This window comes from Pantoea sp. X-Soil-TKNS-1279 (assembly GCF_059730565.1).
Genome location: NZ_AP035948.1, coordinates 173,015 through 230,685, shown reverse-complemented (window position 1 = coordinate 230,685; position 57,671 = coordinate 173,015). Strand labels below are relative to the sequence as shown.

Below are 57,671 nucleotides of genomic sequence, written 5' to 3'. Positions count from 1 at the left end.
GGCGATTTATCTGTTTGGTTTTGCCGATAGCGCCACCAGCCATCTGAGTGCCAACCCGATAAGCCTTAACCTGAAACTGGTCGCCGCCGGGATTGTCACCACGGTACCGCTGATGCTGTTTGCCGCCGCCTGCACGCGTTTGCGTCTCTCAACGATCGGTTTTTTCCAGTATCTCGGTCCAACGCTGATGTTCCTGCTGGCGGTGGTGTTTTATGGCGAAACCGTCACGCCAGATAAAATGGTGACCTTTGGCTTTATCTGGCTGGCGCTCGCCTTTTTTATTGTCGATGCCGCGATTGCCTCAGCTCGCACGCGCGTGCGCGTAGCGTGAGATAAAACGCGCCAGCGCCGGACCGGTAAGCAAAATGGTGAACAGACGCAAGGTCTGCAACGCCATCACAAAAGCGATATCGACCCGGCTGCCTGCGGCGATGATCGCCACCGTATCCAGCCCGCCAGGGCTGGTTGCCAGATAAGCCGTCATCAGATCGACGTGCAACACCCGCGTCAGCATCCACGCCAGCCCACCACACAGCAACATCAGACCAATAATCGACACCACCATTTGCGGCAAAGTGCGTAGCGCCAGCAGGAAAATCGGGCGGGTGAAACGCAGTCCGACGCTCCAGCCGATTAACGCATAGGCCAGCGCCAGCAGCCATTCCGGCACCTGTAACGTCGCCACGCCCGTGCCCTGCATCGTGGCGCCAATCAGCGCCGGTAATAACAACGCGCCAGACGGAATCCGTAACTTTTGCCCCAGCCAAGCACCGACCACCATCACCACCAACGTCAGAAGAAAGCTGCTGTTGAGTGCAGGAAACCAGACCAGCTCGGCGTTACTGCCGCTGCTACCCAGCCCGATACGTGCCACCACCGCAGCGGCCGTGGCAACAAACAACACGCGCAGATACTGCATAAACGCCACCAGCCGCACGTCAGCACCAAAATCACCGGCCATTGCCACCATCGCCGAGGCACCACCGGGAGAGGAGCCCCAGGCACCGGTTGGTCCGGGCAGATTACTGAAACGCACCAGCAGGAAGCCAGACAACCCGCTGGCGGCCAGCGTCAGTGCCAACACCGCCAGCACCACCGGCCAATCCTGCAACAGGGGTGGCAATATCGCTGGTGACAGGGTTTGCCCGATCATGCAACCCAATACCGCCTGAGCCAGCACAAACAAGCGTTTATCGATGCGCACCGACGCGCCAGAGAGTCCCATGACGGTGCCGACAATCATCGGGCCGAGCAACAACGCCGCAGGCAGGTGAAACAACTGGAAGATAATTCCCAGAATCAGTGAAGCAATCAGCAGAATGGTCCACTGCTGTCGCAAAGAGAGACGCGCCATAAGGTGGGATACAACGAATTAGTTAATCAGCAGGAAAGAACAGGTTACGCAGAATTGTGATTTATAGCCAGAAAATCGGGCCGTGTAGACGGCCCGACAATTGTTACATATTGCATGCGTAGCGGCGCGGTTTAGCGCGCAATGTTACAACCAGTTTTTACGTTTGAAGTAGAGATAAGGTGCCAGACCCGCAAGAATCATCAACCCAATCGCCGCCGGGTAGCCAAAGCTCCACTTCAGTTCTGGCATAAATTCGAAGTTCATCCCATAGCTAGACGCCACCAGCGTGGGCGGCAGGAACACCACCGACACTACCGAGAAGATTTTGATGATGCGGTTCTGCTCGATGTTGATAAAGCCCATCGCCGCCTGCATCAGGAAGTTAACCTTCTGGAACAGCGATTCGTTGTGCGGCAGCAGAGACTCGATATCGCGCAGGATCTCACGCGCCTGCTCCAGTTGGTTCGCCGGTAGACGCGCTTTGCGCACCAGGAAGTTCAGCGCACGCTGGGTATCCATCAGACACAGACGGACCTTCCAGCCGATATCTTCCAGTTCCGCCAGACGCGACAGCGCTTCGTCGTACTCTTCGCCCTGCTGCCCTTCCATAATCACGCGGCTCAGCTTTTCCAGCGCGCTGTAGATGTTTTCGATCTCATCCGCCAACTGTTCGATTTTGGTTTCAAACAGATCCAGCAGCAGTTCAAACGCATTGCCGTCAATCAGGGTTTGGTTACGGGCGCGCATACGATAGAGACGAAACGCGGGCAGTTCTCGCTCGCGCAGTGTATAGAGGCGATCTTCACGGATGGTGAACGCCACGGTCGAGTTACCGGCATGATCTTCCGCATCTTCATAAAAGAAGAAGGAGTGAATATGCAGGCCATCTTCGTCTTCAAAGAAACGCGCCGAGGCTTCGATGTCTTCCAGCTCCGGGCGTGTTGCCAGGCTCTGGCCCAGCTCACTTTGCACCCGTTCGCGCTCGCCTTCATCGGGCTCGATCAGATCAACCCACACGGACGCGTTGAGTTTGTCGTTATGGTCTTCCAGTTCGAGACGCGTCAGGCGGCTGCGATCCAGTTTAAATGCGCTCAGCATAGCAATACTCCCCATTGCAGACTTAATGGGACAAGGCGGTGAACCGTTGCGCTTACGCAAAACGGGCACGGCAAAGCCTGAACACCGAAACTTTCGCCTCAAGGTATACCCTAAATAATTCGAGTTGCAGGAAGGCGGCAAGGATGTGAATCCCCGGGAGCTTACTGTAGTAAGTGACTGGGGTGAATATCCGCAGCCAACGCACCTGCAACTTGAACTATGACGGGTATAATCAGTGCTGACTCATGCGACGGGACAAAAAGGGAGGTCGCTGATAACCGCTAAGGCTACCAGCTAAGAGGTAGCCTTAGATGTTATTCCTGTGAACCAGGGGGTTGAGCCAGCATCGACTGGGCGTGTCCAAGGCATTGTCCTCTCATGATAATAGTGGGCGCATGTTACGCTGAGACGAAAAAGTCGTCAAGGCAGCGCAACCGCGCTACACCGTTTCCAGCCGGGCATAGGCAGCAACCAGCCATTTGATGCCCTGTCCCTGAAAAGCGACCTGCAAACGGCTGTGCTCGCCGCTGCCTTCGAGGTTGATAATGGTACCTTCGCCAAATTTGGCATGGCGTACACGTTGGCCCAGCGCGAAGCCGCTGTCGTTTTGCGCGATCGGTGTTCCCATGCGCTGATGATTGACCGGACGGCTCACGCTGGCACGTAAACGTACCTCTTCCACGCAATCTTCCGGCAGTTCACCAATGAAACGTGATGGCCGGTGATACACTTCCTTACCATAAAGGCGCCTTGTTTCCGCATAAGTCAGCGTCAGCTTTTCCATCGCACGCGTCACGCCAACATAAGCCAGACGACGCTCCTCTTCGAGACGGCCACCCTCATCGAGTGACATCTGACTCGGGAACATGCCTTCTTCCATCCCGACGATAAACACCTGGCTGAACTCCAGACCTTTCGCCGAATGCAGCGTCATCAACTGAACAGCATCCTGCCATTTGTCGGCCTGGCCTTCTCCTGCTTCCAGCGCTGCATGGGAGAGGAAAGCCTGCAACGGCATCAGATCTTCGTCTTCATCCTGGTAGCTGAACTGACGCGTTGCCGTCACCAGTTCCTCAAGGTTTTCGATACGCGCCTGGCCTTTTTCGCCCTTCTCCTGCTCGTACATCAGCCACAGCCCGGAATCTTTGATCACCCGATCAGTTTGTACGTGCAGCGGAAGTTCCGCAGTTTCACTGGCCAACGCATCCACCAGTTCGCAGAAACGTTGTAGCGCCGAGGCCGCACGCCCCGCCAGCACCCGATTTTGTAGCAGTTCACGCGTTGCCTGCCACAGAGTCAGCTGTTGTTCGCGCGCCGTCTGACGTACCACGTCAAGGGTACGATCGCCCACGCCACGGACCGGGGTATTCACCACGCGTTCAAACGCCGCATCATCGTTGCGGTTCGCCATCAGACGCAGGTAAGCCAGTGCGTCTTTGATTTCCTGACGCTCGAAGAAGCGCATGCCGCCATAGATCCGGTATGGCATGCTGCCCTGGAGCAGCGCCTCTTCCAGCACGCGTGACTGGGCGTTGCTGCGATACAGAATCGCGCAGTCGGCCAGCGCGTTACCGTTCTCATGCCAGGCTTTGATACGGTTGACCACGAAGCGCGCTTCATCCAGCTCGTTAAAGGCGCAGTAGAGAGAGATCGGTTCGCCATCGCTGCCATCGGTCCATAACTCTTTACCGAGGCGGCCATTGTTGTTGGCAATCAGGGCGTTCGCCGCTTTCAGGATGTTATTGGTGGAACGGTAGTTCTGCTCCAGGCGGATGGTTTCTGCGCCAGGGAAATCCTGCAAAAACCGCTGGATGTTTTCCACCTGCGCACCACGCCAGCCGTAGATCGACTGGTCATCATCGCCAACGATAATCACCCGACCGGTATCACCCGCCAGCATACGAATCCATGCGTATTGAATGTTGTTGGTGTCCTGGAATTCGTCCACCAGCACGTTACTGAAACGCTCGCGGTAATGATTGAGGATATGGGGTTTATTCAGCCACAGTTCGTGCGCACGCAGCAGCAGCTCGGCAAAATCCACCAGACCGGCGCGATCGCAGGCTTCCTGATACGCCTGATAAATCCGCAGCCAGGTTTGCTCCACCGGGTTGCCGTAGCTTTCAATATGTTTGGGGCGCAGACCTTCATCTTTCTTGCCGTTGATGTACCACATGCCCTGACGCGCAGGCCATTGTTTTTCATCGAGGTTCATCGCTTTGATCAGACGCTTCAGCAAGCGCAGCTGATCTTCGCTGTCGAGGATCTGAAAATCCTGCGGCAGCCCGGCATCAAGATGGTGGGCGCGCAATAAACGGTGCGCCAGGCCGTGGAACGTGCCGATCCACATGCCGCCCTGGCTGGTGCCGATCAGTTGATCGATACGATGGCGCATCTCTGCGGCGGCTTTGTTAGTAAAGGTTACCGCCATAATTGAGTAAGGCGAGCAATTCTCTACTGACAACAGCCAGGCAATGCGATGCACCAGCACACGGGTTTTGCCACTGCCTGCTCCGGCCAGCACCAGCAGGTTGCTGCGCGGTGCGGCGACCGCCTCGCGCTGTTTGTCATTTAAGCCGTTAAGCAGATCAGAAACGTCCATAAGCACCGTTTAAAAAAAGAAGATCACCCAATAGCTGGGTAAATATACAGCCATTATAGCAGCGAGGTCAGTGATGCCAACTGCGAAATTTCAACATGCGGCAGCAGGCGCGCATCATCAACGTGCATCAGGTTGCCATCGCGCAGGTTAATCCAGCACGCCTGCATCCCGGCACGTAGCGAACCGGCAACGTCGGTGGTGAGATCGTCACCCACATGCAGAATGTGTTCCGGGGCAATGCCTAAACGTTCCGACGCCAGCTGATACATATCCTGCCACGGCTTCGCGCGGCCATGTGGTCCGGCGCGCAGCGCGAACTCAAAATAGTGTGAGATCCCAAGTTTTTGCGGATCGGCATTGCCATTGGTGATCGCCACCAGCGGGACTTTATTACCGAGCGTGGTCAGGGTCGCATGCGTTTCTTCCGGCATGTCCACTTCGCTGCGCCAGCGGTGAAACACGCTCATCACTTCACTGGCGCCTGCGGTCGCTTCCGCTGTGGATAAACCGATATTGATCAACGCCAGTTCGACCGAACGACGCCGCCACTCGGACACGTCGTGATAAATCTCCGGCTCGCGCGCCAGCAATTCATCACGCAGCGCCTGATATTCTGCCGGGGTGAAATCGCATAAGGCCGGGTGATAAGCCTGTAACGCCGCATGGGATTCTGCGGTGGTTTTGCGGATCACCGGATGGTTGTCATATAAGGTGTCGTCGAGATCAAAGGTGATCGCTTTGATCGCACGCAGTGGACGGTAAAACTTCATTACGACTTTCCTCGTTTGGCGCGTGGGTGTGCGGAATCGTACACCGAGGCCAGATGCTGGAAATCAAGATGGGTATAGATTTGCGTGGTCGAGAGATTAGCGTGGCCGAGCAGCTCCTGCACCGCACGTAGATCGCCGCTCGATTCCAGCAAATGCGTAGCAAAAGAGTGGCGCAGCTTATGCGGGTGGATGTGGCTGGCAACGCCTTGTTTGATGCCCCATTCGGCAAAGCGTTTTTGCACGTTACGCGCCGAAATACGACTTCCACGGCTGGAGACAAACACCGCGTCATCCTGCGGTGCAAAGCTGGCTCGCAGCGGCAGCCAGTGCTGTAACCAGGTGACTGCGGTGCCACCAATCGGCACGCGGCGTTCTTTGCTGCCTTTGCCCAGTACCCAGACTTCGCCCGCCTCCAGATCCAGATGGCGGATATCCATATGCACCAGCTCCGACAGACGCAACCCTCCGCCATACATAGTTTCCAGCATGGCGCGATCGCGTACCGCCAGCGGATCGTTGAGGTCAATTTCCAGCAGTTGATTGACCTCGTCGACATCCATATTTTTCGGCAGATGACGCGCATTACGCGGGGTGGCGATGCCTTTGGCCGGATTACCGCTCAGCATCCCCTGGCTGACCTGCCAGTCCAGGAAACTGCGCAACGCTGACAAGCGTAACGCCAGGCTACTGGCACCTAAACCCGCACGGCGACTGCGCGCAGCGATGTTACGTACCTGCGCCGGTTCCAGCTGTGTCCAGGCGGTGATTTTCATCTCATCAGCCATCGGGATGATGGCCTGAAGCTGGCGAGCATAGTTTTGCTGCGTCAACGGGCTAAGCTGGCGCTCGACTTTCAGATAACGCAGGAAGCCCTCAACGGCGGGAAGCAGCGGGCTGTCGCTGCTCATGCACGTTCGACCCAGCGTGACAGCAATTCTGGCAGCATCAGCGCCAGATGTTGCAGCAGCAACGTTCCCATGCCCGCCTGATAATGCTGGTTGTCGCGGCTGCTGAAGATCAACACGCCCAGTTCACCGCGATCGCCCATCAGCGACATGGCTACGGAACCGATGGCTTTCGCCTGTGGCAACAGCAGCAGCAACTCAGGGCCATTAAGGTGACCAAGATAATGGTGTTCATTGCCGAAGCGCTGAATACGCAACGGCTCAAACGCCTGGCGTGACAGGCCCAATTGGGTGAAATCGGACGGTGCGCCGATGTGCCATTTGTCGCTGAACAAGCGTACGTTGGCTCCGGCAAGGCCCAACTCACGCGCCCAGCGATGCAGACGCGTCAGCATATCTTGCAGGCTATCTGCGGCGGCGAGATGCCCCTGTAACGACAGCAGGCGATCAAACAGTTGATGGTTGGCCGTTGCCTGCTCCATCAACAGCGTGATCTCCTCTTCCAGCTGCTGGATATGGTTGCGCTGCCGCGCCATATGCCATTCCACCAGCGACACGCTGCCGCGTACCGGATGCGGCACCATCATCTGTTCGACCTGGCGCGCATTGCGAATAAAAAAATCGGGGTTCTGACGCAGAAATGCGCTGACCGCCTGATCGTCCAGCAGCACCGCGCTGTCGGTCTGCTCTTCGACATTTTTCATAGATGAATAAACCCATCGTAGACGTGTGTGGCTGGCCCGGTCATAAACAGCGGTTGACCGGCCCCTTTCCAGGCAATATGCAGCGTTCCGCCGGGCAGATCAACGCGGACTTTCTCCGCCAGAATGCCCTGCTGAATACCGCAGGCAACAGCGGCACACGCGCCACTGCCACAAGCCTGGGTTTCACCCGCGCCGCGTTCATAAACGCGCAGACGAATGTGTTCTGGATTGACCACTTCCATAAAGCCGACGTTCACGCGCTCCGGAAAACGTTCATGGCTTTCCAGTACCGGGCCGAGGGTTTCCACCGGCGCGGTTTTCACGTTCTCAACCTGGATAACGCAATGCGGATTACCCATCGACACGGCGCCAAACATCACGGTCTGGTCGGCCACGCGCAGCAGATAGAGATTCTCGGCTTTGTTGGCACGGAACGGGACCTGCTGGGGTTCGAAGTTTGGCTCACCCATATTGACGCGCACCAGCTCGTCATTGGTGACGCTCAGCACCATCCGGCCGGTTTGGGTACTGACGCGGATATCGCTTTTGTTGGTCAACCCTTTCAGACGCACGAAACGGGCGAAGCAGCGCGCACCATTGCCACACTGCGCCACTTCACTGCCATCAGCGTTGAAAATTCGATAGTGGAAATCAAGATCCGGATCGTAAGGCGGTTCGACAATCAGCAGTTGATCGAAACCGATCCCCAGATGGCGATCCGCCAGACGGCGAATCAGCTCCGGCGAAAAAAAGACGTTTTGCGTCACGGCGTCCACGACCATAAAGTCGTTGCCAAGACCGTGCATTTTCGAGAACTGCATTTTCTGCTCCGCCGGATTACTCATGGGAGATTAATTCCCCTGCATGCCTTGTTTGTCGGTAACTAAACCACCCACATCCGCACTTTTCGCTGCTTGCTGCTGCTGTTCAGTGGGCTGGGTATTGGTTTTTTTCAGTTGTTCCGGAGGCGGAAAATATAAGGGGCCTTTCAGACCACAGCCTGCTAAGCCGACCAGTGCCAGCGCCATTCCCAGCTGACGTATCATTTGTCTCATTCTGTCTGCTCTTTCTGTCCTTTCCTGGATGCTTATCATCGCAGTTGACGTTGTAAAAGCAACAGGAAATACCGGCAAACACGTTACAGGTCCGACACCTGCCACGCGAGCGCGGGCAGGATCAGTGCATTTGATAACGCGGCTGGAAATCGCCGTTGTCGTTGTCAGGCTGTGTGGCGCACAGCTGCGTCAGCGTCTGACTGCGGAAGGGGATCACCTGGAAGCGATCGCCAGCATTCACAATCTGATAGAACTGCGGCAAGTTGAAGTTGATAAAGCTGGAACCGTAGGTAAAACGGTCATGCGATGACGAGTAGAAACGGCTGACGTCACGCACCAGTTCTTCTTTGCTGCCTTCGCAATGATGGTACACCTCAACGCGGTTGGTTTCGTCGAGGATATAAATGTTGAAGCCGCGATCATCATTGGTATCTTCAAAGAAAAACTGAATGATGCCTTCGCTGGCATAGCCGTTGACCACCGGTGGCAGCGGCGTCTGGTTCGACTCCACTTTAATCGACAGTCCATGCAGCTTGTTATTGGAAATCGCGCCGTAGAACTCGACCGCATTTTCCAGTTTCTGCACCGACACGCTCATGCGTTCAAAGAACAGCCCCCAAGTCTGGCCCGCCATACGCAATGCTTTGAAGCGGCCCGGTTCCTGACGGGTACTGGAAAGACGCAACTCGATGCATTCTGACACCAACTGCTGGACGCGGGTACGAATCAGGCCGCGCAGATGCTGGCTGTAGCAGAACACCTCTACCGTATCCGGCGGGGCAGCATCCTGATGCATTTTGCCAAGGATGGTTTTCAGCGCTTCGATCATCGCCTGCTCACCGCTGAAGTGCAGCGTACGCACCTCATTCCACGAGTTGCGGTACAACAGATCGATGCTGCCAATCAGGCATTGCTGCTGCTGACCGAAACTGAACACGTCCAGTTTACGGAAATCGAAATGCACCACCTGATTGCGGAACGCGGAGGTGGGATCGTGTTCGAGGTTAACGATAATCGCCAGGTGTCGAATTTCACACGGGCTGTAGAGCGCTTTTGGCGTCGGTGCCGGTACGCGCAGCGGGAAATGATGCGAGACATCATTCACCAGCTCCTGCAAACGCGGCAGATCGCAGAGTTCATTGCCCTTGATATGCAGCCGGGTTTTGCTGGTCATCAAACCGTTAAACCACGCCCACGCCACCAGTTTGTTCAGGTAGCGGTTATATTCCAGCGGCTGATGGCTGATGATGGAACTCATGTCCGGCGACTGGTTATACAGATACCAACCTGCGCGATTGGCGCGACCAGCCGGGACGTGAATAAAGGTCAGATTATCTTCCGACAGGTCGGGCGAAATCTGCGGGTTCACCAGCGTCACCTTGCCGGGTAGCGCTTCAAAGGCAGCATACAGTTTACGCGTCAGCACGCCGATGTCCTGCGGGCTGGCGCTGACGCTTAAATTGTTACGGCGTGCGAAACGGATCAGGTTGCGATAGCTCTGCATCATCGCATCCAGCAATTCATTGTGCGCTTCACGCACGCGCTCGATTTTCCACTGCGCGCGGTTATCCAGCACCGCCAGCTTCTCGTCGTCCCAGCCCCACTCTTTCACCAGCTGCGACAGGATTTCGCGGCGCCAGCCGGAGCGGTGATGGCTCTCTTCACTGGAGAGTTTTTCACATACTTTGAGGTAGAAGCAGCGACGCACCAGATCAAGACGCGCCAAATCGTCAATGCTGGTGAGATAACGCGTCACGCGTTCCAGCATCATGCAGTAGGGATCAAGACCGAAGCAGACAATTTCGCCGTCGTGCAGGCGCTGCTTGATGTCCATCGCCAGCAGTTGGGTATTGGGATATTCCCAGCTATAGGCTTCCAGCAACAGCGTTTTCAGCACCGCTTTGTACGGTGAATCGATGCTTTTATACAGCTGCCACAGGCTGGCACCAAAATACTCTTCGGCTGACAGGGTGCCGAGGCCACCAAGATCAAGCCATTCGTTCGGTGTCAGTACGCCCTGGGCGTACAGCGACATGACGTAATCGTCGTAATGATGCTCCTCTTCACCGGGCACCATGTTCCACAGGATACGTTTACCGGCCATACGCACAGCGGTACGGTAAAATTCGTCCAGCAGCAAAATATGTTGGGTCGAGCCGCAATCTTCTGCTCCGAGACTGCCGCTTTCGTTATGACGGAAACGGTTCTCATCGATCAGGAAGAAGCTGACTTCCACCCCCATTGAGACGCACCATTTCTGCAACAAGGTACATTTACGTTGCAGGTTGAGGCGCTCTTCATTATCCAACCAGGATTGATGACAAACCCAGATATCAAGATCGGAGACGCTGTTCTGGCCGACAGAGGAGGTGCTGCCCATTGAGTAGATGCCGGTGATCGGCATTTCGCCTTTGGCACCAGTGCTGAGATGCAGCGGCTGTTTACCCGCCAGATCCTGCAACAGTTGTTGTTGGTTTTCATCAGGCGTGTAAAAGCTGATGCCATGTGGAACGTTACCCTCAAGGTAACCCGGCATCAGCGGATGATGATAATGCAGTAATGTTGGCAGCAGACTGTAGACGTGCTGGAAAGCAGGCCCCATCGCAGCCAGCGCGCGATCTACACGCAGCTGGTTGATAGCATCCAGTCTCTGTTTCAGTGTCTCAATGTAGAGGTACAAGACGTTTCGCCTGATTGTCCCAGTGTTAAGCACCCTGTTTCCGAAACCTGCCACTTAATAATAAAGATATCGGGCAAATTATTGCTGGAAACGTGATCAATCTAACACCTGGCAGATTGACCGTAAAGAAAGTTGCGCTACTTAACAGTTTAGCACGTTCCGAACTAACCCCTGCGTTTTCGGACTATGACCTCAGATTATTCCCCGGTGATCGCGGCGAAATCTGACATCAGGGTCTTTTCAATCCGTTGAAACTGACAGCATTCCCCTATCGATGGTAGGATATTCGATGAACGATCAAAACGGTTAACAGCATGTTAGACAAAATTTTCAGAATTGCTACAAGACAAAGTCCCCTCGCACTCTGGCAGGCACAATATGTCCAGCAACGCCTGATGACGGCGCACCCTGGTCTGCGCGTAGAGCTGGTGCCAATGGTCACCAAAGGTGATGTCATCCTTGATACGCCGCTGGCTAAAGTGGGGGGAAAAGGGCTTTTCGTCAAGGAGCTGGAGTTGGCGATGCTGGAAAATCGCGCCGACCTCGCCGTGCATTCGATGAAAGATGTGCCGGTAGATTTCCCTGAAGGACTCGGTCTGGTCACCATCTGCGAGCGCGAAGACCCGCGCGACGCCTTTGTCTCCAATCATTACGATTCTATCGATGCACTGCCGCAGGGCGCGGTCGTCGGCACCTCAAGCTTACGCCGTCAGTGCCAGCTCAGCGCACGCCGTCCCGACCTGGTGATTCGCTCGCTGCGCGGCAATGTCGGCACCCGCCTGGGCAAACTGGATGCCGGGGAGTATGACGCCATCATTCTGGCTGCTGCGGGCCTTAAGCGTCTTGGCCTGGAAGAGCGCATCCGCTTCGCGTTACCCGCTGAAATCTCATTACCGGCCGTCGGTCAGGGTGCAGTCGGCATTGAATGCCGCCTTGACGATACCGAACTGATCGCCCTGCTCCAGGCGCTGAATGACGGCGATACCGCGGTTTGCGTGCGCGCTGAACGCGCCATGAACACCCGTCTGGAAGGCGGCTGTCAGGTACCGATTGGTAGCTTTGCGGTGCTGGAAGGCGATCAGCTGTGGCTGCGTGGTTTGGTGGGTTCACCAGATGGCAGCCAGATGATCACCGGCGAACGTCGTGGCTCGCGTGATCAGGCGGAGCAGATGGGTATTTCGCTGGCGGAAGAGCTACTGGAAAATGGCGCACGCGAGATTCTGCGTGAGGTTTATCAGGGGCAGCCGCCTGCATGACCATTCTCGTGACCCGTCCCGAGCCAGCAGCCAGTGAACTGGTCGCACGTTTGCGAACCCAGGGGAAACTGGCGTGGATCTTACCGCTGATTGAGTTCACACCGGGTCGCGATATTGTTCACTTGCCACAACAACTTGCCGCACTGCAACCCGGTGACCTGGTGTTCTTGTTGTCACAACAGGTGGTGACCTTTGCCCACCCGGCGTTGCAAAGTCAGGGCTTCGCCTGGCCCACGCATCTTGATTACTACGCCATTGGCCGCAGCACCGCGCTGGCGTTGCATACCGTCAGTAATCTGAAAGTAGACTATCCTCATGCGCGGGAAACCAGCGAAGAACTGGTGCGTCTCAACCGTTTACAACAGGTGAACGGCAAACGTGCCTTAATTCTGCGCGGCAGTCCCGGTCGTGAGTTGCTGGCAGATACCCTGACGGAACGCGGTGCCGATGTGCGTTACTGCGAATGCTACCAACGTTGCGAAAAAACCTATGACGGTGCCGTTGAGGGGCGTCGCTGGCGCGATCGCGGAATTACCACGCTGGTGGTGACCAGCGGTGAAATGTTACAACAACTGTTTGCGCTGTTTCCGCCAATCGATCGACGGGAATGGTTATTACACTGTCGGCTGGTGGTCGTCAGTGAACGTTTGGCTACCCTGGCAGCCACACTGGGCTGGCAGGATATTGATGTAGCCGATGGTGCCGATAACGATGCGCTGCTGCGTGCGTTACGCTGAACTTAACATTGGGATGAGCCGCAATGACGGAACAAAAAGCCTCCTCCGCCGTGGTTGACGAAACCACACCAGCGGGCGACAACGCTACTCCTCCAGCTAAAAAATCACCGCGCGACAACAAACGCGATGGCAAGGTGCTGGGTGCGGTGGCGATTGTGATTGCGCTGGCGATTGGCGCGGGCCTTTACCTGAATGGGAAACACCAGGCCGACTTACAGGCTCAGACTAACCAGAATCTGAGTGAGCAACTTAGCGCACTGCAACAGCAACTGGGCAGCGATAAACAACAGCTGACGCAGCAACTGGAAAGCGCCAACAGCGCCTTGCAGGAAGCACGTAACCAACAAGACGCCAGCGCCAAAGAGCTGGAAGCCTTACGGCAAAAAGTCGCCACTATTTCGGGTAACGATACCCGCACCTGGCTGCTGGCGCAGGCCGATTATCTGGTCAAACTGGCGGGGCGTAAGCTGTGGAGCGATCAGGATGTCACCACCGCAGCGGCGTTGCTGAAAAGCGCAGACACCAGCCTCGCGGAAATGAATGATCCGAGCGTAATGAATGTACGTCGCGCCCTGACTCAGGATATCAGCTCGCTTTCAGCCGTCAGCCAGGTCGATTACGACGGCATCATCCTCAAGCTGAACCAACTGTCGAACGGCGTGGATAACCTGCGACTGGCAGATAACGACAACGACGATTCGCCGATGGATGCCGACAGCGGCGAGCTTTCCAGCTCACTGCATGAATGGCGGCAGAATCTGGTGAAAAGCTGGCACAACTTTATGGACGGCTTTATCACCATCCGCCGCCGCGATAACACCGCGCAGCCGCTGCTGGCGCCTAACCAGGATGTCTATCTGCGAGAAAATATCCGTTCGCGTCTGCTGATCGCCGCCCAGGCCGTGCCACGCCATCAGGACGAAATCTACAAACAATCGATTGATGCCGTCTCCACCTGGGTACGTGCCTGGTATGATACCAATGATGCCGCGACCAAAGCCTTCCTTGATCAGCTGGACGAGCTGAGCCAGCAAAGTATCTCGATGGATGTCCCTGATTCGTTGGAAAGCCAGCAACTGCTGGATAAGTTGATGCAAACCCGCGTGCGTAATCTGTTGGCGCAGCCATCGGTTGCGGCTGACCAGCAGGGAGGCTAAGCATGCTAAAAGTATTGGTACTTTTTCTGCTGTTGATCGCCGGTGTGGTGCTCGGCCCAATGTTGGCCGGTCATCAGGGTTATGTGCTGATCCAGACCGACAACTGGAACATTGAAACCAGCGTTACCGGCCTGGCCATCATCCTGATCCTCAGCCTGCTGGTGATTCTGTTCGTTGAGTGGGTACTGCGCCGTCTGTTCCGTACCGGCGCACGTACCCGTGGCTGGTTTACCGGTCGTAAGCGTCGTCGCGCGCAGCGTCATACTCAAACCGCGCTGATGAAGCTGGCAGAAGGCGATTACAAGCAAGTTGAGAAACTGCTGTCGAAAGATGCCGATCACGCCGACCAGCCAGTCGCTAACTATCTGCTGGCGGCAGAAGCAGCGCAGCAGCGTGGCGACGAGCTTCGCGCTAACCAGCATCTGGAACGTGCCGCCGAGCTGTCGCAAAATGACACCATTCCGGTGGAGATTACCCGAGTTCGTCTGCAACTGGCGCGCAATGAAGACCACGCCGCCCGTCATGGCATCGACCGTTTGCTGGAAGTGGCACCACGTCACCCTGAAGTGTTACGTCTGGCTGAGCAGGCCTATATCCGTACGGGTGCCTGGGGCGCGCTGCTGGATATCCTGCCCTCGATGCAAAAAGTGCAGATCAACGATGATACCCAGCGCGCAGCGCTCCAGCAGCAAGCATGGCTGGGCCTGATGAATCAGGCGATGGCCGACCAGGGCAGCGATGGCCTGAAACGCTGGTGGCAAAATCAGAGCCGTAAAACCCGTCAGGAAACTGCGTTGCAGGTGGCAATGGCGGAGCATCTGATTGAGTGCGATGACCCGGATACCGCGCAAGCTATCGTGCTGGATGGGCTGAAGCGCCAGTACGACGATCGTCTGGTGCTGCTGATGCCGCGTATCAAAAGCGGCGATCCAGAGTCGCTGGAGAAAGCGCTGCGCAATCAAATTAAACAGCATGGCGCAACACCGCTGCTGCACAGCACGTTGGGCCAGATGCTGATGCGTCACGGCGAGTGGCAGCAGGCAGCAGAAGCCTTCCAGCAGGCGCTGGCGCAGCGTCCCGATGCGTTTGATTACGCATGGCTGGCGGATGTCTACGATCGCATGCACCGGCCGGAAGAAGCGGCGAAGATGCGTCGTGAAGGGCTCCTGCTGACGTTGAAGAACAACCCCAGCGCCTGATTTCTCGATTGTTATTTTTGTGCACGCCGGGCTTGCCCGGCTTTTTTTTCGCCAAATTCTATCATCAGGCGAGATAAATCACGCCAATACAGAATGTATGTGATGCGTAGCGGCGCGATTTATCGCGTAGATTTTGCAGATAAAAAAACACCTGCCAGAGGCAGGTGTAAGATCAGGTCGGTAAGACAACTGATGGTATCCGACTCAACGTAATGTCCGGGTTTGCAGTAAGGCTTGCGCGATGCTGCCTGGCTGGACAACGGATACCGTAAGGGGCTCTGCATCATTCCCAGGTTTATGCAGCATCAGCAGACATAAGAGGTGGAATGAGCATCTACGAAGATATTATTGCACAAGCCGTGCCAGGTTTGCAGATGAAAAATTAAATCTATATTTATCAAACGCTTATTTTAACAGGTATGGTAAAGCCAAACGATGATGTCGGGAAACAGCGACAAACCAGCTTCAGATTGTCTCCGCTGAGCGACAGGCAATGCAAGGATATGTAAAATACATATAAATCATTAAGTTGCATGTCTCAGAACAGAGACAATGGCATGAAATCACTTTTCTACGGACGAAAAAAAACCTGCTCTTAGCAGGTTGTTTTTCATATTAAGATGGTCGGCGAGAGAGGATTCGAACCTCCGACCCACTGGTCCCAAACCAGTTGCGCTACCAAGCTGCGCTACTCGCCGATTTTTTTTATCTTAATATTTTGCCTGGTGCGAAGAGAGGGACTTGAACCCTCACGTCCGTTAAGACACTAACACCTGAAGCTAGCGCGTCTACCAATTCCGCCACCTTCGCATGTCCCAGCAAAATCTGGGGTGGCTAATGGGACTCGAACCCACGACAACTGGAATCACAATCCAGGGCTCTACCAACTGAGCTATAGCCACCATAAATCTTTTTACTGCCTAACGCGGTATTTAAAACCACCGAAGCTCTTGCGCACAAACTTAATGGCGCGCCCGACAGGATTCGAACCTGAGACCTCTGCCTCCGGAGGGCAGCGCTCTATCCAGCTGAGCTACGGGCGCGTAGCGCCGTTGCGGATGTGCATACTACGGACCTGATACCAGACTGTCCAGTGCTTTTTTCATAAAAAAACGCGTTTGGTTACGCTTTGTGCATTCCGTCGATAAATACTGCACTTTATGCCTGCCCCAAGCAGAAATTGCTGCATTAATCAGCAATATCAGAGATCGCCGCGCCAGTAATAGCCTAAATATTTCAGCAACTTTATTTGGCGTCGCCAGCGCGAAGGCTGACGAATCAAGCGATACAGCCATTCCAGCCCAAGTTTTTGCCAGCTACGGGGCGCGCGCGCCACCCGTCCGGTAAACACATCGTAGGTGCCACCTACCCCCATATACAGCGCGTCGGGCCAATGGGCGCGGCAATCACGCATCAGCAACTCCTGACGCGGCGATCCCAGCGCGACAGTCACAATCTGCGCTTTGCTGGCAGCAATACGCGTAAATAACGCCTCGCGCTCATCCGGGGTAAAATAGCCATCCTGGCTGCCGACAATGTTCACCTGCCACTGACGGCGTAGTTTTTCGCAAGTTTCCTGCAACACGGCGTCACGACCGCCAATCAAAAAGACCGGGATGCCACTGCGGCCAGCACGTTCCATCAATGCCTCCCACAAATCGGCTCCGGCAATTCTGTTTACCCGTAGCTGCGGATATTTCTTGCGTAACGAACGCACAATGCTGATGCCATCGGCATATTTAAATTCGGCTTGCTCAATCAACGCACGGACTTGTGCATCGCTTTCCAGCGTCAACATCTTTTCGGCATTGATCGCCACCAGCGTGCCACTGCGCGGCTTCTCGTCAGGCAGAAGAAAGTCGAGAAAGGACGCCCCATCCTGAAAAGCGTAGAGATCGATACCGCGTAGCGAATAACGCGGCTCCTCTTTTTTTATCGTATTCAACGTCAAACGTTTTCCTGTTGTCCCCGGAGGTTAAAAAGGGCTGGGTAACACCGGCTCACCGCGTTGTCGGATCAATCCGGCACGATCCAGCAGCCAGTAAAGCAACTTCGCCACCAATAAGCAGGCGGCAAAAATAAAGCAGAAAAACACCACGCGTGAACCGAAGGCATCCAGCCCTTCACGCGCCAGCACGATCATGTTAAACACCGCACCAAAACAAAAACTTTGCAAAATGGCCCCGTTATAACGATTAGTCTCATGACGACCACGCGCGTAAAGCGTATCGAAGCCTTTCATTAACAGGCCCACCGCAACGGCACCCAGCGGAATAAACCACACGCCACCCATCACCAACAGCGACCCAAGTAACGTTGGCGAGATCGCCAGCCCGGAGTGGTTATTGAGCACTTCCCAGGTAAAGTAGTTAGCGCTGTTCAGCACCATCGACGGACGTCCCGGCCACAGCCAGCTGGGAATAAATACGTAAAAATCACGCCACATTGGGGCCAAGCCCTGAAACGAGATTTTGTCGTAATGCTGTAACAACAACGCCAGATTCTCCCACGGAGAGAAGGTATCGCGCGTCAGATATAGGAAGGTGTAAAACGCCTCATCCCCCATCACATCGAGGTTATAACGTCGCAGCGCCAGCCAGAACATGCCGCCAATCGCCAGCACCCCCGCAGCGGCCAGCATCCACAGCGTGATCCAGCCGCGGGTAATACCGATAAACAGGAACAACGCAAAGGCGATGATGATGTTCGCGCGCGTGCCCCCCACCAACGCATAGGTCAGCAGGCCAAAAGCCACGGAAACCAGCAAAAACAGCAGCCACTGACGCAGTGTCGGGTTGAGAAAGTAACGAATCAACATCGCCGGGATGAAGAAGTAGAAGAAGCGTTTTAGCGCCACACCGGAGACTTCGCTGGAGAAGATCTGGTTATAGGCCGTCAGCCGGAACAGCAGCAGGCCATTATGCAGGAAAAAAACCGTTACGGTGCCGATTGCCACCAGCGCCAACAGCAGACAGGTGAGATGGGTTTCCACCCGGTTCATCTGCAACCAGGGTTTGCGCGGCACGCGAGTGGCCGGACGCAAACGGACTTTGTAGCTCACGTAATAGATGGCATAGAAACTGGTGGCAGCCAGTAGCGCCTGCAACAGAAATTCTGCGGGCACCACCGCCATATTGAAGCGGAACACCAGAATGCTGGTCAGTGGAAAGCCAAAATAAAATGTCAGTAAAAACAGAATGGTAAAGAACAGGTGGAAGTTGAAACGCACCCGTTTAAATTCCCGCCAGGTCAGAGTCAGGATAAAACCCAGCGAGAACAAATACACCACCAGCAGACCGCTGAACTGCAAGAGGGTCATAAGTTCTCCGTTTCACTCAGAGTGAGTGCCTCGCGCCACCCTGCCAGATAGCCGGGGGCAAAGAATGCGATGGAGGCAGGATCGCACTGCATCAGCTGGCGCTGTGCCTCTGCGACCCGAGCGCTGTCCAGAGCATCGTCGCTGAACAACACCGGTAATCCCTGCTCACTAAGATCGCGCCAGAACGGGTTTTTGCGGCTGAGAACAAACGGAATGCCAGCCTGAATCAGCAGGCAGAGGGTACCAATCCCCTGCTGGCGTTCAAACATAAAATAACCCAGGTGGCAACGGCTGAGCAGCGCAAGATAGGCGTCAAAATCGATCTTATCGCGCAACAGCGTAACCTGCCCATTGGGGAAAAGTAACGCGGCTTCAGTAGCGACTTCGTTAATATATGTATCATTATTAGCGGGATAGCCAAGCGGTATCACCACCTTTATTTGGTCACCAAACTGTGACTTGATCGCCTGCAAACCCGCGATATGGCGATTGCTGCGATCGCCCGAATTACCCAACAACACGGTAAAATCATGCGGCTCTGTCGCAACAGGCACGGCACATTCCGGCATCCGTGTCGGGAAATAAAGCAAAGATGTCGGCACCCGCGGATGCCGTTGCTGATAATGGTACAGGTCGCCGCGTGTCGCGAACACGCGCGCCATACGTCCTTGGGCGAGACGCCGCAGCAGATAGAACAGCTGATACTTCAGACCGCTGCCCTCTTCATATAAATCTGCGCCCCATACATGCCAGAACGCCTGGTTGCGTCGCAGTTTGCCACTCAACAACGCCAGCCAAAGCCCGGGATTAAATTGCCCGTGGAAAAAGAAGCGCTGCTGCCGGTCTGTCGCACGGTTGATCACCGCCCGTGCCAGCGCCCGCTTGTCGGGAAAGGTTTCAATTTGCAATGCCTGATAAGCCTGTAATGCGTCTGGCGTTGGTGTGACCACCATAAATCGACGAGGCGTATCCTGCGGCAGTTGCGCGCTGATCACATCATTAAAGAAGCGCAGCACGGTGTGATTATGATGGGGGATATCCGATCCCAGCACATGAGTTAACGTCATTTTCTTCGGCAATAAAGGGTGAAGGCGCCACAGCAGAGCGCAAAGTAGCAAATGTAGGTCGCCATGTAGGCTTGTGCGGCACCGACCGTCCCATGTAGCGGAATCAACCAGTGGGAAAACGCCATCAGTAAGATGAACTGGCTGACTTCCGTCAAAATATAGAAACGCAGCGACGCTTTAGCGATAACCAGGTAACCAAAGACATAGGCACCGACTTTGAACACGTCACCACACAGTTGCCAGACAAACAGATCGCGCATCGCGGCGAACTTTGTGGAGAAAAGCAGCCAGATAGCCACATCACGCAATAACCAGACGCAGAAGCTGGCAGCCGCCACCGCGGGCAAAACAAAGCGCAGCGCGCGCAAAATTTCCCTCGCAATCTGTGGCTTATGCTCCAGCCGGGCCAGGGTTGGCAACAGCCAGACGCTAAAGGTGGCGGTGATAAATTGCAGATACGCATCAGAAATGCTGGTGACACCTTGCCACAACCCGACCTGCGCCCAGCCTTGCTGTTGCGCCAGCAGGTTTCGCATCAACACCCAGGCCACCGGCAGCGTCACCGAGGTGATCAGCGCCATGAGGGTAAACTTCGCCAGATTGCGCGCCAGTTCCGGCTCCCAGACCGGTTTTAACCAACGTAGTGGCAACACCTCCTGATGACGTCGCAACATCATCAGCGCTGGGATCACCACCAGCGCAGGCACCAGCGCTAACCCAACCAATGTTCCGGCGTAACCGCCGATCCACCAGCACAGCGCATATGCCACCACGCCAATCAGGCTACCGGCAATCAGCGCCAACGCGTTACCGCGTGCATCACGAAAACCTTTCAACAATGCCAGCGTCAGATTCGCCCAAGCGATACCAAGCTGGAGAAATGCCACGATGCGTACCACGCCCTGATAATGATCGTGGCCGAATAACGCCCGGCTAATTGGTGCCGCAGCCAGCAAAAACACCACCGCCAGTAGCGTGGAGAAGCCAAGCACCAGCGCGGATGCCGTTCCGGTGACAGCCCGTAGCGACGCGGGTTGCTGCTGAAATTGCGCCACATAGGTGGTCACGCCGTTAAATATGCCGGCACCGGCCAGCACGCCGAGCACGGTAATCAGCTGACGGAAGTTTCCGGCCTGGCCGACGCCTTCCGGGCCGAAACTGACGGCCAGCAATTTGACCACCAGCAACCCGGCAACAATTTTGACCAGCGTGGACGACGCGGTCCACACCGAGGCTTTAGCGAGTGACATCAGGCAAAGAAGCTCAACAGGGAATTGATCACCGTGCGCTGATTGTTGTCCGACAGATTGAAGAACAGTGGCAAACGCAGCAAACGTTCGCTCTCACGGGTGGTGACAACATCATCGCCGTGGAAGCGGCCAAAACGCGCGCCCGCCGGTGATGAATGCAGTGGGATGTAATGAAAAACGGTGAGAATTTCGGCTTCTTTCATCCAGTTGATCAGCGCCTGACGATCGCTGCTGTCACGCAGTTTGATGTAAAACATATGCGCGTTGTGGCGGCAGTCGCCTGGCACCACCGGCAAGGTAAGGCGTCCGGCAGCCGCCAGCGGCTGAAGCGCCGCATAATAGTTATTCCACAGGCGCAGGCGCTGCTGATTGATACGCTCGGCCACTTCGAGCTGCGCCCAGAGATACGCGGCCTGTAAATCCGCCATCAGATAGCTGGAGCCGATGTCGCGCCAGGTGTATTTATCCACCTGGCCGCGAAAGAACTGGCTACGATTGGTGCCTTTTTCCCGGATTATCTCGGCACGTTCGACCATTTTTGCGTCATTAATCAGCGTAGCTCCGCCTTCACCACCTGCGGTGTAGTTTTTGGTTTCATGGAAGCTAAAACAACCAATATGACCGATGGTGCCAAGCGCACGCCCTTTGTAGTTTGACATCACCCCCTGCGCTGCATCTTCAATCACGTAAAGCTGATACTTTGCCGCCAGCGCCATAATGGTGTCCATTTCGCAGGCCACACCGGCGTAATGAACTGGCACGATAGCGCGGGTTTTCTCGGTGATCGCCGCTTCAATCAGGGTTTCGTCGATGTTCAATGTATCGGAACGCACATCCACAAACACGATTGTGGCACCACGCAGCACAAAGGCATTGGCCGTGGATACAAAGGTGTAGCTCGGCATAATCACTTCATCGCCGGGCTGGATATCAATCAGCAACGCAGCCATCTCCAGCGAGGCCGTGCAGGAAGGCGTCAGCAGAACCTTTTTGCTGCCGAAATGCTGCTCCATCCATTGCTGGCAACGCCGGGTAAAGCCGCCATCGCCGCAGAGCTTGCCGCTGGCCATCGCCGATTGCATATATTCAATTTCGCTGCCCACGATCGGGGGCGCATTAAATGGGATCATGTGCGTTCCTGTAGAACCAGTAAGCAGTGCTTTCCAGCCGTGCACCGCTGCGTAAATAGAGACGCATCGCCGTCAGATTGCTGAGTTGGGTAGCAACACGTAGCCGATTAAGCTGGCGCACCCGCCCCCAGTCAGCGGCCGACAGCAGCAAGCGCTGGCCGATACCCTTACCCTGCGCTTCCGGCAACACCGCCAGCAGCCCAATGCGCGCATCACCGTCCTGCTCGCGTATCGAGACAAAACCTTGCAATTCGCCCTGTTCATCGCAAGCAATCAGGCACTGGTTATCAAACGTGCCGCGTACTGCGTTCTCAATCCACTGTGCGTAGAAACGGCTGCTGTCATCCGCCTTAAACCACGGGGTACGAAAGCGGCTCAGACGAAACGCCACTCCGGCGGCGGCACGCAATGCCGGGATCTGCGCTTCACGCGCGATGCGCACGCCAGTTTGCCGCTCGGTACGTTTGATATTGATGGCGAGATCGGCTTCCCCTTCCACCAACTGAAAACCGTGCTGGCTGATGGCATCGATCACATCGTTGCGTTCAGCCGCGACCTTGATTTGCCACAAGCCACAGGGCTGCTGCAATGCGTGCGCCAGCGGTGTGTCGCCATCGATTTCAAGGCGCGCGGTATTCAGGCTAAAAAAGCCACTCTCCCACGGCAGTGGGTTAATGCTGACACAGATGGACATCGTCGCTGACCAGAAAGTGTTTCATCGCCAAACTCCTTTAGTATCGACAATCCACGCTTGCGTGACCTGCGCGGCATCAATGGCGCGGAACGGCGTGTGATCAACCAGCATCACCAAAATATCAGCCTGTTGGAGTGCCTCGGTGGTCGTTACCAGCGTAGCTTTACCCGCCAGGCGGTTAGGGATCGTGTTGATATGCGGTTCAACTACCCAGGTGGCGCCGCTGTGCCAATCGGCAATCAGTTCTGCCACGGTCATGGCCGGGCTTTCACGCAGGTCATCAATATTGGGTTTAAACGCCAGGCCAAAGCAGGCGATACTCACTTCGCTGGCGCGTTTGCCACTGGCGGTCAGGCATTCGGCTAACGCCTGCTTCACCTGATCCAAAACCCAGAGCGGTTTGGCATCGTTGACTTCTCGCGCGGTGCGGATTAGACGCGCCTGCTGCGGGTTTTGTGCCACGATAAACCAGGGATCGACAGCAATGCAGTGACCGCCCACACCAGGGCCGGGTTGCAGAATGTTGACGCGTGGGTGGCGATTCGCCAGCGCAATCAGTTCCCAGACATTAATTCCCTGTTCAGCGCAGATCAGTGACAGTTCATTGGCAAACGCGATATTAACGTCACGGAAGCTGTTTTCTGTCAGCTTGCACATCTCCGCCGTGCGCGCGTGGGTTTCTACACACTCGCCACGCAGGAAGATGCGGTACAACTCGCTGGCACGCGCGGAGCAAGCGGGTGTCATGCCACCGATCACGCGATCGTTTTCAATCAACTCCACCATCACTTTGCCAGGCAACACGCGCTCCGGGCAGTAGGCAATGGCGATATCGGGTGCCTCACCATGCTGCGGAAAACGCAAGTCCGGACGCGCAGCCGCCAGCCAGGCGGCCAGCTGTTCCGTCGTCCCAACCGGGGAAGTGGATTCGAGAATCACTAAATCGCCCGCTTTTAATACCGGAACGATAGAAGACGCTGCCGCCTGGACATAGCTGAGATCCGGCTGGTGATCACCGATAAAAGGCGTGGGAACCGCAATCAGAAAGGCATCGGCTGCTTCCACCTGGGTCGTGGCGCGCAGAAAACCGCGCTGCACGGCCTCGTGGACCACCTTGTCGAGTTCCGGTTCAACAATGTGAATTTCACCACGATTGATGGTTTCGACTGCGTGGGCATTGATATCAACGCCCACCACTTTAATTTCCCGAGAGGCAAAAACGGCTGCGGTCGGCAGCCCAATGTAACCCAGTCCAATAACGGAAATGGTTTGAAAACTCATGGTTAAACTCTATGATTTTTAAGAACCTGCAAAATGCGCGCGCAGGCCTGGCCGTCGCCATAAGGATTGTGCGCATGGCTCATCGCCTGCCAGACTTCATCGTTGTCCAGCAACAGGCTGACTTCTGCCACAATTTTATCAATATCCGTACCCACCAACCTGACCGTGCCAGCAGCAACCGCCTCCGGGCGTTCGGTGGTGTCTCGCATTACCAACACCGGTTTGCCAAGTGACGGTGCCTCTTCCTGAATACCACCAGAATCCGTGAGGATCAGCCATGCGCGGTTCATCAACCAGACAAATGGCAGATACTCCTGCGGCTCGATCAATACGATATTTTCAATCCCGCTCAGAATACGATTGACCGGCTCGCTGACATTCGGATTGAGGTGCACCGGGTAGACGATCTGCGCCTGCGGGTGCCGACGGGCAATCTGCGCCAGCGCGCTGCAAATGCGTTCAAAACCGTCGCCAAAACTCTCCCGTCGATGCCCGGTGACCAGAATCAGCTTTTTCTCCGGGTCAAGGAACGGATAATGCGCCGTCAGCCGGGCATTCAGATCGGCGTCGTCCAGTACGCGATCGCGCACCCAAAACAAAGCATCAATCACCGTATTGCCGGTGACGAAAATCCGCTGTTCCGGCAGATTTTCGCGCAGCAAATTCTCTCGTGAGTTTTGTGTTGGCGTGAAGTGATAACTTGCCAGGTGCCCGGTCAGGGTACGGTTAGCCTCTTCCGGCCAGGGCGACATCAGATTCCCGGTTCGCAGACCGGCTTCCACATGCCCTACCGGGATTTGGTGATAAAACGCCGCCAGGCTGGCAGCCAGCGTCGTGGTGGTATCGCCATGTACCAGCACCACATCGGGACGGAAATCAGCCAATACGGTTTTCATGCCCTGCAAAATACGGCAGGTGATTTCCGTCAGCCCCTGCTCCGGTCGCATGATATTGAGGTCATAGTCGGGTTGCAGATTGAACAAACGAAGCACCTGATCAAGCATTTCACGATGCTGGGCGGTGACGCACAGGCGCGATTCAAACGCCGAGTCCTGGGCCAGCGCTTGCACCAGCGGTGCCATTTTGATTGCCTCAGGACGAGTACCAAATACGGTCAGAACTTTCACGCGGCTTCTCTCAATGACTCGTTGGTGACATCGGGCGCGGACGGCGCACCAATGCAACCCCCGCTCCCACCAGCGCGCCGATGACGCCCCACATGATCATCATAAACAGCCGACGTGGGCTATCACGCTTCACCGGTTCTTCTGGTGTACGCAGATAGCGGTAGGTCTGAAACTGTTTATCCACACGCGGCCCGGCCTGCAATGTACTCAACATTGCTCTGTTTTGATCATAGCTTAAATCGTACGCCGGACCGCTGGCCTGCAAGGTATCGAGCTGCGCCTGCAACATTTGCTGCCCCAGCAGGAAGCGGTCGCTGTCCGGTAGCGTTTCACCCGTCACCGCCGCGCGGTTTTCTTTGATACCTTGCTGGCTGGCGATTTTCAGCGCCTGCTCAATACGCTGACGCTGCCGGGCAAATACCGCCTGTGCCACATCTTCCTGACGCTTCACCTGCGCCTGCAACTGTTCGGCTCGCGCCTGCCAGGCACCTTTCAGCTCCGCGTTCAAATGGCGCGCGGCCCGTTCGCTGGCGTAAGCAATGTACTGTCGCAGCAGGTTATTGGCATCACTGGCGCTTTCGGCCACCAGCCTGACGCTGTTCAGCGTATTGTGAGCCGGATCGGCAGGTGTGAACTGAATATTGTTGATCTGATCATCAAGTAACGCCGCATCGTTGTGGGCGTTACCGCTTTTGCGACTTTTATAGTAGTCGGTCTGCAACCAGAAATCCCGCCGAGTGTCCCATGATGCCAGTTGCATGATGAATTCCTGGTAGACATCATCCATGACCGTTGGCCCAGGCGAGCTGAGATTTAGCGTGTTGTTACGCACATCAAGGTTTTTGAGCAGTTGCTGCTGGACGAAGTAATCCCCCAGCATGTTGACGGTGGGTCGATCGGTGATCGCCGTGGTGCTCCATGTCTGTTTCATCAGCATAGACACCAGCCATGCCAGCAACGCGAACAGCAACGCCAGACCAACGATCCAGCGTTTACCACGCCATAGCGTACAGCACAGGCCGCGAATATCCAGTTCGTTCTCCACAACTCCAGAGGTCATAACAAGGGATCCTTTTCTGGGTACTGATTTATTTCTTATCATCGCCAACGCTTTGCCAGCGACGTTTGATTCGGCGAACTTTGCGCGCTACACGCCAGGCGTGCTTCAGGCAATAGCCATAGAAGAAAAATGCCAACAAAAATAACAACAGCATCACCCACTCCGGGATGAAGGCCAAATACTCACCGAGGACACCAATACCCGCCAGAATCGCCGCCGCCACGGTAATCAATAGGAACGCCTGTCGTGACGTAAAACCCGCACGCATGATCAGATGATGGATATGCTGGCGATCGGCAGAAAATGGGCTCATCCCTTTGCGCAGACGGCGATACATGATGGCAACCATATCCATCAGGGGAATGGCAATCAGCCACAACGCGGTGACCGGGGTTATCGGATGACTTAATCCCTGGGTGGTTTCCAGCAGGATCCAGATGATGGTGAAACCAATCATGGTACTGCCTGCATCACCCATAAACACTTTATAACGCCGTCCGAGGAAACCAAGGTTAAGCAGGATATAGGGGAGGGTGGCGGCAATCATGGCAAAGCACCACATTGACAGGCTGGTTTGCCCGTCAAAGTAAAGAATGATCCCCATCGCACCGAAGGTGACTGACGACAGCCCGCCCAGCAGGCCATCAATCCCATCCACCATATTGAAGGCGTTAATTGCCGCCCAAACGGCAAACAGCGTCAGTACATAGCCAAACGGCCCGACAATCAGTTCGACCGGACCGATAATAAAACCGAGGCTAAGCAGATAGAGTTTGGCTCCGGCCATCATCACTACCGCGACCGTAGCCTGCACCGTAGCACGGATTTTCACGCTGATATCGAAGCGATCGTCCAGCGCGCCAACCAACACCAACACCCCGGCGCAGCCGAGGTACAACAAAGAATGTGGGAGATAGTAATTCGAAATGAGAAACGCGAAGCAGATCCCCGCATAGACGGAAATCCCGCCGACGAGCGGAATCGCTCCATGATGGCGTTTTCTGGAGTTTGGCGTGTCAACCAGTCCGATTTTTTTAGCCACTTTGCGAGCAAAAAACAGGAACGCTAAGGAAAACAGAAAAACTAAACCAAGCTCAGTACTCATAGTGAGTAAATTCACATTAACGCTCTCAGCTAAAATCGTGGACAACAATAGGCGAACTTTTTGCCTTTGCCGTTCATCCTTAGTCCTAATTCTGCTCCAGAGGTGCGCGTTTGGTTAAAAAACCAGCACCCCCGCCACAGTCATTATCAATACTCCCGGCTCGCATAATCCTAATGCCCGAAAATAAAAAACGCCACGTTAAGACGTGGCGTTGGCGATAAATCCTGGCAATTTGTGCGAAAAGTCTGTCTGAGAGACTTTTCGCCACTGACACGTCAGGAACGCTTCATCATATCGAAGAATTCGTCGTTGGTTTTGGTCATTGCCAGTTTGTTGATGAGGAACTCCATCGCGTCGATTTCACCCATCGGATGAATGATTTTGCGCAGGATCCACATCTTCTGCAACTCTTCAGAGGTGGTAAGCAGTTCCTCTTTACGGGTACCGGAACGGTTGTAGTCGATCGCCGGGAACACACGTTTTTCCGCAATTTTACGGGAAAGGTGCAATTCCATGTTGCCGGTACCTTTAAATTCTTCGTAAATCACTTCGTCCATCTTCGAACCGGTATCAACCAACGCAGTAGCGATGATGGTCAGGCTGCCGCCCTCTTCCACGTTACGCGCCGCACCGAAGAAACGCTTCGGACGATGCAGGGCGTTGGCGTCCACACCACCGGTCAGTACTTTACCTGAGGCCGGAACCACGGTGTTGTAGGCGCGAGCCAGACGGGTGATGGAGTCGAGCAGAATGATGACGTCTTTTTTATGCTCAACCAGGCGCTTGGCTTTCTCGATCACCATTTCCGCAACCTGCACATGGCGGGAAGCCGGTTCGTCGAAGGTTGATGCGATAACTTCGCCTTTAACCAGACGCTGCATCTCGGTCACTTCTTCCGGACGTTCGTCAATCAGCAGCACCATCAGCACACAATCCGGGTGATTGTAGGCGATGCTCTGGGCGATGTTCTGCAACAGCATGGTTTTACCGGCTTTCGGCGGTGCCACGATCAAGCCACGCTGACCACGACCAATCGGTGAAGCCAGATCCAGAACACGCGCTGTCAGGTCTTCAGTAGAACCATTACCACGCTCCATACGCAAACGGCTGTTAGCGTGCAGCGGCGTAAGGTTTTCGAACAGAATCTTACTACGCGCGTTTTCCGGCTTATCGTAGTTAACTTCATTCACCTTCAACAGGGCAAAGTAACGCTCACCTTCTTTCGGCGGGCGGATTTTACCGGAGATGGTGTCACCTGTGCGGAGGTTGAAGCGGCGAATTTGGCTGGGAGAAACGTAGATGTCGTCGGGACCGGCGAGGTAGGAGCTGTCTGCGGAACGGAGGAAACCAAATCCATCCTGCAATATCTCCAGCACACCATCACCGAAGATGTCTTCGCCACTCTTCGCGTGCTGCTTCAGAATGGCGAAAATAATATCCTGCTTGCGCATACGCGCCAGGTTTTCCAGCCCCATATTTTCGCCGAGAGTAATCAGCTCAGAAACCGGCGTATTCTTTAATTCGGTAAGATTCATAGTGATGGGTTCTTAAACTCGGGGTAATTCTCGAAATGTTTGTCGTGAATGGTATGGCGAATATTCCATGCCTGTTTAATGGCTCTTTTTCGACTCTGCTCGACGGATATCGTCAGGGATGGCGATAGAAAGCGAGGAGACGGTCGATAATGTTGCCAGGGGTACTAGCCGTCAGATTGCCAAACCACGAAAACGTTCAATGCGAATAGGGTCTGACAAGGGAAATCTTTTAGATGCAAACTACAAGGTAAGTGCGTAATGCAGTATTGACAACTTATCACGCTAAAAGGGAGACGTCCAGCAGTGGAGAAAAAATTCGCCACTGCGGACGAAACACCGCGCCGGGCTTAGCCCAGGTTAGCGTTCAGGAACTCTTTAAGCTGGCCTTTTGACAGCGCGCCAACTTTCGTTGCCGCCACCTCGCCGTTTTTGAACAGCAGCAGGGTCGGGATACCACGAATGCCGTACTTCGGCGCGGTGCCCGGGTTGTCGTCAATGTTCAGCTTGGCGATGGTGAGCTTACCGTCGTACTCTTCTGCGACTTCATCAAGAATCGGTGCGATCATTTTGCAAGGACCACACCATTCAGCCCAGAAATCTACCAGTGTCACACCGTCTGCTTTCAGCACATCGGTGTCGAAACTGTCATCGGTCAGGTGAACGATTTTATCGCTGCTCATGTTTTACTCCAAAGATTATGCCTGGCGAATTGGCGTAATATTTACCAACGTAGGTTGACTTTATTTCATCGGATACGCTTTCGTAAAGCGATAGTAAGCTGATATTCTACCACACTATGAGCAAAACACACTTAACAGAACAGAAGTTTTCCGACTTCGCCCTGCACCCAAAGGTAGTGGAAGCCCTTGAAAAGAAAGGCTTTCATAACTGCACGCCGATTCAGGCGCTCGCGTTGCCTCTTACGCTTTCAGGGCGTGACGTCGCGGGTCAGGCGCAAACCGGTACCGGCAAAACGATGGCGTTCCTGACGTCAACGTTTCATCATCTTCTTACGCATCCTGAGGCTGAAGGCCGTCAGGTGAATCAGCCGCGCGCCTTGATCATGGCACCTACGCGCGAGCTGGCGGTACAGATCCATGCCGATGCAGAACCGCTGGCACAGGCCACCGGCCTGAAGCTGGGTCTGGCCTATGGCGGCGACGGTTACGATAAACAGCTGAAAGTGCTGGAACAAGGCGTGGATATTCTGGTGGGTACCACCGGTCGCCTGATCGATTACGCTAAACAGAATCATATCAACCTGGGTGCGATTCAGGTGGTGGTGCTGGACGAAGCTGACCGCATGTTCGATCTCGGCTTTATCAAAGACATCCGCTGGGTGTTCCGCCGTGTTCCTCCTGCGACGCAACGTCTGAGCATGTTGTTCTCCGCCACCCTTTCCTGGCGTGTGCGTGAACTGGCGTTCGAACATATGAACAACGCCGAATATGTGGAAGTGGAACCGGAGCAAAAAACCGGCCATCGCATCAAAGAAGAACTCTTCTATCCTTCAAACGAAGAGAAGATGCGTCTGCTGCAAACCCTGCTGGAAGAAGAGTGGCCAGATCGTGCCATCGTCTTCGCTAACACTAAGCACCGTTGTGAAGACATCTGGGGCCATCTCGCCGCCGATGGTCATCGCGTTGGCTTGTTGACCGGTGACGTAGCGCAGAAAAAACGTCTGCGTATTCTCGACGATTTCACCAAAGGTGATGTTGATATTCTGGTAGCAACCGATGTCGCTGCTCGTGGTCTGCACATCCCTGCGGTAACCCATGTATTTAACTACGACCTGCCCGACGATCGTGAAGATTACGTGCACCGTATTGGCCGTACCGGCCGCGCGGGTGCCAGCGGTCACTCCATCAGCCTCGCCTGTGAAGAGTACGCGCTGAATCTGCCAGCCATTGAAGAGTATATCGGCCACGGTATCCCGGTGAGCAAATACAATAGCGAAGCGCTGTTGAACGACCTGCCACCACCGAAACGTTTGACCCGTAACCGCTCAGGCAATGGCCCGCGTCGTGGTGGCAATAACACCAACCGTCGCAGTGGCGCACCGCGTAACAACAACCGTAAACGTTCGGGTTAAGCACACCATGCTAAGCGCATCGTCCCTTTATGCTGCGATTGATCTGGGTTCCAACAGTTTTCATATGTTGGTGGTGCGCGAAGTCTCTGGCAGCATTCAGACGGTCGCGCGCATAAAACGCAAGGTGCGCCTGGCTGCGGGTCTCGACAAAGAGAGCCAGCTCTCGGCAGAAGCAATGCAACGGGGCTGGCAGTGCCTGAAACTTTTCTCCGAACAACTCCAGGACATTCCTCCTGAACAGATTCGCGTGGTTGCGACGGCCACGCTGCGCCTTGCTGCCAACGCGCAGGACTTCCTCACTACCGCAGAAAAGATCCTTGGCTGCCCGGTTAACGTCATCAGTGGCGAAGAGGAAGCACGCCTGATTTATCAGGGTGTGGCGCATACCACCGGTGGCTCCGATCAGCGTCTGGTCGTCGATATCGGTGGCGGCAGTACCGAGCTGGTGACCGGTGAGGGTTCTCATGCGACAACGCTGTTTAGTCTGTCGATGGGCTGCGTCACCTGGCTGGAGCGTTACTTCAGCGATCGTCATCTGGCAAAGGAGAACTTTGCTCAGGCCGAACAGGCAGCGCGTGAGATGATCCGCCCGGTAGCGACGGCACTGCGCGAAAAAGGCTGGCAGATTTGTGTGGGTGCCTCAGGCACCGTGCAGGCGCTACAGGAAATTATGGTGGCGCAGGGGATGGATGAACGCATTACCCTGAGCAAACTGCAACAGTTGAAACAGCGTGCCATTCAATGTGGCAAGCTCGAGGAACTGGAGATTGAAGGGCTGACCCTGGAGCGCGCGCTGGTGTTCCCCAGCGGTTTGTCTATCCTGATCGCCATCTTTCAGGAACTGAATATCGAAAGTATGACGCTGGCCGGTGGCGCACTGCGCGAAGGGCTGGTGTATGGCATGCTGCATCAACCCATTGATCGCGATATTCGCAGCCGTACTCTGCAAAACGTCCAGCGCCGTTTTACCATTGATGTGGATCAGGCCGAACGCGTGCGCCAGTTGGCTGAAAGCTTTTTCCGTCAGGTAAGCGCCGCATGGAAGCTGGACCATCGATGTCGCGATCTGCTGCTTAGCGCCTGTTCGATTCACGAAATTGGCCTGAGTGTTGATTTCCGCCAGGCTTCCCAGCACGCCGCTTACCTGATTCGCCATCTCGATCTTCCCGGCTTTACCCCCGCCCAGAAAAAACTGCTGGCCTGCCTGTTACAGAACCAGAGCGGCAGCATCGATCTGGCGCTACTGACACAGCAGAATGCGGTGCCACCGCGTCTGGCTGAGCGTCTGTGCCGTTTATTGCGTCTGGCGATTATCTTCTCCAGCCGTCGTCGCGACGACACCTTACCGGCGGTACGTTTGCAGGCGGATGATGATGCGCTGCATCTGACGTTGCCTCCGGGCTGGTTGCAGGCGCATCCGTTAAGGGCGGAGCTGCTGGAGCAGGAAAGCCATTTCCAGTCTTATGTGCACTGGTTATTAACCCTGTCCTGATGTACCCCGTAGCGGCGCGATTTATCGCGCCGCTACGCGCCTTTTTTTGCATTCTCCAGCATTGCACGTAATCCGGCGACGCGAGTCTGCCTCGTTTTCATTTGTTCCTCAGCGCTCACCACTTTCTTCTCGCGCTCCCATTCCATATCATCCTGCGGCAGTTCCAGCAGAAAGCGGCTCGGCTCCGGTCGCACCAACTCGCCATACTGACGGCGCTCGCGACATAACGTAAAGGTTAGCTCCTTCTGCGCACGGGTAATCCCGACGTACGCCAGACGGCGCTCCTCCTCGATGTTGTTTTCATCAATGCTGCTCTGGTGCGGCAGAAGCCCCTCTTCCATTCCCACCAGATAAACATACGGAAACTCCAACCCTTTTGAAGCATGCAACGTCATCAACTGAACCTGATCGACATCTTCGTCGCTCTCACCACGCTCCATCATATCGCGCAGCGTGAAACGGGTGACCACCTGCGCCAGCGTCATCGGCTCATCCAGCTCACTGCCTTCCAGCATTTCCGTCATCCACTGGAACAACATATTGACGTTTTTCATGCGCATTTCAGCAGCTTTCGGGCTGGGGGAGGTTTCGAACAGCCAGCTTTCGTAATCAATACCGCGAATCAGATCGCGTACCGCATTGACTGGTTCACGCTCAGCCAGTTGAATGATCTCATTCAGCCAGGCGGTAAAACGTTGCAGATGCTCCAGTCCACGCCCGGTCAGGGTCTGTCCCAACCCCATATCGAAACTGGCGTTGAACAAACTCTTGTTGCGCAGCGTGGCCCATTCACCCAATTTTTGCAGCGTGGCAGGGCCAATCTCACGCCGCGGCGTATTTACAATACGCAGAAACGCGCTGTCGTCTTCCGGGTTGGTGAGCACACGCAGGTAGGCCAGCAAATCTTTAATCTCCGGGCGGGAGAAAAATGAAGTCCCCCCCGAGATACGATATGGAATACGGTTCTGCATCAGCAGCTTCTCAAACACGCGCGACTGATGGTTGCCGCGATAGAGAATGGCGTAGTCCTTGTACTGCGTCTTGTTGATAAAGTGATGCGCAATCAATTCGCCGGCCACGCGTTCCGCCTCGTGGTCCTCATTGTTTGCCATTAGCACCTTCAGCTCGCTACCGATCCCAAGCTCAGAAAACAGTCGCTTTTCAAATACATGCGGATTGTTGGCAATCAGGATGTTGGCAGCCTTCAGGATGCGCTGAGACGACCGATAGTTCTGTTCCAGCTTGACCACTTCCAGTGCCGGAAAATCCTCTTTCAGCAGCACCAGGTTTTGTGGCCGTGCGCCGCGCCAGGAATAAATCGACTGGTCATCATCGCCCACTACGGTAAAACGCGCCCGTGCGCCGACCAGCAGTTTCACCAGCTCGTACTGGCTGGTATTAGTGTCCTGATATTCATCCACCAACAGGTAGCGGATGCGCTGCTGCCAGCGTTCCCGGACTTCCTGATTGCGTTTCAGCAGCAGCGTCGGCAACAGAATCAAATCGTCAAAATCCAGCACATTGCAGGCTTTCAGGTGTTGATCGTACAACTGGTAGCAATGGGCAAAAATCTGGTCACGCTGAGATTTCGCCATCCCTGCCGCACCCTGGGGATCAACCAAATCGTTCTTCCAGTTGGAAATGGTCGAAATCAGCTGCTGCAACTGGGTCTTATCTTCTTCCAGCCACTGTTTGGTCAAATCCTTCAGCAACGCCAGCTGATCCTGATCGTCAAACAGAGAAAAGCTCGATTTCATTCCCAACGCGGCATACTCGCGTTTGATAATTTCCAGCCCCAGGGTATGGAAGGTCGAGATCATCAGACCGCGCGCCTCTTTGCGCCCCAGCGTCTGCGCTACACGCTCTTTCATCTCGCGCGAAGCTTTATTGGTGAAGGTCACGGCGGCGATATGACGCGCCTGATAGCCGCAGTCGCGGATCAGATGCGCAATTTTATTGGTGATCACACGGGTTTTACCCGAGCCAGCACCGGCCAGCACCAGACAGGGACCGGTGACAAATTCGACAGCACGTTGTTGGCCGGGGTTTAAACGCATAACGGAAATTCACTCAGTTAACATATTGCACATCTCCTTCTCCCGCTGGCGGGAGAAGGTCGGGATGAGGACATCACACAGCACCTTAACAGCGCGATAAATCGCGCCGCTACCATTCGGTGCAGGCTATAATGCGCGACGATTATACACAACAGGACCGAATCATGGCGAAAACCGCGGCAGCTTTACACATCCTGGTGAAGGATGAAGCAAAAGCAAAAGCGTTACTGGCCCAGCTGGAAAAAGGTGCGAACTTCCAACAGCTGGCAAAGAAACACTCCACCTGCCCCTCCGGACGTAACGGCGGCGATTTAGGTGAGTTCCGAAAAGGCCAGATGGTCCCGGCCTTTGATAAAGCGGTCTTCAGCTGCCCATTGCTGCAACCCTATGGACCGGTGAAAACCGCCTTTGGCTACCACATCATTAAGGTGCTGTGGCGTAACTGATCATTTCTTCTGCTTCATCTGCTGCAACACGTTGCTGCATTGATTGCTGTCAGTATCGCTGGGTGAAACCAACGCCAGCAACGCGGCAGCCGGTGCCACCACCGCGCCTAATGCCAACGCTGCGGCACCGCGAGCAATCAACGGCCCGGCTTTCACCCCGGCATCCGGTTTTTTGAAGGTACCGCGCACATACAACGGCGAGCGCAGCGTAATGATGCGGATACCTTTACTCTCGGGATCGATGGTCAAATCGAGGCGTTCATTAGCAAAGTTGGCGCTGCCTGACACATTAATCACCGCGTTCTCGGTATCGAAAACAAACAGTTTGGGCGTCGCCAGCCCATTGCGAATGTTGAGATCGGTGGCCGCACAGTTGATACGCACCTCGTCATCGCCAAACAGTTTACCCACCACATAGTTACCGACATTCAGTCCGGCAATCTCCATCAGGCTGCGACTGATCAACCCATCGTTCATCAACAGCTTCAACTCACCATCACTGGTGCCCAGCAAATCAGCCACCGAATTACCGGTGCCGCTTAAGGTGGCGTCACCGTTCAACTGACCAAGGCTTTTCTGCATCGCTTGCACATTGGGAAACAACTGCCGCAGCTGAAGTTTACGCACATGCACATCCGCCCGGCCACGCATGGGGCTGCGGTTCCCTTCCAGATGGATGGTGGAGTTAAGCGCTCCGCCCGCCATACCAAAGCGCAGCGGATCAAGGCGCAAATCACCGTTATTAAGCTGCAAATGGGTATAAAGATCGCTTAACGGCAGCGAATTGCTATGTTCGATGCGCTTACCGCTGAACTTCACATCGGCATCCATCACGTCCCAATTTTTGGTATCGAACTTGTCGTGCGGCAAAACACGATCGGCAGGCTGCGTCGAGGCTTCGCCACGCTGTGCTTTCGCCTGCTGCGTTTTCTCACTGCCCTTACCAGAATTGACCCCAATCAACGGCCCCAAATCGGCCATACGCAGTTGGTTCGACGAGAGATCGCCGGTCAGGCTCGGACGGGGTTTGCCCTGACGGTACACCAGCGAACCATGAATATCGCTGTCACCGATATGACCATTGAATTTTTCGTAGCGGAACACCGGGCCTTTGTCGTCATTAAAACGCGCAATCAGGTGACCATCGGTTTCATAGGGCGGCGTATCGGGTAACAGCACGCCAGCCAAACCGTACAGATTCGCCAGCGTATCGCCGGAGAAACGCAGCCGTACATCCAACCCACCCAGATTCAGGGGGTCCTGCAATGTCCCTTCGACGCGTACCCGCGTGGTGCCATTGCGTACATCAACCTGCAACGGGAACGGCGTGGTTTGGCTGCGCAGTGACAACATGCCGCCAATTTTGCCCTCGCCCTCTAAGCGCTGATTGTTATAGGTGCCGCTCGCCTGCCAGCCAAAGACAAAGTCACCGGCACCCTGCTGTTTATCATCACCTCCCGCCACCTGCGCATAGGGCACCGGCTTGCCGAGGGGATTGAGGGTGACGCTGACATCCGCTTTGTTAATGGCGTCGCGATAGCGTACCTGCCCTTGATCGAACAGGATATTATCGAGACGGAACGTCCAGGCCGAAGGGGCCGCATTGGCCTCGCCGTTGTTACTGCTGGCAAGGTTGAAGGTCCAGTTGTTTTGTTTATCCGCAGTCTGCACCAGGCGTGCATCGGGTTGCTGGAGTTTGATCCACGGCAGATAAACCTGTTTATGCAGTAACGCCAGCGGCGCTAACGTCGCCTCCACGCGCTGTATATGCACCATAGTGACATCAGGGATAGCGGGCGGATTACCCAGCATAATATCGTCGGCATGCACCTGCGGCCAGGGCACCCAGCTACGCCAGCCGGGTTCTTCACGATTGCGTACCCAGGCTACGCCGAGATCGCCGCGAATGGCGAAAGGTCGATTCAATTCTGCCGAGACTTTCTGGTTGATGGTTGGTTTCAGGCGATTCCAGTCAAAGGTCGCAATCACGACCACCATCACCACAACCAGCAACAAAAAAATCCCGATGACCCAACTCAGGACTTTTCCTGTTCGTGACATGCTGCTTCCTCCTTGTCCTTCCACGTCTCATTTAAAGATAGTCGAGACGTTGAGGAACGTTATCAGGGAAGCGCCAGCGCCATGTTTTCCAGTTCGCTAAACGGAACCGGGCGGGAGAAGAAATAACCTTGTGCGGCCATTGCGGGCGAGCTACGCACCTGCTGCCACTCTTCCTCGGTTTCCACGCCTTCGACAATCACCCCGTTGCAATAACGGTTGATTAAGGCCAACAGCATAGAAAACAGGCTGCGACCTTCGTCGGTAGAACGCAGCAGCATAAATAGCTCGCGTGACAACTTAATGTAGTCATAACGCAGCTCGGTCAGGGCGGAGAAATTCGCCATACCGGAACCAAAATCATCCAGCCACAGCGGGCCAAGCTCCGGCATCTGCGCAATCATCTCTTCCTGCGGCAACACATGATGCTCTGTCAGTTCAAAGCGTACCCACGGCAGTTGGGTTATCAGGCTGCGGATTTGCGGATGTTGTTGGATTGCCAGCAGCGTAGGGCCATCGATATTGACCGAAGCCACCAGTTGGCGCTGATTAAAAAGAGCCGACCACTGCATCAGCAGCTCCAACTGTTCCTGCACCACATCGAGACGCTGAGAAATATCCAGCGCATCAAAATAGATTTCCGGCGAAAGCCTTTTTTCTGGTGCGGATGGATGTGTCACCGCAGTCAGTAATTCAATAGCCAGTAAGTGGCCCGAGACCTGGTAGATCGGCTGGAAAGTATAGAATCGTTGGCACTGCTGCCAGAAGAGACGCGTTTCCTGTTGTTGCTCCAGTTCAATTGAAGAAGGCAGTCGATGACTAAAATTCTTCATCACCATGGTTTTTTCCTGGTAGGTGGTGAGTGCCTGCAAATAGCATCATCATCCTGAGCAGCCACACGAGCTCTTGAGTGTAACAGTGCGTCTCACGCTTAATCGGTAAAACAAGCAACAATTTCGCGGCTAAATTACCCTTAAACCCCCTATTTCATACCTTAAGTGGAATTAAAACGCCGTTTTGAAAAACATTGACGGCTGCCATACCAGACGCGAGACTAGGGGAAGAATTCACTACAGGCCGAAGACCATGACGCAGAAGAAAATCGCCATCCTTGGCGAATGCATGATTGAGCTGTCCGAAAAAGGTGAGAACATCAAACGCGGTTTTGGCGGCGATACGCTGAATACCGCGGTATATCTGGCGCGTCAGTCTGACATTGAGCAGCTGCGCGTTGATTACGTAACCGCCCTCGGCACCGACAGCTTCAGTGACCAGATGATTGCCGCCTGGCAGCAGGAGCAGGTTCAAACGGGATTGATCCAGCGACTCGACAACAAAATGCCGGGTCTGTACTTCATCGAAACCGACGAGCACGGCGAGCGGACCTTCTGGTACTGGCGTAGCGATGCCGCTGCGCGCTACTGGCTCGACAGCCCGCAATCTGAGGCCATTTGCCAACAACTGGCCCATTACGATTATCTCTATCTCAGCGGCATCAGCCTGGCGATTTTGCCTGCCGCCAGCCGCGAGAAGCTGATGAACCTGCTCAGCGCGTGCCGCCAGAACGGTGGCAAAGTGATTTTTGATAATAACTATCGCCCGCGCTTGTGGGCCGATAAAGCCAGTGCGCAGCAGGCGTATGCTGGGATGTTGCAGCATACCGATATCGCCTTTCTGACGCTGGATGATGAACATCTGTTATGGGGTGAACAGCCACTGGAAGCGGTGATTGCCCGCACCCGCAATGCAGGCGTGCAGGAGATTGTGATCAAACGTGGCGCTGAATCCTGTTTGGTAGCCGTTGGTGATGCGCCGCTTTACGACGTGCCCGCCATCAAACTGGCAAAAGAGAAAGTGATCGACACCACTGCCGCTGGCGATTCCTTTAGCGCAGGCTATCTGGCGCTGCGTTTACAGGGTGCGGCACCGGATGCCGCCGCCGCCCGCGGTCATCTCACCGCCAGCACCGTGATTCAACATCGCGGCGCGATCATCCCTCTGGACGCAATGCCACAGTAATGCCTCTACGCCCTGCACGTCAGGGCGTCTCAAACATCACGCCGGCTAACAAACAATTGCCAGAAATTTACCTTAAATCAGCACTTCCTCCCGGTAGTTTCCCCTGACGCCTGCTGAGATCCATTTTCCTGCCAATCCATGCCTGACTACTTTAGCCAGGCTTAAGATCTAATTTTAAATTCAATACGTTATGGCAACAAAAAGGTGCGCCAGGCATAGTCCGATTCTGTCTGAATTACGGCTTTTCGGCTGGACGATCGCCATAAAAAAGACCATGTTTTAATCAATAACAGCAGGATGCTGTTGATCCGGCCGCGACCACAAAAACGACAACATGATTCGCTCAGGACCGATTTATGCACACAGAAATTATTAATATCTGGCCGCACGGTGATGCACCGGGCGCCAGCGACTCACGCGCACAGCCGCAGATTGTCGATCTCGCCAAAGAATATGAACCCTATGATCGTGCTGCCACCGGGGTACGCTGCCCGGAGATGGCTATCTGGCACCCCGAAAACTCCAACGGTATTACGCTATTGGTGGCTCCGGGCGGCGGTTATCAACGGGTGTTGATCGATCGCGAGGGCAGCGCACTGGCGACGTTCTTTACCTCAATGGGTTACACACTGGCGGTCATGACCTACCGTTTACCTTACGACGGTCATCACGAAGGCCCGGATGCGCCGCTAGCTGATGCGCAGCGTGCCGTGCGGGTACTGCGCGATCGGGCGCAGCGTGCGATGAACGGCAAATATATCGTGATGATGGGTTTCTCCGCCGGTGGCCATGTTGCCGCCAGCCTCGGCACGCGATTTTCTGAGAAAATCTACCCGGTGCAGGATCAGGCTGACAGCCTCTCGCCCCGACCTGACGCGATGGTGCTGATTTATCCGGTGATCAGCATGCGTGACGGGCTGGCCCATGAAAGTACCCGCACCCGGCTATTGGGTGCCTGGCCGGATCAAAAAACCATAGATGCCTATTCGCTGGAAACACGGGTGCATAACCAGATGCCGCCGACGCTGCTGATCCACGCGGCTGACGATGAAACGGTATCAATCAATAACAGCATGGTGTTCTTCAGCGCGCTGCGCGAACACAGCGTACCGGCAGAAATCCACTTTTATCAGAAAGGCGGCCACGGATTTGGCATCCGTGGCGTGGCGGATTTGCCCTTAGCCAGTTGGCCGATGCTGGTGACCGAGTGGCTGCGGGCAAAAACCTGAGGCTTATGACGATGGCGGGGCCAGCTCACTGCTGCTGGCGTTGCCGTCGTTTTTGACATCATCCGGGCTGGCTGGGGTGGCCGGTGTCTCTGGTGGTGTCATCACCTTATCCCAGCTTTCCTGCAACATTTTCACATTGGTTTCCGCTTCACCTTCCGGCTGGATCAACACCATCGTCAGTTCCTGGGTCAATTGCTGACGCAGTTCCTGATTAAGCTGATCACGCGTTAACCCGCCAAGAAATGACTGGCGCAGTTTTTGATATTGCTCCGGAGCGATATCTACCACCGCATTTTGCTGTGAACGCAGACGCTGCCCCATCAAAATATCGGTGTCGGTACGTGCGTAGGTGGCGAACAACTTGTTCAGCTCCAGCAGCTTTTGTGCCATCAGCGCGTCAAACTCATCCTGCGGCAACCCTTTATCACGCACCGCCGCCAGCTCTTTTGCTACCAGATTCATATTCTGGGGCAGTGAAGCGTTAGGGCTGTCCATATTGATGGCGCACTGGGCGCGTTGATACAGCACACGACAGTCGAAGCCCACCTGAACGCTCTGCGCTTTGCTGTCGGCCAGGGCACGCTGTACATGCCAGAACAAGGCTTCACGCGCCAGATCGCTCTGCCAGTAACGCTCCAGGTTCTGCGAATCGCGAATCGGTTGCCACGGGCTGTCCCACACCAACGACAGACGATCCTGATTTATCGCTCCATTGACCAGGTTCACCGGTTGATGCGGCAACGGCGACAGCGTCGGCATTGCCGCCGGCGATGCCCGTTTACCTTGTAGCGGCGCAAAAGCTTTGTTGATCTGCTCCGCCAGACTGCGGCTGTCAACATTGCCGACCACATATAAGGTCATGGCGTCTGGCGTGTACCACTGCTGATAAAAATTCTTCAGCTGCGCGATATCGACTGGCGCGCGTGGTTGTTCGCCAGGATCGTGCGCCAGCAGCGTTGAGCCTTTCAGGCGATAGCGCCACCAGACATCCTGGGTGTTGGGCGGCCAGGTGGCGATTGGATCGGACGCGCTCAGCGCGGTCGTCACCACCTGTTCATTCAGTGCCATCTTGCCTGCGGTCGCCGACAGCCAGTTCAGTGCTTCTTTCAGCAGCTCCGGACGGTTATTCGGCAGGCTCAGATTGTATTGGGTGAAATCATATGACGATATGGCAGGCGGCAGCGGACGATGCGGATCCATCGCCTGTTGCCATAAAGCGCGTTGCTGATTGGTATCGAGCGCGGTGTTATGCACCAACGCCAGACGCGGTAACAAATGGCTGAAGCCGGTTTGTTGTGCACTCTCCACCAGCGAACCGGTGTTAACGATCAGGCGCAGCTCTATGCGGTCACTGGGACGCTGCGGCGTTGTCAGCAATTGCCAGCTAAAACCATTGTCCAGTTTGCCTTCCTGCCAGGCGGGATCGGGCTGGAGTGTTTCGGCATGCACGCCAAAACCGGATGCTGCCAACAGCAATCCGCCAACCAAAAGCCGAATTCTGGTGCCCTGCATGTGAACCCCTATCAAACAGATCAACACTCGTTATCACGGCGCGTGCGGTCGCTCAGAGGCTGACCGATGCGGCAGTTTGCCGCCACGTTTATTCTTCAACTGACTCTTTGACCACAAGATGGCCGGGATGTCGCGCAACGAGGTGAAAAACCGGGAAAAAAATCAATGGGGTTTATTATGCAAATGCCCGCTGTGAGGGCAAGTCACAGCGGGCATTTCCCGGAAAATTAACGCAATTGTCGCTTTACAGCGAAGATTCCGGTGCGTTTTTCACCTTTTTCGCTGAAGAAAGCGTCTCATTCAACTGGCGCTCGTCCAACTGACCGACCCACTTCGCCACCACCACGGTCGCCACACCATTACCGACCAGGTTAGTCAGGGCGCGCGCTTCGGACATAAAGCGGTCAATCCCCAGAATCAGCGCCAGTCCGGCCACCGGCAGATGTCCCACCGCCGACAAGGTTGCCGCCAGCACGATAAAGCCACTGCCGGTCACACCCGCCGCACCTTTCGACGACAGCAGCAGCACCACCAACAACGTAATCTGATGGATGACGTCCATATGCGCATTGGTTGCCTGCGCAATAAATACGGCGGCCATCGTCAGGTAAATGGAGGTACCGTCAAGGTTGAACGAGTAACCGGTCGGGATCACCAGACCTACTACCGATTTCTTACAGCCAAGCCGTTCCATCTTGTCCAGCATACGCGGCAACGCAGATTCCGAAGAGGACGTGCCCAGCACGATCAGCAGTTCTTCTTTGATATACGCCACGAATTTAAAGATGTTGAAACCTGCCACGCGGGCAATCAGGCCGAGCACCACCACCACGAACAGGATACAGGTGATATAGAAACAAATAATCAACTGACCGAGTTGTACCAGCGAACCGACACCGTATTTACCAATGGTGAACGCCATCGCACCAAATGCGCCAATCGGGGCCAGACGCATAATCATATTGATGATGCCAAAGATGACTTTCGAGAAGCTTTCAATCACGTTGAAAATCAACGTGCCTTTGTCACCCAAACGATGCAGGGCAAAACCAAACAGAATCGCGAACAGCAGCACCTGCAAGATGTTGCCGCTGGCAAAGGCACCAATCACGCTATTGGGGATCACATCCAGCAGGAAGGCAACCACGCCCTGCTGTTCCGCCTGCTGTGCATACATGGCAACCGCTTTCGCATCCAGCGTGGCGGGGTCAATGTTCATGCCCGCGCCAGGCTGAATCACGTTGACCACAATCAGGCCAATAATCAGCGCGATGGTGCTGACAATTTCGAAATAGAGCAGCGCCACTGCGCCAGTCCGCCCAACTGCTTTCATGCTCTCCATGCCGGCAATACCGGTCACCACCGTACAAAAAATCACGGGGGCGATGATCATCTTGATCAGCTTGACGAAGCCATCTCCGAGCGGCTTCATCTGCGCGCCTAACTCAGGATAAAAATGGCCTAACAGAACGCCGATGCCAATGGCAACCAGCACCTGAAAGTAGAGGCTTTTAAACAGCGAGGTTTTCATAACAGGTGTCCAGTGAAGACGGATTTATCCGTCATTTATTTAATTTAATGATGTCATGCCATGTAGCGGGTCCGGGAAAGGCCCTGCCGACGTTGAGGAAAATAACATCCGGTTAACGCGATTAATATAGGCTTACATTCCTTACAAAAGTTACAAAACTCTAACTATGAACTGAAACGCTTCAGCAAGCGAGAGTTATGTAAATTCGTAAGGAAAATCAATAAATCAGGTGATTATTTGGTGGGTGATAGCTTGTCAAGCCAGCGTTGATTGAAGATGTTGAGCGGCAGTGCTTCAGCATACAGATAGCCCTGACCGATGGTAATACCGCGTGCCAACAGCCAGTCGCGCTGCTCGGCCGTTTCCACGCCTTCAGCAATAACATCCAGATGGATGATATCGGCGATGGCAGCCACGATACGCACCATAGTGTCATCATCCGGCAGCGCAGCAACAAAGCTGCGATCCATCTTTAACTTGTTGACCGGCAATGCTTTAAACTGATGCAGATAGTTCAGATTGGAGTAACCCATGCCGAAATCATCCAGTGCCACAGCGACACCCGTTTGCTGCAACATGCGCAGCAGCGCTATCGCCTGCTCGGCATCGCCAATCTTGGCGGTTTCGGTGATTTCCAGCACAAAGTTACCCGGCGTAATACGATGACGTTCCAGCAACACCTGCAAATGAGTCACCACGCTGGCATCCCGTAGCTGAACCGCCGAGATATTCACGCTCAACGGGATGTTAATTCCCTGCTTCTGCCAGGCGGCGATAATGCGACACGCTTCTTCGAACACCCAGCGGCCAATCGAAGCAATCACGCCAATCTCTTCCGCGCTGGCAATAAACTCTTCCGACAATCCCCAACTACCATCCGGCTGACGCATGCGCAGCAAGGCTTCCGCTCCCGCCAGCTCGCCGGTGGCCATATTGATTTGTGGTTGCAGATAGAGCGCGAACTCCTCATCCTGCAACCCCTGCAAAATGTCGTGTTCCTGGGTTAAGCGCTTTTGCGCCCGCTCGGTCAGTGCCGGATCGAAAAACAGGATCTGATTTTTACCCTGATGACGTGCCGACATCATCGCTGAAGTCGCACGATCAAGCTGCTCGCTGGCGGAGATTGGGGTGTCGTCATGCAGCGCCAGACCCATGCTGGCGTTGGGACGTAACTGAAGTTGTTGCAGATTGACCGGCTGATTGATACGCAACATCAGGTTGCGCGCCAGGCGCATCGCCCGGAACGGGTTGTGCGCACGCTTCAGCAGCAACGCAAAGTCACTCGGTCCGGTTTGCGCCAGCAGCGTATGATCGTCAATCGTGCTGCGAATTTTCTCCACCAACGTCAGCATCAGGGTATCGCGCTGATCGTCACTCAGTACCCCGTTGGCTTCCTGCAATGTATCAATGCGAATCACCATCACCCCCCAGGGGTCAGGGCGATGCCGGTGATGGATATGTTGATCAAGCAGAGCCAGAAACAACGTACGATTTGGCAAATCAGTAACAGCAAAATGGGTGGTCAGTCGGCTCATCTCATCATGAATTGACTCCAGCACCTGCTGATTACGGTTATAGCTGCGGATCAACATGCCAATTTCATCATCGCGATGATTTTCCGGCAGCGTGAGTTTATGCGTCAGAATGGCCTGCGGTGGCAATTCCTGCAAATCACGCGAGATATTACGTAGCGGATGGACCACCAGCCGGTTAATACACCAGCTAATCGACACCGACAAAATCAGCGCCAGCAATAAATAGGTGGTAATCATGGTTGAAAGCGTACTCAGGATAAACTGATACACCCTTGATGAATCCGCCTGAAGGACCAGATAAGCAATCGGTTTTGGCAGCCCGGTTCGCTCAACAGAATAAAGCGGTAAGGTAATTTGCACCGGTAGCTCAAATAAACGCGCCACCAGCACCGGCACCGGCTTCTCTACCTCAAAATCGGCATGCAGTGCCTGGAATGCATTGGGTAACACCACATCCGCACGCGACAAAATACCGGCGGGCTTGAGGGTGTTAAGGATATGTTCTGCCTGAGGAATATCGGCTTTCAGGACCGCTTCAGACAGCGGCTGACGCACGGTATGCGCCACATTTTCCATTTGTTGGGCGTAGTCAATCCTGCGCTGCTGCACAAAATGAAATAACTGAATGACGATAAAAATACAGATGGTAACTAACGCCACGGTGGAGACTGTGGCCATCTGCTTTATCGTTAAGGAACGACTGACGCGCAACAAAATCTCTCCTGGCAACTCTAAGCCGTGTTATCAGACAGGAAAATGCGCAGCAAGTATATCCCAGATCACGGTTTTTTTTCGCCGGGAGAAAGTCGCAAAATCGGGGTTCGCGTGGTATCAAACGACGTTATTCGGATAAATACACATCCGTAGCGACGCGATTTATCGCGTGGGTTTTGCTTCACGCGACCAAAACATTGCGCGATAAATCGCGCCGCTACGGTGTCAGGCCATTATTTATTGCGGATACGCCACCCAATCACCGCCGTTCAGGCGAATCCACGGCTTGCCCTGATACATCATCACCACCGCATTATCATTCTCCGACACCACTGGCGTTTGCGGCAGATTATCGGTCAACGCGGACATATTCACATTCGGCGCGTTGAACACCTGGCCATCCACCACACGGGAAATGATCTCGGAAAGCGCCAGCATGCTGGTCGGGGTATTAATTGTCAGTGGCTGGCCCTGATGCGGTGCCTTCATACCGATAAAGCTGATGCCCACCGGCACATGGGTAATAGACGGACTGGGGATATCGCGCAGACCTGACATCTGCATCTTATCGCCCTGCAATGCCGCACCATGCTCCGGCACCACCACCACCATCACGCGACGGCCCGATTTCTCCAGATTGGTCAGGAAAGTATCGAGCTGGTCAAACAGCATTTTAGCGCGCGGTTGCCAGGCGGCCGTGCGCGTACTGCCCAGTTCACGGACGCCATCATGCAACGGAATCAGGTTATAGAAAGTGGCGCTGCGTGCATCGTTACTTTTGCTGCGGTCATCCAGCCAGCGCTGCAATAGCTGACCATCATTGTAGATTGGCGAGCTGTCAAACGAGGTCAGTTCTGGCGCGATACCCGCCTGCGACATTAACGGAGCCTGGATATTCCCGTCCTCGCGCATCTCTTTCAGATAGTTGCCGAAGACACCGTTGTGATCCATCACCAGCTCCTGCTTAAAGCCCAGCTTCGCAAGATTATCAAACAGATAGCATCGCTGATCGGCGGGTTTATACAGATCGCTGTGCGAGGTCTGCCCGCAGCTGGCACGCAACAGGCGAATCCCTGCCGGGCCACTGTAACCGGTGGCCGAATTGTAGTTATCCAGCATGATATCGAAGTGGTGCCACAACGGATGATTCCGCAGCTGTGCCACATCCAGATCCGACCAGGAGAGCGAACAAATATTCAGCACCAGAATATCGAACGGCTGCGAATCGCCGGGCAGGCTATCCGGGAAATGGGTCACGCGCTGCCGCTCACTGTCATAAAAACGGTTAAGCCACGCAGTGAGGTTGGCACTGGTGGGTGCAGCAGATTGATCGAGCGCATCGGGCGTTTTACCGACCACAGCCGGTTGATCATTCAACACCACTTCCGGCGTCGCAGCTTTGCCCGGCAGCAAATTAAAGGATGGCCCGGCGAGGGTAACGATGTTCAGCCAAATCAACAGCAGCGACACCAGCACCGTAATGCGAATCCATTGCGCGACAAACAGATACAGCACCAACAGCACAAAGGCGGCGCCGATCATCTCCCAGTTGATAAAGCGATCGAGCAGGTCCAACAGGTAAGCGGTCGAAAACCCCGCAACCTGATCGCCCTGACTGAGAATCGAGCTAAGACCAGGTAGCCAGGTGTCGTGCCAGAACAGACCAAAGCCAATCGGCAGTGACACCCAGTTACGCAGCCGATGCCAGCGCTGCGAGGGTAGCGGGAACAGCAGCCAGGCAAGAAACACCAGATTGCTCAGGGCGTGAAAGTTCAGGTAGCCATACCACAGCAACCCGAACTTCAGCAGAAAATAGAAGTTCCAGCCGCCAAGTCCACGCCACCAGGAGCCGTGCAGCGACCAGCCGCTTGCCGAAGATTTTTTATCGCTCATTACGGTTTTCTATCCGTTTTCGTCGTATTCCGTTGCCAGACTCCCTCGGACTTCAGCGCACGAGCCGGAAGCAGGCGCATCAGCAGGCTGTTGCTACTACGCGGCAGCCAGCGCACCAACAGGGATTTGAGAAATAGCAGAATCAGTAGCAGCAGGATGATGACCTGCACCCAATCCATTAGTGTCATCAGGACTGCGCTCCATCAATATTCAGGGTAATCGGCTGAGGAAGCGGTGCCGCGCGTTCATGCGACACCGGGTCTGGCGCTGTTGCAGCCAGGGTCACCGGCTCCACCGGCAGATCCTGGTGCGTCACCGGTGTCAGCTGACTGATTTTATTCACTTCCGATACGATTTGGTTGTCTTCGAACCACACCATGCGATTGCTGAACAACTCGTCATGCGGCAGCGAGAAAATGGATTTCAACGCAATGTCCAAATCGTTAAAACGGCATGAGGAGAGGAACAGGTAGAGACGATCATCCAACTGCGTCACCAGGTCACCGAAACGGCGCGGTTTACACAACGTCAACACCTGTTCCGGCTTCAGCTGCGGCACCGGGCGCAGCGCGACCATCAAACCTTTATCGTTTTCCGGTAACAGCGTGTTTTTCATCAGCTTCTGTACCGCGCCACAAAACGCATTCAATGGCAGAAAACCGCGCTGCTGCAACGGCTGTAAAGCCTGCATCAACGCAGGCAAGTCAGCGGGCACATGACGGGTAAACTGCTGCCCCTGAATCCCTTCCAGCGTGGTAAGGAAGCGCGACAAAGTTGCCGCCGTGGGCACAATTGCATTGATGCCGCAGGCCAGCAGCAGGCGCTCATCGCTGTATCGCAAGCTGGTATTCATCTCGCGTACGACAATCTTCAGCGCGTTACCACGCGAGCGTCGCAGGCTATGGACCATTTTTGCCAGGGCGTTGATATCATGGTTATTTGCCAGGCTAAAGATCACCGTCGCGGCGTTGGCCTGTTGCGCGCGCGAGTAAACCCCATCATTGTCGCTAAACAATTGCCACTGCGCGGAAAAAGGTGGAGCGCCTTCCAGCACGCCCTGCTCGGCAAGAAATTGATTCTCATCGTTCAGGCTGAGCGGAATATTTTGTTCCTCTTCGCTGGCAGCAATAAACTGATTTTCGATGTAATTCAGGCGAATCGCGCGATCCGCTAACAGTTGGTCAGCGGAATACCACCAGTTAATGCGATATTGCCAGCTATCCTGTTGATAATCTAAATGAGCGACACCATCAATCTGGCGAAAATAACGCTGGAGATAATTCCGCAGGTTAATTATTGATGTACCAGAAGTTATCATCAGCAGCGTCATGTTTTTTTCAATTAACTGACGACGCATGCGCTTCAGCCAAATCGCCAGTTCTTCCTGCGATAATTTAACCCAATGTGCGGCGTTGCTATAAAACAACACCAGACCGCTTCGCTTATTCATTACACGCGCAAAATCTCCTTGCAGTTGTTGCAGGGAGAGTTTATTGGCCGGCAACGAAAATAAAGGAATACGCGCCGGGCCACCGGGTGGATCGGGCGTCAGCAATGCCTGCGGTTTTTCGTCTGAGCTAATCAGTGTGGCAGCCTGTTGCTGGCTTATCACCTGACGCAGAAACGATCGCGCATCCTCCTGCCGCTGGCAGGTGATCCAGTAAAGTCCGGGCGTTTGCAGTGTAATTAATTCCTGTTGAACCTGTTGCAGGCCGAGCGCATAGTGATTTTTCATATTAGATTCGCGATCTGTACAATCCAGGCTAGTTTATTATAGACGGCGACGATTGGAACTGCTGAAATAAAAAAACGTTGAACTAACTCAAAACGCATTGATCTGTGCGGGTGTTTATCGTTTTCGCCAACGTTAAACTTATATCAATAAATATAATCGTAACTCTTCGATTGTCGTTTTTAGCTGGCAAAAAAGTAATGAAAACAGAAAATGCCTTTTCGCTGGTATCGCGAACCCGTGAAGAACAAGATGACATTAATACCTTAAGTGAGGCCTTTTCATTGCAGGCGTTTCACTACATTGATATTGCCCGGGAAGAGCGCCTGAATACCCTTTTGTCGCACTGGCCGCTTTTGCAGGAATTATCCGCCACTCAGGAGTCTGAACACTAATGCCGGTGATAGCTCTTCAGGGACTGCGCGGCGGCTGTGGCGCCACTGCGCTCTGCGCGGCGCTTGGCTGGGCACTGAACGCGCTACAGGAATCGGTGCTGGTGCTCGATCTTTCCCCTGCGAATCAACTGGCTACCCACTTCAACTTGCCAGTAAATCATGACGCCGGATGGATGCCCGCCCTGCTCAATCAGCAGCCCTGGCAACAGACTGCACAGCGCTACCGCCCGGGGTTAGATTTCTTACCTTTTGGCGCAACAACCCATCAGCAGACATTAAGTATTCGCAGCTTCGACGAAAAATTTGCTGAACCGTTGCTTAATGCTTTCGCTACGCTCAAATCTCAGTACAGCTGGTTGTTGTTGGATTTACCGGCAGACGTGTCTCCCTGGCACCTGCCGTTCCTGCACAGCGCAGACCAGGTGCTTCAGATACTCACCCCTGATGCCAACTGTCAGCTGCGTCTGCATCACCCGCGTTTTCTGCCGCACACGTTGTTTTTGATCAACCAGTTCAATGCCAACAGCAAGCTACAGCAGGATTTGCATCAACTGTGGATTAGCTCACTGCGCAACCTGATTCCGCAGGTCATTCATCGCGATGAAGCGCTGGCGGAAGCGCTGATGATGAAACAACCGCTGGCTGAATATCGCCCGCACGCGCTTGCCAGTGAAGAGGTCAACACCCTGGCAAACTGGCTGTTGCTCAATGTGGCCGGGGCAGGCAAATGAATCCGCTACGCTGGCTGCTCATCCCGCAGGCGTGGCAGGCGTTGCAACAACGCGCCCGCCAGGCGCGTCGCCATGGCACACCCTGGCCGACCATCATCCTGCATTTGATGTGGTGCATCCTTGCCTGGTCACTGCTGCGACTGGAGACGCCGGGTTGGCAGCGCATCCTGCAACAACGTCATCGCTACTTCCCGCAAATCTCCCTGCAACGCCCGCGTCCACTCGATGTGCTGCGCTATGCACTGCAAAGCCTGTGGCTGTTGCTGGTCTTGCCGCTCGACGATAGCGAACGCAGCGAGCGTAAACGCTTCAATAACGCCTTTAAGCCGCTGTTCCGCTGGCGTCGACAACTCTATCAATGGTTGGGCGCGCTGCCATTGCAGTTGAAAAAACGTGGCGTCATCCGACGCAGCGAACAGCGTCTGCAACGGTTGCCACCACGCACACGCCAGTTGTTGTTTATCACCGCCGCCATTGCTGCCAGCCTGCTGGCGTTGCTGTGTATCTCACAACCCTTCGGCATCATGACGCAGTTTGTCTTCGTGCTACTGCTGTGGGGGCTGGCGATGCTGGTTCGCCGCGTACCGGGGCGGCTCTCCACCATCATGCTGATCGTGCTGTCACTCACCGTCTCCTGCCGCTATTTGTGGTGGCGCTACACCGAAACCCTCAACTGGGACGATCCGATTAGCCTCGCCTTCGGCTTGCTGCTGATTGGCGCGGAAACCTATTCGTGGACGGTGCTGGTGCTGGGCTATTTCCAGACGCTGTGGCCGCTCAACCGCCATCCACTGTCGATGCCAGAGGAGATCACCGTCTGGCCGAGCGTGGATATTCTGGTGCCCACTTATAACGAACCGCTCAGCGTGGTGAAACCGACCATCTACGCCGCGATGGGTATCGACTGGCCGCGCGATAAGCTGAATATCTATATTCTCGATGACGGCACACGCGACGAATTCCGCGAGTTTGCCGCCAGTGTCGGGGTGCAGTATGTGATGCGTCCCACGCATGAACACGCCAAAGCGGGCAATATCAACCATGCGCTGAAAACCCGTTGCCAGAGCGAATATGTGGCGATTTTCGACTGCGACCATGTACCGACGCGTTCGTTTCTGCAAATGACGATGGGCTGGTTCCTGAAGGATAAACAGCTGGCGATGTTGCAGACGCCGCATCACTTCTTCTCGCCGGATCCCTTCGAGCGCAACCTCGGCCGCTTCCGCCAGACGCCAAATGAAGGCTCACTGTTTTACGGCCTGGTGCAGGATGGCAATGACACCTGGGATGCGGCGTTTTTCTGCGGCTCCTGTGCCGTTCTGCGCCGCAATGCGCTGGATGAGATTGGCGGCATTGCGGTCGAAACCGTGACGGAAGATGCGCACACCTCATTGCGTCTGCATCGTCGCGGCTATACCTCGGCCTATATCCGCATTCCACAGGCGGCCGGTCTGGCTACTGAAAGTCTGTCGGCGCATATCGGTCAGCGCATCCGCTGGGCGCGCGGCATGGTACAGATTTTCCGACTGGATAACCCGCTGTTTGGCAAAGGCTTAAAACTGGTGCAGCGCCTGTGTTATGCCAACGCCATGCTGCATTTCCTCGCGGGGATTCCACGGCTGATTTTCCTGCTGGCACCGCTGGCATTCCTGCTATGCCACGCCTACATCATCTATGCCCCGGCACTGGCGATCGCCATTTATGTGTTGCCCCATATGCTGCACACCAGCCTGACCAACTCACGTATTCAGGGCCGCTGGCGTCACTCCTTCTGGAGTGAAGTGTATGAAACGGTGCTGGCCTGGTACATCGCCCGCCCGACCACGGTAGCGCTGTTCAATCCGCACAAAGGCAAATTCAACGTGACCGCCAAGGGTGGACTGGTCGAGAAACGCCATCTCGACTGGGTGATCACCAAGCCCTATATGTTCCTGGTGCTGCTGAATCTGGCGGGGATTGTGATGGCCTTCTGGCGCATGGCTTACGGCCCATCCAATGAAATCCTGACCATCCTGGTCAGTCTGATTTGGGTGATCTACAACATGGTCATCCTCGGTGGTGCCGTGGCGGTGTCGGTAGAGGCCCGGCAGATTCGCGAAGCGCACCGTGTCGAGATCGCCATGCCTGCCGCCATTGCACGCGAAGATGGTCATATGGTGCCCTGCACGCTGCGCGACTACTCGGACGGTGGCGTCGGTGTTGAGCTGCGCGAAGCAGATGCGTTGCAAGAGGATGAACCGGTGTGGCTGCTGCTGCGCCGCGGTCAGCAGGAGTTCAGTTTCCCCTGCCAGGTACAACGCGTCTTTGGCCGCCGCGCCGGTATCCGCCTGCATCAGCTATCCACTGAACAACACATTGAATTTATTCAGTGTACCTTTGCCCGCGCCGATACCTGGGCGCTGTGGCAGGACGGTTTCCCGGAAGATAAACCGGTACAAAGCCTCGCCGACATTATGGTACTGGGCTTTAAAGGTTACCTGCGTCTGGCGGAGTACGGCCCAACGCCGCTGCGTCGTTTATTCAGCCTGCTCACCACGCTGGTGCACTGGCTGGCCTCACTGCTGCCACAACAACCTGGCCGCGTGAAAATAGAAAACACTCATTAAGTTGATGATATGACCATGACGAAAAAACTGAGTTGGTTCACCGCCCTGCTCCTGAGCACCGCTACACTGGCTCAGGCTGCCCCGCAACCAGCTGCTCCGATTGCGCCCCAGGCGGCGGCACAAAGCCCTCTGCCAGTGGTGAGCGACCAGACACTGCCTGGTGCACCGCTGCGCGACAGCCAACTGCTGTTCAACCTGGTTGCGCCACCACCGGGTAGCATGACGTTGCGCGGCACCGGGCCGACCGGTCAGATTGAGTTTGGCGTGCGCAGTGATGAGGTGGTGACGCGCGCGCTACTCACCCTCAACTATCGTCCGTCACCGGCGTTAATCCCGACGCTGTCGCAACTCAAGGTGTATCTCAACGATGAACTGGTCAGCCTGATCACCATCACCGCCGATCAGCTCGGCAAAGAGAATCAGACCCAACTGGCGATTGATCCGCGCTTTATCACTGACTTCAACCGCGTGCGGCTGGAACTGGTCGGCCATTACGCCAACGTGTGTGAAAACCCGGCCAACAGCACCATCTGGCTGGATATCGGCAAGGAGAGCAAGCTCGACCTGACGCTGCAAAAACTGCCGCTGAAAAACGATCTGTCACACTTCCCGGAGCCTTTCTTCGACAGCCGCGACAGCCGACCGCTGCAACTGCCAATGGTGTTCAGTGCCGCACCTGACCTGCAACAACAACGTGCCGCCGCGATTCTCGCCTCGTATTTTGGCAGCAAGGCGCAGTGGCGCGGCCAGACCTTCCCGGTGCTGTATAACCAACTGCCAAAAGAACAACACGCGGTGGTATTCGCCACTAACGATCAGCGTCCTGATTTCCTGAAGGAGATGCCGCCGGTGCAAAAGCCGACGGTGATGATGGTCAGCCAGCCGGAGAATCCGTATGAGAAGATGCTGCTGATTCTCGGTCGCGACGACAAAGATTTGCTGACCGCCGTCGAAGGCATTGCCCAGGGCGAGCTGCTGCTGCGCGGTGATACCTCAACGGTGGATGACGTCAAATTACTGGCTCCGCGTAAAGCCTATGACGCGCCGAACTGGGTACGCACCGACCGACGGACCACCTTTGCCGAGCTGACGCAGTACCAAAACCAACTGCAATCCGACGGCCTGCAACCCAACCCGATCGCGCTGACGCTCAACCTGCCGCCGGATCTGTTCCTGGTACGTGCTCGCGGCATCGATATGGACCTGATTTATCGCTACACCTCGCCGATGCAGCAGGATGGATCGCGCCTGGCGGTACACCTGAATAACCAGTTTATGCAGGACTATCCGTTGATGCCGAAGGATACCGGTGGCAAGCAACTGCTGCATATCCCGCTTATTCAGGGCTTGCAGGACAGCAGCCGCCAGCTGACCATTCCGGCGCTGCGCCTTGGCGTGGTCAACCAACTGCGTTTTGACTTTGATTACGCCAACACCTTTATTGGCGGTACTGCCGATGGCCGTTGCGAAACCGTCACCGCCGTCGGCCATCATGTGGTGATTGACGATCATTCCAGCATCGATTTCTCCGGCTATCGCCACTACATCGAAATGCCATCGCTGGCCGCGTACGCCAACGCCGGTTTCCCTTATAGCCGCTACGCCGACATGGCGCAGTCGCTGGTGTTGGTACAACCAAAACCAAGCAGCAACGAAGTGACCACCTTGCTGAATGCGCTTGGCAGCATCGGTGCGCAAACTGGCTATCCGGCGTTGCGTGTGCAAATGAGCGACGACTGGAGCAAAGCCAAAAGCAGCGACGCCGATCTGCTGATGATCGGCAGCATCCCGGCCGATCTCCAGGATGACCGCAAGATCAATGCGCTGGTTGAGGCGGCCCGTAGCTGGATCAACATGCCAGCACGCCCCATCGCCGCACCTAACGTCCCGGTTTCTGCCAGCGATCGCGCTGTCGAAAGCCAGACCACCATCAGTTCACGCGGCCCGCTGGGCGTGATTGTCGGCTTCCAGTCGCCGTTCTTTGATCAACGTAGCGTGGTCGCCCTGCTGGCCGACAGCCCGCGTGGTTGGGATCTGCTCAACAACGCGATGCAGGATAGCGGCAAACGCGCGGCGATTTTCGGTTCGGCTTCGATCATTCGCGAGTCTGGTGTCTACAGCCTGCGGGTTGGCGATACCTATTTCGTCGGTCATCTGCCGTGGTGGGAGCGTCTGTGGAATATGCTGGCAACGCATCCGGTCTGGCTGGCGCTGTGTGCTGTGGTGGTAGTGCTGCTGTTTGCCCTGATGGCATGGCGTCTGATGCGTATGGTGAGCCGCCGTCGTCTGGCAGAAGAATACGACGATGAATAAAGCGCGCGCGCTGCGGTTCGGGCTGCTGCTCAGCACCACGCTGGGGATGCTGGCGGGCGCGGTCGCCGCGCCCGCCGGCCCACAGGTTTCGCCGGTCGAATGGCTACTGATGCAGATCCGCACCGGCGAGTCGACCAACAAGTATGACCTGGTGCAGCAATCGCTCTACCGGCTGGAAAAAATCGATCCTGACAACCCACAGGTGCTGGCGGCGCAAATCCGCATGGCACTGCGTCAGGGCGATCTGGCGAAGGCACAAACGTTACTGGATGAACTGAAACGTGTGGCACCGCAATCCGCCGCCGCCCATGAATCCGAAGCCGGTATGAAACTGATGTCAGCCGAAGGCCGTCAGCAGTTGCAACAAGCCCGACTGCTGGCGGCCGCGGGTCACATAGCGGAAGCGAAAGAAGCGTGGGACGCGCTGTTTCACGGCGTGTTCCCGGATGTGAACACCGAACTGGAATACTGGCAACTGGTGGCGCGTCTGCCCGGTCAGCAGCAGACGGCCTGGCGCCAATTACAGGCGCTGGAACAACGCTACCCCGGTAATATCGGCGTGGAGCTACAACTGGCGCGCATGGCCTTTGATAACAATCAGCCAGCCGCAGCACTAACGCAACTGCGCAACCTCGCCAGGCGCGATGGTGGCCGCGATGCCGCTTCAGAACTCTGGTTACAGCAGATCCAGAATCAGCCAGTCAGCGACCAGAGTGTCGCCAGCCTGCAACAATATCTCACCGTATTTACCTCTGGCGATGCACAACAACGTGGACAGGAGGAGCTGGCGCGGCAGCAAAAACTGCTGGCCGATCCGGCCTGGCGTCAGCGCATGCGCGGGCTGGCGCTGGTTGATGCCGGGGGCGGCGCAGGGGCGATTGCCTCCCTCAGCGCGGCGCTAAAAGCTACGCCTGATGATGCCGAACTGATGGGGGCGATGGGCCAGGCCCAGGCGCGCGCCAACAACCGTGCTGCGGCCATTATGTGGTTAGAAAAAGCCATCAAACACGGTCAGGCCAGCACCCAGGTGGGGAAATGGCAGTCGTTGCTGCAAACCAACCGTTACTGGCTGGCAATCAACAATGGTGATAACGCGCTGAAAAAAGGCGATCTCAATGGGGCGGAGCGTCAGTATCGCAACGCCCAGGTGATTGATAACAGCGACAGTTGGGCGCTGATCGGACTCGGCGATGTGGCGCAGGCGCGCCATAACGAAGCCCAGGCCGAACGCTACTGGCAACTGGCGCTGCGCATTGATCGTGGTAACACCACGGCGGTGCGCCGCCTGGCGGGTTTATACCAGCAACAATCCCCGGCGCGGGCGATGGCGTTTATCAACGCCTTGCCCGCCGCCCAGCAACGCGGATTAGCCGACACGCTGCGTACTCTGCGTAGCGATAGCCTGCGCGCCGAAGCTGATGCGTTAGCGGAACAGGGGCAGTGGCATCAGGCGGTGGTGAAATATCGTCAGGCGGCCCAGGATACTCCCAACGATATCTGGCTGTCGTACCGTCTGGCCGGGGCGCTACGCAACAGTGGCGAAGCCGCGCAGGGGCGCACGGTGATGGAAGCGATGGTGCGCCAGCACCCGCAGGATCCGAGTGCGTTGTATGCCTGGGCGCTGTGGCTGTCTTCCGGCGATGAGGATGACGCGGCGCTGGCGGCGCTCAATCGCCTGCCGCAGGCGCGCTGGGATGACAACATGCATGAACTGGCCGATCGGCTGAATCAGCAAAAAGTCTTTGCCCGCGCCAATGCGCTACGCGATGGCGGCAATGAAGCGGCAGCGATCGCATTGTTAAAACAACAACCCACCTCTTCACGCCGCGATATCACGCTGGCCGACTGGGCACTGGAGCGCGGCGATGCACGCACAGCGCTGGCGGGTTACCAGCAGGTGCTGCACCAGGATGCGCATAATAACGACGCCGCCCTCGGACGTATTGAAGCGTTGATTGCACTGAAACGTCCACAGGAAGCGCGTCAGGCGTTACAAAGCTTGCCGGATAGCGTGGCAGAAGAAAGTATCAACAGCGGGCGTCGGGTGGCGCTTGCCTGGCAAAACAGCGGCGACAACCTGCGGGCACAGCAGCTGTTTAACACGTTAAAAACCCGCGCCGCCCAGGAAGCGCCCTCGCAAAGCAAAGCGTTGGTGTATCGCGATGCCGCTCGGCTGGAAACCCAGTTACGCCAGCCCGCACAGGCGCAGCAGGATTACCGGCTGGCGATGG

46 protein-coding genes and 4 tRNA genes (2 of these 50 running past the window's edge) are annotated in these 57,671 nt (G+C 55.4%); 15 read left to right on the top strand and 35 right to left on the bottom strand.

The genetic code is table 11. The annotated features are described in order from the left end of the window. Positions 1-331, top strand: partial view of an EamA family transporter RarD gene (gene rarD / locus AC6I8N_RS01040; RefSeq protein WP_497829865.1) — the final stretch only. Its footprint begins 569 nt before the window's first position; 331 of the gene's 900 nt are visible here — the last part of the coding sequence; its start codon lies off the left edge, out of view; it ends in the stop codon at positions 329-331. On the opposite strand, the gene AC6I8N_RS01035 is transcribed toward rarD, so the two are convergent. The 10 genes from AC6I8N_RS01035 to AC6I8N_RS00990 all read right to left on the bottom strand — a co-directional run bounded on the left by AC6I8N_RS01035 (position 302) and on the right by AC6I8N_RS00990 (position 11,168). After that, positions 302-1,354, bottom strand: a complete 1,053-nt coding sequence (locus AC6I8N_RS01035; protein ID WP_497829864.1) for an AbrB family transcriptional regulator — start codon at positions 1,352-1,354, stop codon at positions 302-304. The genes rarD and AC6I8N_RS01035 overlap by 30 nt on opposite strands. A gap of 144 nt (positions 1,355-1,498) precedes the next feature. Further along, positions 1,499-2,452, bottom strand: coding sequence for a magnesium/cobalt transporter CorA (corA, locus tag AC6I8N_RS01030; protein WP_021183798.1), 954 nt, complete (start codon positions 2,450-2,452; stop codon positions 1,499-1,501). Positions 2,453-2,759: 307 nt separating this feature from the next. Next, the gene (gene ysgD, locus AC6I8N_RS01025; protein WP_367617716.1) at positions 2,760-2,816 is read right to left on the bottom strand and encodes a YsgD/CorL family protein; all 57 of its coding nucleotides are present in this window, start codon (positions 2,814-2,816) and stop codon (positions 2,760-2,762) included. 75 nt (positions 2,817-2,891) lie between these two features. Next, positions 2,892-5,054 carry a DNA helicase II gene (gene uvrD / locus AC6I8N_RS01020; RefSeq protein ID WP_021183797.1) on the bottom strand — a complete coding sequence of 721 codons (2,163 nt, stop codon included), beginning with the start codon at positions 5,052-5,054 and terminating at the stop codon, positions 2,892-2,894. Positions 5,055-5,107: 53 nt separating this feature from the next. Beyond that, on the bottom strand, positions 5,108-5,824 hold the full coding sequence (gene yigB, locus AC6I8N_RS01015) for a 5-amino-6-(5-phospho-D-ribitylamino)uracil phosphatase YigB (RefSeq protein WP_497829863.1): 717 nt from the start codon (positions 5,822-5,824) through the stop codon (positions 5,108-5,110). Beyond that, positions 5,824-6,732: a tyrosine recombinase XerC gene (gene xerC / locus AC6I8N_RS01010; protein WP_021183795.1), complete on the bottom strand. Its 909-nt coding sequence runs from the start codon at positions 6,730-6,732 to the stop codon at positions 5,824-5,826. The genes yigB and xerC overlap by 1 nt, the downstream gene beginning before the upstream one ends. Then, positions 6,729-7,433 (bottom strand): DUF484 domain-containing protein, encoded by a 705-nt coding sequence (locus AC6I8N_RS01005; protein ID WP_021183794.1) that lies wholly within the window; start codon positions 7,431-7,433, stop codon positions 6,729-6,731. The genes xerC and AC6I8N_RS01005 overlap by 4 nt, the downstream gene beginning before the upstream one ends. Continuing rightward, positions 7,430-8,254 (bottom strand): diaminopimelate epimerase, encoded by an 825-nt coding sequence (gene dapF / locus AC6I8N_RS01000; RefSeq protein ID WP_036625919.1) that lies wholly within the window; start codon positions 8,252-8,254, stop codon positions 7,430-7,432. The genes AC6I8N_RS01005 and dapF overlap by 4 nt, the downstream gene beginning before the upstream one ends. A 30-nt stretch (positions 8,255-8,284) precedes the next feature. Next, entirely contained in the window at positions 8,285-8,488 is a 204-nt protein-coding gene (gene lptM / locus AC6I8N_RS00995; RefSeq protein WP_497829862.1) for an LPS translocon maturation chaperone LptM, read from the bottom strand. 121 nt (positions 8,489-8,609) lie between these two features. Then, a complete protein-coding gene (locus AC6I8N_RS00990) occupies positions 8,610-11,168 on the bottom strand; it encodes a class I adenylate cyclase (protein WP_021183791.1) in 2,559 nt (852 codons plus the stop codon). 314 nt (positions 11,169-11,482) lie between these two features. On the opposite strand from AC6I8N_RS00990, the gene hemC reads away from it, so the two are divergent. Genes hemC through hemY form a run of 4 tightly spaced genes read left to right on the top strand, consistent with a single transcriptional unit; the run spans position 11,483 to position 15,517 of the window. Beyond that, positions 11,483-12,424, top strand: a complete 942-nt coding sequence (gene hemC / locus AC6I8N_RS00985; protein ID WP_497829861.1) for a hydroxymethylbilane synthase — start codon at positions 11,483-11,485, stop codon at positions 12,422-12,424. Beyond that, positions 12,421-13,161: a uroporphyrinogen-III synthase gene (hemD, locus tag AC6I8N_RS00980; RefSeq protein WP_021183789.1), complete on the top strand. Its 741-nt coding sequence runs from the start codon at positions 12,421-12,423 to the stop codon at positions 13,159-13,161. Before hemC ends, hemD begins: the two co-directional genes overlap by 4 nt. 23 nt (positions 13,162-13,184) lie before the next feature. Then, positions 13,185-14,318, top strand: a complete 1,134-nt coding sequence (gene hemX, locus AC6I8N_RS00975; RefSeq protein WP_021183788.1) for a uroporphyrinogen-III C-methyltransferase — start codon at positions 13,185-13,187, stop codon at positions 14,316-14,318. A 2-nt stretch (positions 14,319-14,320) separates the two neighbouring features. Further along, positions 14,321-15,517: a protoheme IX biogenesis protein HemY gene (gene hemY, locus AC6I8N_RS00970; protein ID WP_415174103.1), complete on the top strand. Its 1,197-nt coding sequence runs from the start codon at positions 14,321-14,323 to the stop codon at positions 15,515-15,517. A 621-nt stretch (positions 15,518-16,138) separates the two neighbouring features. On the opposite strand, the gene AC6I8N_RS00965 is transcribed toward hemY, so the two are convergent. The 16 genes from AC6I8N_RS00965 to trxA all read right to left on the bottom strand — a co-directional run bounded on the left by AC6I8N_RS00965 (position 16,139) and on the right by trxA (position 29,765). After that, positions 16,139-16,215 (bottom strand) — tRNA-Pro (locus tag AC6I8N_RS00965). A 25-nt stretch (positions 16,216-16,240) separates the two neighbouring features. After that, positions 16,241-16,327 (bottom strand) — tRNA-Leu (locus AC6I8N_RS00960). Between the two features lie 16 nt (positions 16,328-16,343). Continuing rightward, a tRNA-His gene (locus AC6I8N_RS00955) sits at positions 16,344-16,419 on the bottom strand. 64 nt (positions 16,420-16,483) lie between these two features. Further along, positions 16,484-16,560 (bottom strand) — tRNA-Arg (locus AC6I8N_RS00950). Between the two features lie 158 nt (positions 16,561-16,718). Continuing rightward, entirely contained in the window at positions 16,719-17,468 is a 750-nt protein-coding gene (gene wecG, locus AC6I8N_RS00945) for a lipopolysaccharide N-acetylmannosaminouronosyltransferase (protein WP_497829860.1), read from the bottom strand. Positions 17,469-17,492: 24 nt separating this feature from the next. Continuing rightward, positions 17,493-18,836 (bottom strand): ECA oligosaccharide polymerase, encoded by a 1,344-nt coding sequence (gene wzyE, locus AC6I8N_RS00940; RefSeq protein WP_497829859.1) that lies wholly within the window; start codon positions 18,834-18,836, stop codon positions 17,493-17,495. Then, entirely contained in the window at positions 18,833-19,903 is a 1,071-nt protein-coding gene (gene wecF, locus AC6I8N_RS00935) for a TDP-N-acetylfucosamine:lipid II N-acetylfucosaminyltransferase (protein WP_415175039.1), read from the bottom strand. The genes wzyE and wecF overlap by 4 nt, the downstream gene beginning before the upstream one ends. Continuing rightward, a complete protein-coding gene (gene wzxE, locus AC6I8N_RS00930; protein WP_497829858.1) occupies positions 19,900-21,153 on the bottom strand; it encodes a lipid III flippase WzxE in 1,254 nt (417 codons plus the stop codon). Before wzxE ends, wecF begins: the two co-directional genes overlap by 4 nt. Beyond that, positions 21,153-22,283, bottom strand: coding sequence for a dTDP-4-amino-4,6-dideoxygalactose transaminase (rffA, locus tag AC6I8N_RS00925; protein ID WP_497829857.1), 1,131 nt, complete (start codon positions 22,281-22,283; stop codon positions 21,153-21,155). Before rffA ends, wzxE begins: the two co-directional genes overlap by 1 nt. Beyond that, a complete protein-coding gene (gene rffC / locus AC6I8N_RS00920) occupies positions 22,270-22,977 on the bottom strand; it encodes a dTDP-4-amino-4,6-dideoxy-D-galactose acyltransferase (RefSeq protein ID WP_208724535.1) in 708 nt (235 codons plus the stop codon). Before rffC ends, rffA begins: the two co-directional genes overlap by 14 nt. Positions 22,978-22,998: 21 nt before the next feature. Continuing rightward, complete coding sequence (wecC, locus tag AC6I8N_RS00915) at positions 22,999-24,258, bottom strand: UDP-N-acetyl-D-mannosamine dehydrogenase (RefSeq protein ID WP_497829856.1); 1,260 nt, start codon at positions 24,256-24,258, stop codon at positions 22,999-23,001. A 2-nt stretch (positions 24,259-24,260) separates the two neighbouring features. After that, positions 24,261-25,385 (bottom strand): non-hydrolyzing UDP-N-acetylglucosamine 2-epimerase, encoded by a 1,125-nt coding sequence (gene wecB / locus AC6I8N_RS00910; protein ID WP_497829855.1) that lies wholly within the window; start codon positions 25,383-25,385, stop codon positions 24,261-24,263. Positions 25,386-25,395: 10 nt separating this feature from the next. Continuing rightward, the gene (gene wzzE, locus AC6I8N_RS00905; RefSeq protein ID WP_497829854.1) at positions 25,396-26,445 is read right to left on the bottom strand and encodes an ECA polysaccharide chain length modulation protein; all 1,050 of its coding nucleotides are present in this window, start codon (positions 26,443-26,445) and stop codon (positions 25,396-25,398) included. 28 nt (positions 26,446-26,473) lie between these two features. Further along, on the bottom strand, positions 26,474-27,550 hold the full coding sequence (wecA, locus tag AC6I8N_RS00900) for a UDP-N-acetylglucosamine--undecaprenyl-phosphate N-acetylglucosaminephosphotransferase (protein WP_497829853.1): 1,077 nt from the start codon (positions 27,548-27,550) through the stop codon (positions 26,474-26,476). A gap of 275 nt (positions 27,551-27,825) precedes the next feature. Further along, on the bottom strand, positions 27,826-29,085 hold the full coding sequence (gene rho / locus AC6I8N_RS00895) for a transcription termination factor Rho (protein ID WP_021183776.1): 1,260 nt from the start codon (positions 29,083-29,085) through the stop codon (positions 27,826-27,828). A 347-nt stretch (positions 29,086-29,432) separates the two neighbouring features. Further along, positions 29,433-29,765, bottom strand: coding sequence for a thioredoxin TrxA (trxA, locus tag AC6I8N_RS00890; protein WP_021183775.1), 333 nt, complete (start codon positions 29,763-29,765; stop codon positions 29,433-29,435). Positions 29,766-29,881: 116 nt separating this feature from the next. On the opposite strand from trxA, the gene rhlB reads away from it, so the two are divergent. Both rhlB and ppx read left to right on the top strand, forming a co-directional pair. Next, the gene (gene rhlB / locus AC6I8N_RS00885) at positions 29,882-31,177 is read left to right on the top strand and encodes an ATP-dependent RNA helicase RhlB (protein WP_021183774.1); all 1,296 of its coding nucleotides are present in this window, start codon (positions 29,882-29,884) and stop codon (positions 31,175-31,177) included. Between the two features lie 7 nt (positions 31,178-31,184). Next, positions 31,185-32,669, top strand: a complete 1,485-nt coding sequence (ppx, locus tag AC6I8N_RS00880) for an exopolyphosphatase (protein WP_497829852.1) — start codon at positions 31,185-31,187, stop codon at positions 32,667-32,669. Positions 32,670-32,701: 32 nt separating this feature from the next. On the opposite strand, the gene rep is transcribed toward ppx, so the two are convergent. Continuing rightward, entirely contained in the window at positions 32,702-34,726 is a 2,025-nt protein-coding gene (gene rep, locus AC6I8N_RS00875; protein ID WP_497829851.1) for a DNA helicase Rep, read from the bottom strand. Positions 34,727-34,890: 164 nt separating this feature from the next. Here rep and ppiC point away from each other — a divergent pair, with 164 nt between their 5' ends. Beyond that, positions 34,891-35,172, top strand: coding sequence for a peptidylprolyl isomerase PpiC (gene ppiC, locus AC6I8N_RS00870; RefSeq protein ID WP_013507331.1), 282 nt, complete (start codon positions 34,891-34,893; stop codon positions 35,170-35,172). Here the strand turns inward: ppiC and AC6I8N_RS00865 are convergent, their stop codons facing one another. Continuing rightward, positions 35,173-37,233: an AsmA family protein gene (locus AC6I8N_RS00865; RefSeq protein WP_497829850.1), complete on the bottom strand. Its 2,061-nt coding sequence runs from the start codon at positions 37,231-37,233 to the stop codon at positions 35,173-35,175. It lies immediately after the preceding gene. A gap of 62 nt (positions 37,234-37,295) precedes the next feature. Further along, on the bottom strand, positions 37,296-38,069 hold the full coding sequence (gene pdeH / locus AC6I8N_RS00860) for a cyclic-guanylate-specific phosphodiesterase (RefSeq protein WP_497829849.1): 774 nt from the start codon (positions 38,067-38,069) through the stop codon (positions 37,296-37,298). A gap of 247 nt (positions 38,070-38,316) precedes the next feature. Here pdeH and kdgK point away from each other — a divergent pair, with 247 nt between their 5' ends. Together kdgK and AC6I8N_RS00850 are read left to right on the top strand one after the other, a co-directional pair. Then, on the top strand, positions 38,317-39,249 hold the full coding sequence (gene kdgK / locus AC6I8N_RS00855; RefSeq protein ID WP_497829848.1) for a 2-dehydro-3-deoxygluconokinase: 933 nt from the start codon (positions 38,317-38,319) through the stop codon (positions 39,247-39,249). 356 nt (positions 39,250-39,605) lie between these two features. Then, a complete protein-coding gene (locus AC6I8N_RS00850; RefSeq protein WP_497829847.1) occupies positions 39,606-40,478 on the top strand; it encodes an alpha/beta hydrolase in 873 nt (290 codons plus the stop codon). Between the two features lie 3 nt (positions 40,479-40,481). On the opposite strand, the gene AC6I8N_RS00845 is transcribed toward AC6I8N_RS00850, so the two are convergent. The 6 genes from AC6I8N_RS00845 to bcsE form a co-directional block, all read right to left on the bottom strand. Continuing rightward, a complete protein-coding gene (locus AC6I8N_RS00845; protein ID WP_497829846.1) occupies positions 40,482-41,990 on the bottom strand; it encodes a M16 family metallopeptidase in 1,509 nt (502 codons plus the stop codon). A 244-nt stretch (positions 41,991-42,234) separates the two neighbouring features. After that, a complete protein-coding gene (locus AC6I8N_RS00840) occupies positions 42,235-43,521 on the bottom strand; it encodes a dicarboxylate/amino acid:cation symporter (protein ID WP_208724526.1) in 1,287 nt (428 codons plus the stop codon). A gap of 233 nt (positions 43,522-43,754) precedes the next feature. Beyond that, positions 43,755-45,767: a biofilm formation regulator HmsP gene (gene hmsP, locus AC6I8N_RS00835; RefSeq protein ID WP_497830653.1), complete on the bottom strand. Its 2,013-nt coding sequence runs from the start codon at positions 45,765-45,767 to the stop codon at positions 43,755-43,757. Positions 45,768-46,007: 240 nt separating this feature from the next. Beyond that, positions 46,008-47,663, bottom strand: a complete 1,656-nt coding sequence (gene bcsG / locus AC6I8N_RS00830; protein WP_497829845.1) for a cellulose biosynthesis protein BcsG — start codon at positions 47,661-47,663, stop codon at positions 46,008-46,010. Beyond that, positions 47,663-47,851, bottom strand: a complete 189-nt coding sequence (gene bcsF / locus AC6I8N_RS00825) for a cellulose biosynthesis protein BcsF (RefSeq protein WP_021183763.1) — start codon at positions 47,849-47,851, stop codon at positions 47,663-47,665. Before bcsF ends, bcsG begins: the two co-directional genes overlap by 1 nt. Next, positions 47,851-49,398: a cellulose biosynthesis protein BcsE gene (gene bcsE / locus AC6I8N_RS00820; RefSeq protein WP_497829844.1), complete on the bottom strand. Its 1,548-nt coding sequence runs from the start codon at positions 49,396-49,398 to the stop codon at positions 47,851-47,853. Before bcsE ends, bcsF begins: the two co-directional genes overlap by 1 nt. 197 nt (positions 49,399-49,595) lie before the next feature. On the opposite strand from bcsE, the gene bcsR reads away from it, so the two are divergent. The 5 genes in view from bcsR to bcsC are tightly spaced (at most 15 nt apart) and all read left to right on the top strand, a layout consistent with a single transcriptional unit that may run on beyond the window. Next, entirely contained in the window at positions 49,596-49,790 is a 195-nt protein-coding gene (gene bcsR / locus AC6I8N_RS00815; protein WP_021183761.1) for a cellulose biosynthesis protein BcsR, read from the top strand. Next, complete coding sequence (gene bcsQ / locus AC6I8N_RS00810) at positions 49,790-50,521, top strand: cellulose biosynthesis protein BcsQ (RefSeq protein WP_497829843.1); 732 nt, start codon at positions 49,790-49,792, stop codon at positions 50,519-50,521. Before bcsR ends, bcsQ begins: the two co-directional genes overlap by 1 nt. Beyond that, positions 50,518-53,127 (top strand): UDP-forming cellulose synthase catalytic subunit, encoded by a 2,610-nt coding sequence (bcsA, locus tag AC6I8N_RS00805; protein ID WP_497829842.1) that lies wholly within the window; start codon positions 50,518-50,520, stop codon positions 53,125-53,127. The genes bcsQ and bcsA overlap by 4 nt, the downstream gene beginning before the upstream one ends. 15 nt (positions 53,128-53,142) lie before the next feature. Next, positions 53,143-55,440 (top strand): cellulose biosynthesis cyclic di-GMP-binding regulatory protein BcsB, encoded by a 2,298-nt coding sequence (bcsB, locus tag AC6I8N_RS00800; RefSeq protein ID WP_497829841.1) that lies wholly within the window; start codon positions 53,143-53,145, stop codon positions 55,438-55,440. After that, positions 55,433-57,671, top strand: partial view of a cellulose synthase complex outer membrane protein BcsC gene (gene bcsC / locus AC6I8N_RS00795; protein ID WP_497829840.1) — the 5' portion only. 1,253 nt of this gene lie beyond the right edge of the window; 2,239 of the gene's 3,492 nt are visible here — the first part of the coding sequence; its start codon is at positions 55,433-55,435; the stop codon falls past the right edge of the window. The genes bcsB and bcsC overlap by 8 nt, the downstream gene beginning before the upstream one ends.

What these genes read in the sequence shown, in the direction of transcription:
- AC6I8N_RS01005 (WP_021183794.1), bottom strand. Translation starts at nt 7,433, where the DNA reads ATGAAAAATGTCGAAGAGCAGACCGACAGCGCGGTGCTGCTGGACGAT.
- hemC (WP_497829861.1), top strand. Translation starts at nt 11,483, where the DNA reads ATGTTAGACAAAATTTTCAGAATTGCTACAAGACAAAGTCCCCTCGCA.
- hemY (WP_415174103.1), top strand. Translation starts at nt 14,321, where the DNA reads ATGCTAAAAGTATTGGTACTTTTTCTGCTGTTGATCGCCGGTGTGGTG.
- hemD (WP_021183789.1), top strand. Translation starts at nt 12,421, where the DNA reads ATGACCATTCTCGTGACCCGTCCCGAGCCAGCAGCCAGTGAACTGGTC.
- wecF (WP_415175039.1), bottom strand. Translation starts at nt 19,903, where the DNA reads ATGACGTTAACTCATGTGCTGGGATCGGATATCCCCCATCATAATCAC.
- lptM (WP_497829862.1), bottom strand. Translation starts at nt 8,488, where the DNA reads ATGAGACAAATGATACGTCAGCTGGGAATGGCGCTGGCACTGGTCGGC.
- ppx (WP_497829852.1), top strand. Translation starts at nt 31,185, where the DNA reads ATGCTAAGCGCATCGTCCCTTTATGCTGCGATTGATCTGGGTTCCAAC.
- yigB (WP_497829863.1), bottom strand. Translation starts at nt 5,824, where the DNA reads ATGAAGTTTTACCGTCCACTGCGTGCGATCAAAGCGATCACCTTTGAT.
- bcsQ (WP_497829843.1), top strand. Translation starts at nt 49,790, where the DNA reads ATGCCGGTGATAGCTCTTCAGGGACTGCGCGGCGGCTGTGGCGCCACT.
- uvrD (WP_021183797.1), bottom strand. Translation starts at nt 5,054, where the DNA reads ATGGACGTTTCTGATCTGCTTAACGGCTTAAATGACAAACAGCGCGAG.
- wzzE (WP_497829854.1), bottom strand. Translation starts at nt 26,445, where the DNA reads ATGACCTCTGGAGTTGTGGAGAACGAACTGGATATTCGCGGCCTGTGC.
- trxA (WP_021183775.1), bottom strand. Translation starts at nt 29,765, where the DNA reads ATGAGCAGCGATAAAATCGTTCACCTGACCGATGACAGTTTCGACACC.
- bcsE (WP_497829844.1), bottom strand. Translation starts at nt 49,398, where the DNA reads ATGAAAAATCACTATGCGCTCGGCCTGCAACAGGTTCAACAGGAATTA.
- dapF (WP_036625919.1), bottom strand. Translation starts at nt 8,254, where the DNA reads ATGCAGTTCTCGAAAATGCACGGTCTTGGCAACGACTTTATGGTCGTG.
- rffC (WP_208724535.1), bottom strand. Translation starts at nt 22,977, where the DNA reads ATGTCCATCTGTGTCAGCATTAACCCACTGCCGTGGGAGAGTGGCTTT.
- AC6I8N_RS00845 (WP_497829846.1), bottom strand. Translation starts at nt 41,990, where the DNA reads ATGCAGGGCACCAGAATTCGGCTTTTGGTTGGCGGATTGCTGTTGGCA.
- xerC (WP_021183795.1), bottom strand. Translation starts at nt 6,732, where the DNA reads ATGAGCAGCGACAGCCCGCTGCTTCCCGCCGTTGAGGGCTTCCTGCGT.
- rhlB (WP_021183774.1), top strand. Translation starts at nt 29,882, where the DNA reads ATGAGCAAAACACACTTAACAGAACAGAAGTTTTCCGACTTCGCCCTG.
- bcsA (WP_497829842.1), top strand. Translation starts at nt 50,518, where the DNA reads ATGAATCCGCTACGCTGGCTGCTCATCCCGCAGGCGTGGCAGGCGTTG.
- AC6I8N_RS00850 (WP_497829847.1), top strand. Translation starts at nt 39,606, where the DNA reads ATGCACACAGAAATTATTAATATCTGGCCGCACGGTGATGCACCGGGC.
- kdgK (WP_497829848.1), top strand. Translation starts at nt 38,317, where the DNA reads ATGACGCAGAAGAAAATCGCCATCCTTGGCGAATGCATGATTGAGCTG.
- corA (WP_021183798.1), bottom strand. Translation starts at nt 2,452, where the DNA reads ATGCTGAGCGCATTTAAACTGGATCGCAGCCGCCTGACGCGTCTCGAA.
- wzxE (WP_497829858.1), bottom strand. Translation starts at nt 21,153, where the DNA reads ATGTCACTCGCTAAAGCCTCGGTGTGGACCGCGTCGTCCACGCTGGTC.
- bcsR (WP_021183761.1), top strand. Translation starts at nt 49,596, where the DNA reads ATGAAAACAGAAAATGCCTTTTCGCTGGTATCGCGAACCCGTGAAGAA.
- rep (WP_497829851.1), bottom strand. Translation starts at nt 34,726, where the DNA reads ATGCGTTTAAACCCCGGCCAACAACGTGCTGTCGAATTTGTCACCGGT.
- wecA (WP_497829853.1), bottom strand. Translation starts at nt 27,550, where the DNA reads ATGAGTACTGAGCTTGGTTTAGTTTTTCTGTTTTCCTTAGCGTTCCTG.
- hemX (WP_021183788.1), top strand. Translation starts at nt 13,185, where the DNA reads ATGACGGAACAAAAAGCCTCCTCCGCCGTGGTTGACGAAACCACACCA.
- wecC (WP_497829856.1), bottom strand. Translation starts at nt 24,258, where the DNA reads ATGAGTTTTCAAACCATTTCCGTTATTGGACTGGGTTACATTGGGCTG.
- bcsB (WP_497829841.1), top strand. Translation starts at nt 53,143, where the DNA reads ATGACGAAAAAACTGAGTTGGTTCACCGCCCTGCTCCTGAGCACCGCT.
- ppiC (WP_013507331.1), top strand. Translation starts at nt 34,891, where the DNA reads ATGGCGAAAACCGCGGCAGCTTTACACATCCTGGTGAAGGATGAAGCA.
- wzyE (WP_497829859.1), bottom strand. Translation starts at nt 18,836, where the DNA reads ATGACCCTCTTGCAGTTCAGCGGTCTGCTGGTGGTGTATTTGTTCTCG.
- AC6I8N_RS00840 (WP_208724526.1), bottom strand. Translation starts at nt 43,521, where the DNA reads ATGAAAACCTCGCTGTTTAAAAGCCTCTACTTTCAGGTGCTGGTTGCC.
- rffA (WP_497829857.1), bottom strand. Translation starts at nt 22,283, where the DNA reads ATGATCCCATTTAATGCGCCCCCGATCGTGGGCAGCGAAATTGAATAT.
- bcsF (WP_021183763.1), bottom strand. Translation starts at nt 47,851, where the DNA reads ATGACACTAATGGATTGGGTGCAGGTCATCATCCTGCTGCTACTGATT.
- bcsG (WP_497829845.1), bottom strand. Translation starts at nt 47,663, where the DNA reads ATGAGCGATAAAAAATCTTCGGCAAGCGGCTGGTCGCTGCACGGCTCC.
- pdeH (WP_497829849.1), bottom strand. Translation starts at nt 38,069, where the DNA reads ATGGTGATGAAGAATTTTAGTCATCGACTGCCTTCTTCAATTGAACTG.
- rho (WP_021183776.1), bottom strand. Translation starts at nt 29,085, where the DNA reads ATGAATCTTACCGAATTAAAGAATACGCCGGTTTCTGAGCTGATTACT.
- AC6I8N_RS01035 (WP_497829864.1), bottom strand. Translation starts at nt 1,354, where the DNA reads ATGGCGCGTCTCTCTTTGCGACAGCAGTGGACCATTCTGCTGATTGCT.
- AC6I8N_RS00865 (WP_497829850.1), bottom strand. Translation starts at nt 37,233, where the DNA reads ATGTCACGAACAGGAAAAGTCCTGAGTTGGGTCATCGGGATTTTTTTG.